We start from the raw sequence: 56,951 nt of genomic DNA on the forward strand, positions 1-56,951 counted from the left end.
GCCGGTTCCATCGGCCCGATCGGGCCGTGCACGTCCTCGTGGGCCAGCAGGTCGAGCCGGCCGAACTCGGCGAAGCCGGCGGTGAGGCGGGGCTCGCCGACGCAGGCGACCGGCGGCACGGTCGTCCGCATCACTTCGCCTCACCCCGCAGCCCGGCCCAGTACGCGCCGTCGACGGCGTCGGCGTCGGCCCGGCGGCGGCGCCGGCCGGAGCGGCCCTCCCCGGCGGCCCGCAGCGCCCGGCGGGAGGCGAGGTCGACCAGGGTGGGAGTGTCGTCGACGAAGACCTCCTCGGGGGCGTACCGGGCCGGCGGGCGCCAGTAGTCCGGCTCCTCCGGTACGTCCGCCTCGACGCTGTGCCGGCCGGCGTCGCTGCGCGGCTCGGCCGAGATCGGGTTGCCCGAGACGGGGCTGCCGGAGATGGGGCCCGCCGAGATCGGCTCGCCCGAGACCGGCCGGGCCGACCAGCGGCGCGGGCTGTCCCACGGCTCCTCCGGCTGGTCGGTGCGGCGGGGCGGGACCGAGTAGCGGGTACCGGGGTCCGGCGGGGCGGAGTGGCGGCCACCGGCGTCCGGCGGGGCGGAGTGCCGGGCGGCGGTCCGGGACCGGCGACCGGCCCGCTCCTCCTCGTCCCGGTAGCGGCGGGTCGACCGCTCGGCGTCGCGCTCCTCGCGGCGCTGGTCCGGCCGCTCGTCGGTGCGCCGCGCCGACCGGTCCGCGTCGCGCCGCCCGGACCGCTCGTCGGTGCGCGTCGGCCGGTCCTCCTCGCGCCGGGCCGGGCGTCCGCCGCCGCGCCGCGCGGCCGGGGCCAGCTCGGCCGCGCCGGAGACCGGCTCCGCCGTGGCCCGGCGGCGGGTCGCCGCCGCCCGGACCGGCTCGCGCAGCGAGCCCGGCTCCGGCACCACGGGTACGGCGAACCGCTCCGGGTCGCGGCGGCGGGCGGTGCCGGCCGGCGCGGTCCAGGTGGCGGTCGCCTCCGCCCAGCTCGATTCCCGCCGGCCGGACCGGCTCTCCTTCTCCTCCCGGCCGCCCGCCCGCTTGCGGGTGAGCCCGGCGAGCAGGCCCTTCCCGTCCTCGGCCCGGCCGGTCATCGCCTTGTTGAGCGCGGCGGCCTGGTGCTGCTCGCGGCTGCGGCGGCCGAGGTGCACGGAGAGGCGGACCAGCAGCGCCAGCACCACCAGCAGCACGCAGGCCAGGTAGCTCAGCAGCACCCAGGTGCTCGCCGCCCGCCCCGCGTTGAGTCCGTGCAGCAGCGCGAACGGCCAGGAGAGGTACGCCAACGAGTGCAACGCGCGCCAGAACCACTTGGGTCCGACCCCGGCGAAGCGGACCCGGACCAGGCCGGTCCAGAGCACGCTCACCATGAGGAAGGCGGCCACGGTGCCGAGCCCGACGTAGAGGCCACGGCCGCCGATGAACGGCACGAGCGCGTCGGTGGGCGCGGCCCGGCCGGTGGCCACCTTGGTGATGACGTGGCAGACCAGCCCGGCCACGCCGAGGATGCCGGTGGCCCGGTGGGCGGACTGGAGCAGCACCCGGTGCGGGATCCGCAGCACCAGCCGGTCGGTGGCGAGCAGCCCCATCATCACGGTGAGGCTGAGCGAGACCAGGGCGACGACCCCGGCGAAGAACTCGGTGAAGAAGAATCCGTACGCGTACAGGGCGCCGCCCGCGCCGGCTAGCTCGACGCCGGCCCACGCGGCGGCGAGCGCGGACCCGCCGAGCGCGACCATCGCGGGCTTCGACATGGTCCGGACGCCACGGCTGGTGCTGGCGGTGCGGACGGTCGTCGGCTTCTCGTTCTGTTGTGCCCGGGCCATCTGCTCCTCGATCGTCTCGCGGCGGCGCCCCCACCGACCGGTGCCTGCTCCCTCCTCCTGTACGGACGGACGGCGTGGACGGATCAGCCCGGTGGCGAATTTCTCGGCCGGTTCGTCGAACCGGCCCGAGCCGGCGTGCGTGTAGCCGCATCCGGCGCGATACGCAACGACAGATGTCCATGCGTTGACAGGTTTTGCAACACGCTTGTAACCTTGCCGAAAATTTCAGGCCCCACTGCAAGAAGCGTGCAGCGGGCCTCGTTCCCCCGCACCGCCATCCCCGTCCCCCGCACCCCTCAGGAGTCCCGATGCATCGACCCGGATGCCGGCAGTCACGGCTCCAGCCCGGCGCTCCCGCGCCCGCCCCGCGCCGCCGCGCCGCGGCGGCGTCCCTCGCCCTGGCCCTGGCCGCCGGCCTGCTCGCCCCGGCCGCGCTGGCCGCGCCCCCGGCCGCCGCCGCCACCCCCGGCGGCAAGAAGGTCATCGTCCAGCTCTTCGAATGGAACTGGCCCTCGGTGGCCAACGAGTGCACCACCGTGCTCGGTCCCAAGGGCTACGGCTACGTCCAGGTCTCGCCGCCCCAGGAGCACGTCACCGGCAGCCCCTGGTGGGTCGCCTACCAGCCGGTCAGCTACCGGGTGGAGTCCCGCAAGGGCACCCGGGCGCAGTTCCAGTCCATGGTGAACACCTGCCACGCCGCCGGCGTGAAGGTCATCGTGGACGCCGTCATCAACCACATGTCGGGCCAGGACAACGGCGGCACCGGCTGGGCCGGCTCGTCGTACGGCCACTACAGCTACCCGGGCGTCTACGGCTCGGCCGACTTCCACTACTGCGGCCGCAACGGCGGCAACGACATCGCCAACTACGGCGACCGGTACGAGGTGCAGAACTGCGAGCTGGTCAACCTCGCCGACCTCAAGACCGAGTCCGACTACGTCCGGTCGCGGATCGCCGGCTACCTCAACGACCTGCTGTCGCTCGGCGTGGACGGGTTCCGGCTGGACGCCAGCAAGCACATGCCGGCCGCCGACATCGCCGCCATCAAGGGCAAGCTCTCCCGCTCGGCGTACCTGGTGCAGGAGGTCATCTACGGCGCCGGCGAGCCGATCCAGCCGACCGAGTACACCGGCAACGGCGACGTGCACGAGTTCCGCTACGGCAAGGACCTGGCCCGGATGTTCACCAGCGAGCGGCTGGCGTACCTGAGGAACTTCGGCGAGTCCTGGGGGTACCTGCCGGGCGGCCAGGCGGTGGTGTTCACCGACAACCACGACACCCAGCGCGACGGCGGGGTGCTGACCTACCGGGACCGCGGCGAGTACGCCCTGGCGAACGCCTTCATGCTGGCCTGGCCGTACGGCACGCCCGCGGTGATGTCGAGCTTCACGTTCAGCAACAAGGACCAGGGGCCGCCCTCGGACGCCGGCAACAAGACCCGCGACACCACCTGCTACTCCGGCTGGGAGTGCGAGCACCGCTGGCGGGTCATCGCCAACATGGTCGGTTTCGCCAACGCCGCCCAGGGCGCGGCGGTCGCCAACTGGTACGACAACGGCTGGCAGCACATCGCGTTCAGCCGGGCCGGCAAGGGCTACCTGACGGTCAACGACGAGGACTTCGCGATCACCGGCCGCTCGTACTACACCGGGCTGCCGGCCGGCCGGTACTGCGACGTCATCCACGGCGACTTCAGCAACGGCTCGTGCAGCGGGCCGGTGGTCACCGTCGACGCCAACGGCTGGTTCGCCGCGACCGTCAACGCGCACGACGCGATCGCCATCCACGTCGGGGCGAAGCTGTCCTGACCGCGGTCACCGTGGCGCGGCGCCCCGGCGGCGCCGCGCCACCGCGCCGACCACCCGCGCCACGGGCACCGACCACCCGCGCCACCACCGACCACCGGCGACCCGCGCCATCTGGCCGAACGGCGGGTTTCGGTCTACTACAGTCTGTATGTGCTGTTTGACCGATTGTTCTCCCGGTGGGCCCTCGGCTGGCTGCTCGCCGCCGTCGGCGTACCGCTGCTGATGGTGGCCGCGTTGCTGGTCGGGCGGGCGCTCACCGCCGACCCGGCGCCCGCGCGTACCCCGTTGGTCTCGGCCCCCCAGCCGCCGCCGGAGGAGCCGAGCCCGACACCGAGCGTGCCCCCGGCCGCACCGGCCCCGGACGACCTGCCGGTGGTCAGCTACGACCCGGCGCCCGGCGGTTTCCCCGCCGACCCCGGCGCGGGCGACACCCGGCCGCTCACCGAGGGGCTGTCGCCGACCCGCACCATCGCCGCGTACGACGCGCCGGGCGGGCGGCCCCGGGCCTTCCTCGCCCCGACCATCAGCGGGGTCGACGTGACCATGCCGATCGTCGACCGGCAGGTCGGCTGGACTGCGGTGCTGCTGCCCTCGGCGACCCGGCGGATCGCCTGGCTGCCGGCCGGCGGTTGGCAGACCATCGCGCTGCCCGACCAGCTCGTGGTGGAGCGCCGGACGCACCGGCTCACCTGGTTTCACGACGGCCGCGCGGTCCGGTCCTGGCCGGTCAGTCTCGGCATGCCCGGTCAGGCCACCCCGCTCGGCCGCACCTTCGTGCTGGGCCGCACGCCCCCGCCGCAGGACGTCTACGGCGGCGTGGACATCTTCGCGCTGGGCGCGATCCCCGACGAGCCGGACGCGGTGCCGACCGGGCTGCGCGGCGCCCACATCGGACTGCACAGCTGGCACAACGACGACACGCTCGGCCAGAACGTCACCAACGGCTGCATCCGGCTGACCCGCAGCGGCCAGCGGCAGCTCCTGGCCGCGCTGCGGCCGGGCACCGAGGTGGTGGTGGTCGACCGCCTCGCCACCCCGCCCCCGACCGCCTGAGCCGACCGCCGGCACCGACCGCCGGGTCGCCGACCGACCGCCGGCGCCGCCAACCACCCGCCGGCACAGCCCCACCCGTCGACACAGCCCCGGCCGCCGGGCCGGTCGCTCAGTCGCCGAGCAGCCAGCCGTTCTCCTCGGCGACCCGGACCGCGTCGGCCCGGTTGCGGGCGCCGGTCTTGCCGATCGCGGCGGAGAGGTGGTTGCGCACCGTCCCCTCCGACAGGTGCAGCGTCGCGGCCAGGTCGGCGACCGTCCCGCCGGCCCGGGCGGTACGCAGCACCTCGGTCTCCCGGTCGGTGAGCGGGCTCGGCCCGGTGGCCAGGGTCTCCGCGGCCAGGGTGGGGTCGACCACGCGCAGCCCGGCGTGCACCCGGCGGACCGCGTCGGCGAGCTGCCGGGCCGGGGTGTCCTTGACCACGAAGCCGTTGGCGCCGGCCTCCATCGCCCGGCGCAGGTAGCCGGGGCGCCCGAAGGTGGTCACCACCAGCACGCGGCACCCGGGCAGCGCGGCCCGCAGCGCCGCGGTCGCCGCGATGCCGTCCAGGCCTGGCATCTCCACGTCGAGCAGCGCCACGTCGGGCCGGGTCCGGCGGGCCTCGGGGACCACCTCGTCACCGCGGCCCACCTCGGCCACCACAGTCAGGTCCGGCTCCAGCGACAGCAGCGCGGCCAGGGCGCCCCGGACCAGCGCCTGGTCGTCGGCGAGCAACAGCTTGATCGGCTCGGTCACCCGGTCATCCTCCGGGCCGCTCGTCGGCGCCCGCGGGCAGGGCCACCCGGAGCCGGAAGCCCGGCCCGTCGGGGCGGCGGCCGACGGTGACCGTGGCGTCCAGCCGCCGGGCCCGCTCCCGCAGCCCGACCAGGCCGTGACCGGTCGCGCCCGGCTCGCCGGCCGGCCCCCGGCCGTCGTCGCGGATCTCCACCGCCGACGGGTCCACCCGGATCTCGCAGCACCGCGCGCCGCTGTGCCGGACCACGTTCGTCACCGCCTCGCGGACCGTCCAGCCGAACAGCTCGTCCTGCTCGGCCGGCAGCGACGGCACCGTCTCCGGCAGCTCGGCGGTGATGCCCGCGGCGGCCAGCGCCGAGCGGGCGCCGGCCAGCTCCGTCGCGAGGCTCACCCCGCGGTACGCCCCGACGGTGCCGCGCACGTCGGCGAGGGCCTGCCGGGCCAACCGTTCCAGGTCGGCGATCTCACTGGCCGCCCGGGCCGGGTCCAGGGTCAGCAGCCGCCCGGCCAGCTCGGCCTTGACCGCCACCACGGTGAGCGAGTGCCCGAGGATGTCGTGCAGGTCGCGGGCGGCCCGGGCGCGCTCCTCGGCCACCGCGAGCCGGCGGATCTCCTCCTGCGCGCGCTGGAGTTCGGCGTTGCGCTGGGTCAGCCGGGTGACTCCGAACATCGCGAAGGAGGCGAGCAGCACCGCGAAGACGATCGTGCCCTCCGACTCCCAGCCGGGCACCAACGCGGCCGCCACCGGCGGCGCGAGCGCGGCCAGCGTCACCACCACGAACGCCGGCTTGCCCGGGAGCAGGAACACCGCCGCCGCGGCGACGAAGACCAGGGTGGTCAGCCAGTCGCCGTCGGTGCCCGGGATGCTGGCGAGCCCGAGCCCGACCAGCACCGCCAGGGCCGCCCAGGCCGGGGCGGGCGGGACGTCCCCGCCGCGCACCCGCCGCATCCGGGACCACTGGAAGACCCACACGTAGCAGAGGCCGAAGGCGACCAGGCTGCTCGCCCCGACCACCCGCCGCCACAGCTCGGGCTGGTGCAGGGCGGTGAGCAACGGGATGTTGAGGAAGAAGAGCCAGACCGCGGCCAGCAGCCAGCCGGTGAACCGCCAGTGTCGGCGGTTCACCGGCTGGTCCGGGTCCGGCGGCAGATGCATCCTGAACACGGTAGTCCCGCCGTCCTCCGTTCAGACCCGGGTGGTGTCGCGGCGGAACAGCCGGGCCGCCGCGAGTCCGAAGAACGCGGTCCAGCCGACCACGTTGCCCAGCGCCGCCCAGTCCAGCCCGGTGCCGGCCAGCGGGGCCCGGGCGAGCTGACCGACGCCGTACACCGGGGTGAACTTGGCGATCTGCTGCATGGCGTGCGGCAGCACGTCCAGCGGGACGAAGAGGCCGCCCAGCATGGCCAGGATGGCCAGCAGCGGGCCCATGAACTGCATGACGTTCTCGGCCGGGGCCAGGTAGCCGACGAAGAGGCCCAGGGCGGCGAAGACCAGCGAGCCGAGCCAGGCGGTCAGCCCCGACTCCAGCCAGACGTGCGCCGGCAGGCGGACCCCCGAGACGGCCCCGACGGCGAACTCGACCAGCACGCCGAGCAGACCGAGGACCATGGCGGTGGCCACCTTGGTGGCCACGTACGCGGTCGGGCGCAGCGGGGTGAGCCGCAGCTGCCGGCTCCAGCCCAGCGCCCGCTCGGTGGCGACCGCCGCGCCGGCGCTGGTGGTGGCCACCATGGCCGCGTAGACGGCCAGGCTGATCATGATCCAGCCGGTGACCGGGTTGCCGTTGTCCAGGTACTGACCGCGCTGCGGCAGTCCGAAGAGGAGGAAGAACACCGCCGGCATGATCAGGATGAAGACCAGCGTCCGGCGGTTGCGCAGCACGCGCCGGATCTCGATGCCGAGTACGGCGACCGAGAAGCCGCCCAGGGCGGGGGGCCGGCGGTCGGCGGCGCTGCGGGGCGCGGCGGCGGTGGTGGACGAGGTGAGGGTCATCGCGGGCTCCCGTGGTCAGCGCGTGGTGGCGGTGAGGGCGTCGGTGGTCAGGGCGAGGAAGGCGTCCTCGAGGTTGCGCGAGGTGATCTCCAGGTCCCGGGCGGTGGTCCGGGTGAGCAGGTGCCGGGCCACGGTGTCCGAGTCGTCGGTGTGCACCAGCACCAGGTCGCCGCGTACCTCGACCTCGCGGACGCCGGGAAGGGCGGCGAGCGCGGCCTGGTCGGCGCCGGGCAGGCTGGCCCGGACGACCCGGCCGGCGGCCAGGTTCTTGATCTCGGCGGTGGTGCCGTCGGCGACCACCCGGCCCTGCCGGAGCAGCACGATCCGGTCCGCGTACGCGTCGGCCTCGTCGAGATAGTGGGTGGCGAAGAGGACGGTCCGGCCGCTGCGGGCATCGGCCCGGATGGCCTGCCAGAAGTCGCGCCGCCCCTCGACGTCCATCCCGGTGGTCGGCTCGTCGAGCACCATCAGGTCGGGGTCGGGCAGCAGCGCCAGGGCGAACCGCAGCCGCTGCTGCTGGCCGCCGGAGCACTTGCCCACCAGGCGGTCGGCGATGTCGGCGATGCCGGCCCGCTCCAGCACCTCGGCCGGCGGGCGGGCGTCGGCGTAGAAGTGGGCGGTCAGCCGTACCGTCTCGGCCACGGTGAGGTCCTTGAGCAGCCCGCCGGTCTGCATGACCGCGGCGACCCGGCCGAGCTGGACCGCGTCGGCCGGCGTACCGCCGAAGAGCCGCACGGTGCCGGCGTCCGGGCGGGCCAGGCCGAGCAGCATGTCCACGGTGGTGGTCTTGCCGGCGCCGTTGGGGCCGAGGAAGGCCACCACCTCGCCCGGTTCGATCCGCAGGCTGAGCCCGTCGACGGCGGTCACCGGGCCGAAGGTCTTGGTGATTCCGGCCAGGTCGACGGCCGGTGCGGTGTCGGTCATGGCAACGATGTTCCGGTCTCGGGCGTCCGGTTCCCCGGAGAGCGCGTCACCTTCCGACCGTGACATTTGTCAGGCCGACCCGGGCGGCCGCGACGGGCCGCCCGGGCGGGCCGGGTTCAATGCCCGGCGGCGGCGCCCTCCCGGGCCCGCCGGGGCAGCAGGAACGCACCGAGGACGGTGACCGCCAGCAGCCCCAGCTCGGCGATCAGGGTGACCCGCACGGCGTGCCCGACGCCCTGGCCGGCCGCGTCGAAGAAGACCGTGCCGAGCAGGGCCACCCCGAGCGCCCCGCCGAGTTGCTGGACCGCGGTGAGGGTGCCGGAGGCCGAACCGGTCTCCTCCTCCGCCACCCCGGAGAGCACGATGTCGAAGAAGGGCGCCATCACCAGGCCCATCCCGAAGCCGACCGCGAGCAGCGCGGGCGCCATCCGCCACGGGGTGACGTCGTCGCCGGCCAGGTTGAGGGTGACCAGCATCCCGGCGACGCCGGCGAGCACCACCACGAGTCCGAGGTGGATCAGCCGGCGGCCGAACCGCTGGGCCAGCCCGGCCCCGGCAAGCACGAAGGCGATCACCATGCCGAGCGCCTGCGGCACGCCGGCCAGGCCGGTGCGCAGCGGCGACCAGCCCAGCCCGAGCTGGAGATAGAGGCTGAACACCAGCGAGAAGCCGGTGAGCGCGGTGAAGAAGGCGAGGCCCGCGACGAGCCCGCCGGTGAACGCCCGGCGGCGGAACAGCGCCGGCACGACCAGCGGGTCGCGGCCGGCGCGCTGCCGGACCACCTCGTAGCGGGCGAAGATCGCGAAGACCACGGCCGCGCCGGCCAGCATGGCGAACGCCCAGCCGGGCCAGTCGTGCTCGCGGCCCTGCACCAGCGGGTAGACCAGCAGCACCGCGCCGAGCGAGACGAGCGCCACCCCGGGCAGGTCGAGACGGCTGGCGTGGCCGGGACGGGACTCGGGCAGGAAGCGCGCCGCGCCGAGGGCGGCGAGCAGGCCGAGCGGCACGTTGATCAGGAAGATGGCCCGCCAGCCGGTGCCGGCCAGGTCGGCGTCGACCAGCCAGCCGGCCAGGATCGGGCCGCCGACGGCGGAGATCCCCATCACCGGGCCGAACGCGCCGAACGCGGCGGCGAGCTGCTCGGGCGGGAACATCTCCTTGATCAGGCCGAGTCCCTGGGGCAGGAGCAGGGCCCCGAACAGGCCCTGCGCCACCCGCGCGGAGATCAGCGTCGCCGGGCTGCCGGCGAGCGCGCAGAGCGCCGAGGCGGCGGTGAAGCCGAGCACCCCGATCAGGAACATCCGGCGCCGGCCGTAGAGGTCGCCGAGGCGGCCACCGGTGACCAGGCCGACCGCCATGGCCAGCGTGTAGCCGGCGCCGATCCACTGGATCAGGGCCGGTGAGCCGCCGAGGTCGGCCCGGATCGCCGGGCCGGCGAGGTTGGTGACCAGCACGTCCAGCAGGTCCATCACCTCGGCGGCGAGGATCACCGCGAGGGCGACCCACCGCCAGCGGTGGCCGTGTTGCTCGCCGGGGGCCGCCCGGTGCGCTGCGCTGAGGTCGGTCGTCATCAGTTCTCCCCGATATCTTCGAACAGCGTTCGTTAACGAACACCGTTCTATCAGCGAACGCCGTTCGTAGCAAGTACGATGTTCGGGTACCGCTGATCCGGAGGTCGCCCGTGAGCGAACAACCCGCCCCGCCGTGGCGTACCCGGCCCCGTGGCCGGCCGGCCCGCCAGCCGCTGAGCCAGCAGGCGGTGGTCGACGCCGCCCTCGCCGTGCTCGGCCGGGAAGGGCTGGGCGGGCTGAGCATGCGGCGGGTGGCCCAGGAACTGGGCACCGGCCCGGCCTCCCTCTACGCCCACGTCTCCGGGCGGGAGGAACTGCTCGAGCTGCTCGTGGATCGGGCCAGCGCGGAGATCACCGTCCCGGCGCCCGACCCCGAGCGCTGGGCCGAACAGGTCCGGGCGGTGGCCCGGCAGTCCTACCGGGTGTACGCCGCGCACACCGAACTGGCGCTCGCCTCGCTGGCCACCATCCCCACCGGGCCCAACGCGCTGCGGGTCACCGACGGGCTGCTCGCCATCCTGCGGGCCGGCGGCGTACCGCCGCAGCCGGCGGCCTGGTTCCTGGACCGGCTCTTCCTCTACATCGCCGGCGACGCCTACGAGGGCGCCCTGTACGCGGCGAAGGTGCGGGCCTCCGGCCAGGACCAGCGGACCTGGTGGACCCGGCTGCGCGCGCAGCTCACCGAGTACTACCGGAGCCTGCCGCCGGGCCGCTACCCGCAGGTGCAGGAGTACATGAACGAACTCATGAATGGCGACGGTGACGTCCGCTTCGACTTCGGGCTCGACCTGCTGATCCAGGGCGTCGCCGCGCACGGCCCCGCCGGGAGTGCGCGCGGCGCGAGTGGCGGCGGCGGGAGTGCGCGCGGCGGGGCCGGGTAACCAGCGCACTCGTCCGAACGCCGACGTCACGGAACGGGGGGCACGTCATGGGGGTGCCGACGGGACGGGTCGACACGATCGTGCTGATCCACGGGCTCTGGATGACTTCGCGCAGCTGGGAGAAGTGGGTCGACCGGTACGCGGCACGCGGCTTCCGGGTGCTCACCCCGGCCTGGCCCGGGATGGACCGGGAGGTCGAGGAGCTGCGTGCCGATCCCACACCGATCGCCGGCCAGCGGGTCCGGACCATCGTCGACTACTACGCGGCGATCATCCGGGAGCTGCCCCGGCCGCCGATCATCATGGGCCACTCGTTCGGCGGCCTGATCACCCAACTGCTGGTCGACCGGGGGCTCGGTGCCGCCGGTGTCGCCATCCACCCCGCCCAGATCAAGGGCGTGGTGAAGCTGCCGGTCGCCACCCTGCGCTCCTCGTACTCGATCCTGCACAACCCGGCCAACCGCAACCGCGCGGTGCCGTTCACCCGGGAGGACTTCCGGTACTCCTTCGGCAACACGATCAGCCAGGAGGAGTCGGACGCCGCCTGGGAGCGGTACGCCGTGCCGGGCGCCGGTCACGTGCTGTTCGAGGCGGCCTTCGCCAACCTGAACCCGGACGCGGCCACCAAGGTCGACACCAAACGGGAGGACCGGGCCCCGCTGCTGCTCACCGCCGGCGGCGAGGACCACGTGGTGCCGCCGTCGGTGGTCTCGTCCAACGCCAACCTCTACCGCGGCTCGAACGCCATCACCGGCTACCGGGAGTACCCCGGCCGGTCGCACTTCGTCGGCGGCGAGCCGGGCTGGGAGGAGGAGGCCGACTTCGCGCTGGAGTGGGCGGTGGAAGCGGCCAACCAGTACTCACCGACCGTGGTCAGCACCGCGCCCGGCCGGCGCCCCTGAGCCTCGTTGTGCTCACTGCACAACGAATCGAGTCGGCTCGCCGAGCACGGTTGCGGCACGGTCCAGGTCCGCCAGCCGGGCGGCCAGTGTCGCCATGGCCAGGCGGGGCGGCAGGGCGGCGTTGAACTTCAATCCCGTCAGCGCCTTCTCGTCGATCTCGGGCAGACACAGCCGATCCGCGGCGTCCGCCGTCAGTGACCGCCATGCTTGCGGGGTCAGGTTCTCCCGCAGCCTGATGCTGCTGTCGTCGAACCGCTCCACCGGGTCGACAACCTCGCCGAGGGTGGCGGTCAGCGTGGCGTTCGCCCGGAAGCCGGCCCAGGTCCACCACCGCAGGTCGCCGTCGTCGTCCCGCAGGAGCACCGTTCCGCCCGGGTGCACGAGATGGGCCTTCTCGGCCCGTACCTCGGCCAACCGGCCAGCCGCGCGGCGCGTGATCGCCACCGGCGGGTCCGCGCCGAGCAGCACCTCCCGGATGGCCCGGTTCAGCTCGAAGCTCAGGTACGCCCAGCCGCTGCCCCGCCACCGGGCTCGCCCACCCCCGTCGGCCGGCTCGACGAAGCACCGCCGCCGGCGCCAGTCGATGTACGTCACGCGCCAACTGCGGCCACTCAGGAGCAGCCGGCGGTCGCCCCGGACCTCCTCGGTGAGCAGGCTCGGGTCGATCCTTCCGAGCTCGTTGCGTCCGGCCAGCACGGTGAATTCGGGGGGCCCGGTGAAGACCGCGGTCAGCTCCATGAAGTGCCGGCGACCGAAGCGCTGTTCGGCCGCCGGGCCGATGAACAGCATCCCGCCGTCCTCGTCGAGGTAGCCCTGCTCGACCAGGTGACGGACGATCGGGCGGGCACTCTCGCCGAAGGGCCCGAGCCCGTTCCACGCCTGCGTCCAGAGCTGGTCGCCGACGCGATGCTCCTGGAGGCAGAGCGCGAGCAGCTGCTGGGCGACGATGTGCCGTGGCTCAGGTGGCGCGCTCACCGGTTCCACCCAGCCCCGCGACCAGAGCAGCAGCAACGCCGCCGCCTCGGTCAACGCGTCGCCGCCGAGGGTCAGGAACAGGCAGTTGCGGCTGCTCCCGGGCCGGCGGCCGGTGCGCCCGAGGCGCTGGAGAAACGAGGCGACGGTAGCAGGCGCGTCGATCTGGATGACCCGGTCCAGGTCGCCGACGTCAATGCCCAGCTCCAGCGTGCTGGTGGAGACGATGACACAGTCCCGGGCCTCGCCGAACGCCTGCTCGGCGCGGCGGCGCTCATCGGCGGAGAGGGACGCGTGCGAGAGGAAGGTGGTCACTCCCTTCTCCCGCAGCAGTTGGCCAAGTTCCTCGACGGTCTGCCGGGACTCGCAGAAGACCAGGCGCTTCTCCCCGTGGTGCAGCCCGGCGATCACCGTCGCCGCATTGGTCAGTGAGCCGACGTAGTCCAGTTCAATGTCGCCCGGTGGTGGATGATCGGCCACCGCGACCGTGTCCGGGGCGACCACCTGCGCCGGCCGACGGCCCGCCCCGGAGCCCTGGAGCCAGGTCAGCAGCTGGTCGGGATTGCCGACGGTGGCCGACAGCCCGATTCGCTGCAGGGGGCGGCCGGCCACCCGGCTCAGCCGTTCCAGCACGGCCAGCAGATGCCAGCCCCGGTCGTCGCCGGCGAAGGCGTGCACCTCGTCGACGACGACGGCGTGCAGGTCCGCGAAGAAAAGCCGGTGGTCGACCCGCGTGCTGACCAGCATGGATTCCAGCGATTCAGGGGTGGTGAGCAGGATGTCGGGGCGTTCGTAGAGCACCGCCTGCCGGCGGGAGGTGTTGATGTCGCCGTGCCAGACGGCGGCGCGGCGACCGAGCCAGCCAGCGTACTGCTCGAGCCGGGGTTGCAGGTTGTTGAGCAGTGCCTTCAGCGGGGCGAGGTAGAGCACCGAGGTGCCGGTCCAGCGCTGCTCCGCCATCCGGCTCAGCAACGGGAACAGCGCGGCCTCGGTCTTGCCGCCGGCGGTCGGGGCCAGGAGCAGCGCGTCCGAGCCGTCCCGCACCGGCGAGATGGCGGCGCGCTGCATCGGGCGCAGGTCACGCCAGCCGAGGGTGTTGACCACATGGTGCAGGACGACCGGGTCGAGGTCCGGCAGCATGTCAGATCGGCAGTTCGATGTCGTCGGCCGAGGCGGCCGCGTTGCGCTCGACGTCGGTGAGCTCGTCGGCGCGCAGGGTCAGCTCGTAGTGGCGGCGCGGGTCCCAGTCCGCGAACTGGTCGACCCGGTCGAACACGTCCGCGACCAGCTTCTTCAGGTAGATACGGGGGGCGACGCCGACCTGGCCGCCGAGCGCTCCGGTGACGGCACGGGCCAGCGTCGCGAGGTAGTCGTCGTCGACCCGGGAGTCGACGGCGGGGCTGGCGTAGATCGCACGCACCCGTTGGCCTAGTGCGACGAGCGCGTCCGTCGTGAAGCCCGGCAGCCGCAGTTGCGTGGCGCGAGGGTTGTCCCAGCGCGCCTCGGGTCCGAAGTCGGTGGCGAGCCGCTGGGCGAGCGGCGCGAGTCGCTGCACCCCCTGCGGCCCGTCGAAGAAGGCTGGCGTGCCGGTGATGACCACCATCAGGCCGGGGAAGCGGTCCGCGTGCACCTCGTCGATGAGTTGGCGCAGCGAGTTGAGCGCCTTGTCCCGGGCGTCGGAGCGCACCCGTTGCAGCGTCTCGACCTCGTCGAGCACGAGCAGCAGCCCCTGGTGCCCGCTGTCCCGCAGGACGGTCAGCAGTCCGCGCAGGAAGCTCAGCGCGGCATAGTGGTCGAGGTCGCCCTTCACCCCGGCGGCCCGACGCGCGGACGCGGCCACGTGTGGTTGCCCGCCGAGCCAGGCGGCGAGGCCGTCGGCGCTGCGATGGTCGCCGGTGGCGGTGGCGGCCCGGTAGCCGCGCAGCGCCGCCGCGAAGCCGGGAGTGCTGCGGGAGATCTCGCCCAACCGGCGCTCCAGCAGGTCACCGACCGCCCGGTCGAGCGCCTCCGCGTCATCCTCGGCGATCGCACCGTCGACGAGGGCGTCCTCTTCGAGGGCGAAGATCCAGCCGTCGAGTACGGGCCGGAAGGCGCTGGGCGAGAACTGTTCGGTGCTGAGGTGCTCGACCAGCCGCCGGTAGACGGTCTCCATCCGGTGCAGGGGCGTCTCCAGCTCGGAGATCTGCACCTCGGCGGCGGCGAAGCCGCGGCGCTTGGCGCGTTCGGCCAGCCACCGGGTGAAGAAGGTCTTGCCGGCGCCGTACTCGCCGCGGACGGCCTTGAACACACTGCCGCCGCCGGCGACCCGGTCGAGGTCGTCGTCGAGGGCGGCGGTGAACCGGTCCAGCCCGACCGCGAGCGCGTCGAGCCCGTTGCTCGGGACGACGCCGCGGCGTAGCGCGTCGACGATGTCTCGTCGGCGGCGGGCGGAGATCTCGACGGTCACCGCGGCTCCAGCTCGAACTGCTCGACCAGCAACGCCCGGTTGAGGTGGACGGTACGCCCGTCGGGGTCGAGGGTGATGACGGGGTAACCCTCGACCTGCAGCAGCCGACGCAGCGCCGTGACGGTGCCGGTGATGCGGTGGGCCGGAACGCCGGCCCGGGCGGCGAGGGTGTCGAGGGTCGCCCGGTCACCGCCGGCGAGCAGGGTGCCCAGCAGTGCGGCGACCCGTTCGTCGGCGAGCGGCATCCGGGGATCTCGCCGCTCGGCGTAGCGGTCGCTGGCGAGCAGGACCGTGACCAGGTCCGGAGCAGCCGGGGCGGGCGGTGGCACCGCCGCCGGCGCAGCGGTCACCGGTGCCAGGTCGAACAGGCTCTCGGCCTGCGGTTCGACCGGGCGCCGGGGCCGCTGGCGGGCCGGCGCAGCCGACTCGGCGGGCGGGCCCGGAGTTTCCGTCAGCGGCTCCCGCCACCAGTCCGGGCTCGCCACCGGCGCACCTGCCCACCCGGGTACCGCCTGGTCGTCCCCGGCGGTCAGCACGAGGAGCGGGATGACCGCCTCCGCCGGTGCGGCGCCGCCGTGGTAGCCGGCCTTGCGTGGCCCGTACCGCACCTCTTCCCGCCAGGGCAGGATGACCGAACCCCCGCCGAGTGCCACCCGGCTGCCGCGCACCGCAACCTCGGCGTCACCGGCCGGGCCGGTGGCCGGCCGCCAGCGGTTGTCGCTGCTGCCGCTGGGCAGGACAACCGACTCCGGTCCCCGGTCGACGACGTGGCCGTGGTCGGAGACCAGGACGACCACCCGGTCGGCCGCGGACGCCAACAGGTCAGCGACGGCGGTGATGGTTTCCTCGCTCCACACCGTCGTGCCCGGGTCGCTGCGGTCCAGCGCGTCGTCGATCGTGTTCACCACGGCGGCGACCACCGGGGTCGACGGATCGCCGAGCGCGGCCAGCACCTCCGGGTCGAGGGAAGCGCCGGCGCCGGCGCGCAGCGCCTTCTTGTGCAGCAGGCGTCCGGTGGGCCACCGCTTCCCGAATGCCTTCAGTTCGGCCTGCTGACCCCCGCTGGTGATCCGGCCGCTCAGCAGGCTGCACCGGCTGGCCTCGGTGACCGTGGGCAGGGCGGCCAGCACACCGGTGCGGGGGCCACCGTCGGGAGTCACCTCCAGCCAGGTGCCGCTGCGGGTGACCGACTCGGCCAGTTCGGTGGCCGCGGCGACGCCCATGCCGTCGAGCACGAGCAGCAGCACCGGGCGACCGTGGTCGAGGATCGGCTGGACCACCCGGTCGAGCACGTCCTCGACCCGCAGCAGCGCGCCCGGCTCGGTCTCGGCGGCGGTCGCGGTGGCGAGCAGGGTGGCGAACTGCTGGTCGTGCCGGGAGCGGCGGACGTCCACGGCCCGGTGCAACAGCCGGTACGCCTCGGCGACCTGCGGGTCGGGGTCACCGGCGAAGACGTCGAGCCGGGCCCGGTCGACCCACCCGTCCTGCCGGACCTGCCGGTGCAGCGCGTCAAGCAGGGTGGCCGGCGCCGGCCCGTCGGTGGTGTGCAGCCAACGCAGCAGCCGGACGGCCATCCGCGCGGTCTCCACCCGACGCGGCTCGGCGGCCCGGTGCGCCTCCACGGTGGCGAGGGCCGACTGCGCCCGGGCCACCGCCGCGGGCAGCACCGAACCGCCGGCCGGCACGGCGAGCCGGACGGCGTCGGCGAAGGTCCGCAGCCGCTGGACGAATCCGCTCGGCAGGACGGTGGAGGCGCCGAGCAGCCCGCTGATGCCGATTTCCGCGGCAACCGCCTCAGCCCGCCGCAGCATCCGCATCGCCTCGGCCCGGCCGTCGTCGCCCGAATCCACCGTCCGGTAAACCCACGCTTCGGCGGCCCGGTGCAGCGCCTCGGCCTGCTGCGGCGACAGTCGCAGCCCGCCGAACCGAGGCTCCAACCGGGTACGGCCCACGGCCAACTCAACCTCGGCCGTCCCCGCACCGCCAGTGGGCCAGAGCAGCCCGGCCAGCAGCCCGAGCGGGATCGCATCCACCCCGTGGCCGGCCCGGACGGCGGCCATGACCGGGACGGCGGCGCGGCCGGCAGTGCTCGTCAGGTACGCCGTGATCCCCTCGGCGACAGCGTCGGGCAGCGTGGTGAACCGGAGTTGGCGGCGGGCGTCGGTGCTCCACTGCACCAGACCGCTGTCGTCCAGCTCGGCCGCCGGCAGGTCGAGCAGCTCCGCGGTCAGGCTGCGTAGCGCATGGTCCCGGGTGAGGATCGCGCCGGGCGGCGCCGGCCAGCCGTCGGACGGGGCGTAGTCGGTCAGCGCGTTGGCGACCCATCGCCCGACCCGGACCAGGGTGGGGTCGAGGTCCTTCACCCCGCCGAACATCTGCCGGACCAGATCCCACGGGTCTATCTTGCGGACGGTCTGCTTGCTGAGGTGGGCGAGGAGTCCGTCGCCCAGCTCGCTGTCGGTCAGCTCGGTCAGCAGCACCAGCCGTTCGCCGTCGGCCCGGTCGTGCAGGGCGGCGCGGGCGGCGAGCGGCGTGGGGCACGGCACCACCCGGATGCGCTTTCCGTCGACGGTGAGCACCGGCTCGGCCGGCCACTCGGGGCGGGCCCTCAGCGCGATCGCGTCGGCCGGGTCGCTCTCGGCCAGCCACGCCTCGACCTTGCGGCGGACCGCGTCGGGCTGGGCGGCGCTGACCGGTGCGCTCACGATGCCACCCGCGCGGACGCACACCTGAGGCGAGGGCAGCCGACGGCGGTCACAGGACCTCCCAGTTGACAACCACCCGCCGACCAGCCGCGACCTCGCCGGCGATCTCGGCAGCGACCTTCTCCCAGGTGGCCGCGTCGACGACCTCGCGACGTCGCTGGCCAACTGCGACGAGGCCACCGTCAGCCCGCTCCGGACCGGTCCCGTTGCCACCGGGCGCCGGCTGGGAGCCGGCGCCAGCGGCCCCACCGCCGGAGTCCCCGCCACCGGCTACCGGGCCAGTCCTGGCACCATCCGTCGCGCCGCCGGCCGGTACCGCGCCCGAGCTGTCGCCACCGGCGACCTCGGCGGACTCGACCTGCCCGGGCCCTGGCTGCTTCGGTACCTGCTCGGTGGCACCAGGAGTCGACCGACCGTCGCCAGGCCCCGCCGGCTGGTCGGCCGCGAGCAGTGCCGCCGCTGCGGCAACCGCCGTCCGGAGGGCGTCGATGAGGTCCTGGACGTGCTGGTCGCGCCGGGCGACGTCCCGGAGTTGCTCGATGACCGCCCGGGCCCGCTCGTCGTGGCCCGCCCGCGCCGCGATGGCCTGGAGCAGGGGCCACTGGTGGTCCCGGGCCAACTCGTCGCTGATCCTGGCCGCTTGGCTGAGCACCGCACCGACGGCCTGGTCGTCGACGTCGCCCAGGTCGGCGCGGGCCACCGTCTCGACCAGCACCACGTCGTCCCGCTCGGCGGCCAGGTCGGTCACGAACCGGTACGCCCGCCGGGCGGTGGCGAGCCGGCCGGTCGACGCCGAGACGTCCAGACCGAGCACGTCGGCGTGCGCGGTCAGCGCGTCGACGAGGCTGCCGGCGGCCTTCGTCCGCTCACGCGCCCCCGCGCGAAGCTTGCCGGCGAGCTCGCCGAGGTTGGCCGGCGTGCGCCAGACGGGCAGCACCCCGCCGAAGATCGCGAGCCCCCGGTCGACCGCGTCCGACCAGGACTGCTCGTCCGGCATCGGCGGGTGGCGCAGCTCCAACTCGTCCCGCACGCCGGCGAGGCTGGCCACGTCGATCTTGACCCCGTGCTGGTACCAGGCGAGCTGCTGGTCGAGCCCGAAGACCATGATGATCAGGTTCTGCAGTTCGCGGTCGAAGCCGAACGCGGCGGGCTCGTCGATGAGCCGGCGCAGCAGGTGCACCGGGAAGTGGTCGGTGTAGCCCTCGTTGGCGGCGGCCTGGAGCAGATGCTGACTCCACCGGGAGGTGGAGGTGGTGAGCACGTAGCGGCCGTCGACCAGTTCGCCGAGGCGCAGGTTGTTGCAGACCCGCCGGAGGGTGCGCTGGTCGGCCGGGTTGGGCACGGTGATGCCCCGGGTGGGGTCGGCGGCGGCCTGCTTGGCGTAGTCGAGGATCTTGGCCAATTCGCTGCGGGTGACGGGCCTCTCGTCGTCGGGCATGGCCGGACGGCCCGGGTAGGACCAGGCGAGCAGTTCGCCGGTGAGGTTGGTGAACGCCTCGGCGAGGGTGCCGCCGCGCGGGTCGCCGATGTGCAGGCCGTCGGCGAGGGTGTGGAACACGCCGATGCTGTCGTCCTGCACGTCCGACCCCCGGGAGGTGGTCGACCCGTACGCCTGCATGAGGGCGCCGAGCAGGGTGCTACGCAGCTGCGACTGGCGTTGCTGGAGGTAGACCTTGCCCTGCTGCCGGTCGGCGAGCGGCCAGTCGGCGGCCAACGAGTTGAGCCGGTCGCCCGTCCCGCTGAGCAGGTAGTTGATCTTCGCGAGCTGGCCGACCTTGCCCATCATCTCGTCGGTCAGGAAATAGGGCAGCCAGAAGACGGTGCGCGAGCCGCGTTCCAGGCGCTCGATCCGGGCGCGGTCGGCGGCGCGCTCGTAGCCGGGCAGGTCGAACGGGTAGTCGATGACCACCCGCCACGCCTCCCCGGTGGCGATCAGCGCGGAGGCCGGCATGGTGTCGGGGTCTCGGACGTTGCCGAACTTGACCTGGATGGTGTGGGCCCGGCCCCGCCACGGCCGAGCGACCAGCAGCTCGCCGAGCTGGCCGCTGGCTCCGGTGATGTTCAGCTCCCCGGTCACCAGGTCACGGATGAGCTGTTGCCGGGCGCCGATCGTGTCGGATTCGGGGACCAGGTCGAGCAGTTTGTCGTAGTCGACGGTGTGCAGCTTGAGCGACACGACCGGGTCGGGGGTCTTGGTCAGGTGCAGCTCGCCGGCGCTGTCCGCGACCCGGTTGAGCCGGTTGAGCACGATCTGCCGCTCGTAGCCGGGGATCGGCGAGGTGATCGAGCCGAAGTTGAGAGCGTGCAGCTTGGCGGCGGTGAGGTTGTGCAGGGCCGGCACCTCGGGCACCAGGGCGCCGAGCAGCACCGTCTTGATCAGCTTGTCGTCAAGCTGGAACTGCTGGTGCCCGCCCGCCTGCTCCTCGGTGATGCCGTTGAGGTTGAGCAGGATCGGCCGCAGCTTCTGGGTGTACAGCGTCCGGGCGGACTGGAAGAGCTGCTTGAGTTTGGGCCGGTCGGGCAGCTCGCCGTGCAGGACGAGGGGGTCGAAGAGCGCGGCCACCCCGATCAGGTCGTTGACCCGCAGGGTGTCCCGGCGGTCGACGAGCAGCTCGGTCATCACCTTCAGCGCGGTCCGCTCCCGCTGCAACGCCTGGGAGAGGGCGACCAGGGTGGCGACCAGCGCCGGGGAGAACGGGTAGAGCTTGCGGAAGGCCGCGGCGTCGGAGCCGATGCCGGCGTCGCCGTACTGGGCGCCGAGCAGCAGGGCGTCCCAGACCTCCCGGTTGCCCTTCACCGCCGCGAAGGCGTTGTCGATGATCGCCCGGCCCTCGTCGGTGAGCGGCTTGAGCAGCCGCTTCTCGGTGATCTCGGGCAGGTTGGTGTCGGCGAGGGCAATCTCGCCGAACCGGCCCTGGACGCTGCGCATGACGTGCGCCAGGGCCTCCCGCTCGGTGCCGCCGACCTGGGGGCCGAGGAAGTCCTCCAGGTTGCGCTGCCGGGCGACGAACGAGATCAGCGGCAGCGGCCGGGTGGCGTCGGCCGACTCGACAAGCTTGTTGAGCTTGGCGCCCTCGGTGTTGACGAAGGTGTGGTCGCTGATCTTCGTGGAGAGCCAGAGGATCAGCTCGTCGAGGAAGAGCACCAGGGCGTCGTACCCGAGCGATTTGGCGTGCCGGGTGATCACGGCGAGGCCGGTGTCCAGGTCGAGGTATTCCCCACTGCGGACCGCGCCGGTGAAGAAGGTGCTGGTCAGCGCGCTGACCAGCCCGTCCCGCTCGGCGGTGCCGGGCGGCGCGGCCGCGGCGGCGGCGTAGCGGTCCGGGGTCCAGCCGGAGGCCCGGGCGACGTGCGCGGCGAGCCCGCCGCCGGTCGCCGCGGGGGCGCCGCTGCCGTCGCGGAGCGCGGCGAAGAAGGCGTCGTCACCCATCCGCTCGCGCAGCCGGGCGGCGTCGTCGAGCAGCGCGTCCGACCGGTGTACGGCGGGGGCCGGCGCCTCCGGGTGCAGCCGGGTGATCTGGTTGAGGTAGCCCTCCAGGACCGCCTGCTCGACCGAGCGCGCGTCGAGCATGTGGAAGGTCAGGGTGAGCAGCTTCCGGCCACGCAGCCAGGAGTCGGCGGCGAGGACCGGCTCGGCCAGGCCGCGCACCTCGCGGGCCGCCGGGTTGTGCTGGAGGATCTCCCGCAGCACCGCCATGAAGTGCGACTTGCCGGAGCCGAACGAGCCATGCAGGAACACCGCCTGCGAGCGGCCGGTGGTGACGGCGTGCCCGATCCGGCGCAGCGCGTCGGCGAAGTTGTCCCGGAGTTGGTCGGTGACGACGTACCGGCGCAGGTCGGCACCCTCGGCGGCGCGGACGACGAAGTCCCCGTCGCCGACCGAGGTCGGAATCTCGATCACGTCCCGTAACAGGGTCATCGCCGCTCCTCGCCCCCCACTGCGCCCCGTGATGCCGGCGTCACCGGCAACCCGACGATCCTAAGGTTTGGAAGCTTCAGGTCCCAGCCCGCCCGCACCACAGCCACCCAGCGCGTCGCCCGGACTCACCGCCGCCTCGGCCGGCGGGAGCAGTCGCCGTCGTGGTCGGGCCAGAGCAGGCAGCGCTGTCCGGCGGGCAGGAGCCGGTCGCAGAAGACCCAGTGGCGTACGTTCTGGTCGTCCTCGGCCGAGACGGTGGTGCCGCCGGGGTCGAGCTGCGGCAGGACGTGCGCCCAGTGCGCCACCACGCGGGCGAGCCGCTGAGCGGAGAGCAGGTCATCGGCGACGGCCGGCAGGTGGATCACCCAACGCTCGCTCACCGGCCCTCCCCCCGCTCGGTGCGGACGCGAGCCTGCTCGGACTGCCAGCGGCGCAGCGCGTTTTTGATCAGGTCGGTCTCCCTGCGGCTCTGCGCGAGCGCGTCGTAGACGACGGCCAGGTCACCGGCGACCTGGTCGAGGAACTGTCGCACCTCCTGCGGGTCGAGCCCGCGCCGCCCGAACGGCATCGACCGGAACCGCCGCTCGCGCACCTGCCACGGTCGCAGAGGGTGGTAGGACGCCGAGCGGTAACAGGTCGGCGGGTGGACCCACCGCAGCCGACGCCGGGTACGCCGGAAGAAGACGCGCATGAGGTGGACCTGCCTCTCACCGTGGAGGTTGACCTGTTGGAAGGGGCGGGCCCACAAGCCCTCCCCGCACCGGCGGACCCACCCCGGCACCTGCCACCGCAGCCGTCATCGGCAGTACGGCAGCAGGGCACACATGGCCGCTGAGCAGCGAGAACTCCACAGTGGCCGCAAGGGCAGTGAAGCACTGGCCACATGCAATTGCAACATCGCAAAAGCGTGTTCGGTCCAGCAACCTTGCTAGAGAAGATCACTGCTTGTGACGTGTCTATTGATTGTGAGACACCGCAGCGCTTGAATTGGACGGACGCGTGTTCACAGGTCTCGACGGTCGGAGGACGGACAGTGTCACAGTCAGTGGCGGGCTCGACCATGCTGCGGCGACAGATCGGGCGGAAGTTCGAGTCACTGCGCAAGGCAGCAGGGCTGACGATGGAACAGGCCGCCGAGCGCTTGGATCGAGCACGAGCAACGCTGCACCGGATCGAGAACGGCGCCGAGCACGTCCGCTTCCGGCAGGCCGACGTGCAGCAGATGCTCGACCTATACGGCGCATCGGCGGAGGACTGCGAGCTACTACTCGCCCTGACGGCGGCGACCCGAGAGAACAAGAACTGGTGGCACGACTACATCGGCTCGGGCCTGCCGCGCTGGTTCCAGCTCTACATCGGGCTCGAAGCTGCGGCGTCCCGCATCCGGCAGTACGAGGCCGAACTGGTTCCCGGCCTGCTTCAGACCCGGGCCTACGCCGAGCAGGTCTTCAAGACGCCCGGCGGTTCGATCGACGCCAGGAACAGCGATGAGCAGCAACGGGCCGTCCAGCTTCGCGTCGAGCGACAGGCACTTCTCGCTCGGTTCTCCGCCCCGCAACTCAGCGTGATAATCAACGAGGCCGTGTTGCGTCGCCCGGTGGGCAGCGCCACGATCATGGCTGAGCAACTGCAGCAGATCTTGAAGGCCACAGAGCTACCGAACGTAACCATTCAGGTGCTGACATTTTCTGCCGGGCTACACGCCGGGGCGATGGCCGGAGCCTTCTCGATCCTGGAATTCCCGCACGACAGCAATGGCAGGGAGGTGGAACCGCCGGTGGCGTACCTGGAGGCCGCGACGGGAGCGATCTATCTCGACAAGCCCCACGAGACCGCTGCCTACAACACCATCTGGGCCGACATGGCGGACCGCGCCCTGAACGAGTCCAGGTCCAAGAACCTGATCCAGCAAGTCGCAGAGGAGTACTCCCGTGCCTGACCTGACCGGTGCCGTCTGGCGCAAGTCGAGCCGCAGCAACAACGGCGGCAACTGCGTCGAGGTCGCCGACAGCCTTCCCGGCGTCGTCGGGCTGCGCGACAGCAAGGACCCGGCCGGCCCGGTGCTGACATTCCACCCGACGGCTTGGGCCACCTTCGTCAACGGCGTCAAGGCCGAAGCCCTGAGCCACTGATCACCAGCCCTGCCGTCTCCGGGGCACCTCGGGGGCGGGAGAATCGCCTCAGATCGAAGACTCGACACCGCCCCCATCGGGCGCAAGAATCGACAGGTGGGGATGAGTGATCGACGTAGCGGCAGGCGCAGGGTTCAGAGCGGCAAGAAGGATGCCCGAGCCGTGCCCGTGCAACTCGCCAACACCTGGCCATCGGGTGGGACGCGCGGCATAGTCACCACAGGGGGTCGGGCCTTCCATCGGGATACCGACTGCCCCGGCTACCGCCAGGGCGTGCGACAGGCGGAGAAGGAGGGCCGCAGGGTCAACCAAGTCGAACTTGTCAGCGCCGCCGCCGCCCAAGACCGCGGTAAGTCGGCCTGCCGCATCTGCTGGCGCCGCACCTGACTCGATAACATCCGGTACCAATTGCAGGTCGACCACGGCCTGCCGCAACACGGCACGTGCCCGGCAAACCGCGCGTACTCCTTGCGCCACACGTCAGGTATTCAGCTAGTGGGAATAAGGCGTTGGGCTAGTCCACGGTGGACCTCTCAGCCAGTATCGTCCTTGCATGATCCCCTCCCATGAGTTCACGGTCGATCAAGTAAACGCGGCGATCGACTTCGTGATCAAGAACGGCGCAGAGGATCGAGGGCAGACGGTCTCCTACTCCCGGGTCTTCGAGGCCGCCGGCCTACCAGCTCCGCAGTACCTTCATATGGGCGGCGAATCCCATCTGGTCACCGAGTTCATGGCGTCCTTTCACTATCGCTGCCAGGAACGGCAACTGCCGCCGTTAGACGCCCTGGTCGTACACGTCGCAGGGCCTCGCAAGGACTTTCCCGGCGCCGGTTACTTCCGGGTCAACGGTAAGGCTGATCCGCTCGGTGAGCGGATCAGCGCAGAGGCTACGGTCACCAGCACCCGGTTCTGGGAGATGCAACGCGAAGAGTGCAGGCGATGGGGCATCAAGAGCCGGCGTGGACAGCTCTAGAGTTCACTGACGACACATTCACCCCTCGTCCAGGCAGGTCACTCAATGACGGCTTCTCCTGCCAGCCTTATTGCGGCACTCTTCGATCCGGGCGACTACGCCGTGACATCGGACAGGAACTTGGCGACAGCGGTGCGCCGCGCGCTTTATCAGAAAACCGGACTCGCCGTCAACGTGCGTCCCGTTCCTGAGCTAGCAGCCTTGGGCGTCCGCTCCAACGTGAGACCATTCGATCTATTGTTCGGGCTCGGCAGGACCACCAGTGCCCTCCCCGGCCTCCACTCGCCGGGCGCTGCCGGGCTCTCGGGGCTAGCTGCCCTCCGCACCGCAAGCCGGTGGGCCATCATTCGCTACCTCTGGGCGTTCCACGAATACCGCCCCGAAATCTACCTATCCGAGCTGACCGAGCAGGTGAGGTTCCACCAGCGAACACTGCTCTCGGAGCACTTCGGCATCGCCGTAGCGACAGATCTGGTCGAACAGTTCATACTCAGACGCCCAGCAAAGGTCGTCGACGCGGATGCGGTGACCTTCGATCCCGTACTCGCCGAGGCGATGCGGAACCTGAAGGCACACAAGCCTGACTACTTCTGGTACGACACCCACGCGGGCGGCGTGTCGGACGTGGTCGTTGTCGAGGTGAAGGGGAACAGCTCCAACAGGCAAACGACCGTGCGGCAGCTCGCACGTGGCGTTCAGCAAGTGCTCGTGCCTGCCAACGTTCCCGGGGCGACCATGCGTCGCATCGTCATCGGCGCATGCCTGCAAGGAGATGCGCTTGAGGCATTCGCAGTAGAGGTTCCGGACCCAGACACGCGGACACGTCGTGTTGCGCTGGAGAGGATGGCTGAAGACGAGGGGCCGTCGCCCAAGATACTCGCCGACATTAACCAAACCGAGGATTACCTCGACACCGAGGTCATACATGAACGGCTGGCGGTTGAGGTGGAGGACCTCGACCAAGCCCGGTTACTCGCATTTGCCGGCATTCCGTCCACCCTCGCCGGTATCCGGGAGAGTCCTGCGGAGATCATGGAAGCGGTCAACCGACTAGAGGTGATCGACACCGCTGGCGGCGCTTTCCGCTGCGAGACCACACGAATCCCCGTTGGCCCGCGAAGCCTAAACCTCAGAACGGGTGTCGCCGAGGAGTTCCTTGACCTGTCGAGCCGTCAGGCAGCGTCAGCCCGCCGGGAGCGCTACCGCGCACGGTACGAGACCGGGATCTACGTCCCGGTGCCCGGTAGACCCCGAGATCGCCAAGACGAACTCCTGACCGTAATCACGTCAGCAGACGGTTGCATGCTGTCCGTCTCGATCGTCTGAACCGCCCGTATCGGCCGCCGGCACTCAACGTCCTGTTGCAACTGGTCACGGCAACTCCGGTACGCCCCGGAGCAGGGTCAGCGCGGAGCGGTCGGAGCTGAGCTGGGACAGCTCGGCGTTGATGAAGTCGGTGAAGAACTCAGCGGGCGACCCGGGGAATCCGGGCTGCTCGTCCGAGTGCCACTGGTGCAGCCACGGCTCGATCTCGGCCAGCCCGGCGAGCAACGGCAGCAGCCGGTGCGCCGGCCACGCCTCCTGCGTCTTTCGGTCGAGGTAGACGGTGGCGAGCGCCTGTGCCTGCTTCAGGTGATCCCACCCGGCCCAGCCGAGCAGCTCACTGCCGTCGTTGTCCCGCCCCGCCTGGGGGTAGGAGATGAACCGCTCCTTCGGCACGTCGAGCTTGCCGCGTGCCCGCCAGTACGACGGCCGGACGAAGTCCGCCGACGTGTACTTCGGCGGCACCTCGATCTCGACCTTCTCCCCCGCGTCCTCCCGGCGCTGCAACGCCCAGGTCCGCTCCCATTGCGCCCGCTTGCGCAGCCCGGACGGCTTGTAGCGCTGCGCCGGCAGGTACGGCACATGCTCGTCGGCGATCAGCAGGCCGACCGTCTTTGTCAGGTCGTAGTTGTCGTGCCCGACCCACAGCTCCAGCACCGCGCGGAGGTCCTGATCGCCGCCGACCCGGTCGGCGAGCTGCGCCACCGACAGCGGCGTCGGCTGCCCGCCCCACAGTTCGGGCGCCTCCAACCGGTCGAGCAGCCAGTCCCGCAGCGCGGCCGACTGCATCTTCTCCCAGCCCTCAGTGGACCAGCGCCGCTTGCACTCCGGCCGCTCAATCAGCCCGACGTGCCGGTTGGACCCGATCGCAGCGATCCGCCGCTCCACCAGCGACCGGTACTCCGCCGGCCAGTGCGGCTGTGGCCGGTCGATCGGCTTGGACCCGTGCCGGTTGAACCACTCGGTCTGCGCCCCGCTGGTGTGCAGCACGATCTCGAAGGCCCGCTCCCCCAGAGCCAGCTCCGGCGGGTTGGCGCAGGTCAGGTCCTCGCCGATCAGCCCGTAGAGCCGGTAGACCTCCCAGTCCAGTTCCTCCTGAAGCGCGATCATCCGCGCCCGCACCGAGTGGTACTCCCGCTCGGCCTCCGCGAGCCGCTGCCGGGTGGGCACCCCAGAGGCGGCAACCGCCGCCGGGGTCAAGCTCGACAGCCGCTGCGCCAGCCCATCCAACTCCCGCGCCCGCTCCAATGGGTACGCCGAAGGCAGCGGAAAGTCCTCCAGCTTGGTACCGGTGAACTCCCACCGATCCATCCACGCCTCGGGCTGAATACCGCGTCCGATCCCGCTACCTGCCTTGCTCTGGCTCACCTGCTTTAACCAGAAGCAGGTGGTCGAGCTGTTCAGCACTCCGAGCAGCCGCAGGTGATCGTCCTCCGTCGCCCCCTCCGGCAACTTGATCACCGGCGCCGACTGCTTGAAGACCTTCCCACCCCGATCCAGCACGAAGTGGTTATGCGTCGCCACAAACGCCATACCGATGCCGAGTGGCACGACGAACCGCTCCGGATGCCATCGGCTCCACTCATACCAGGTGAGGCCGATCTCCTCGTGCGTGCCGTTGGGTTCGCGACGCTGTCGGAGAACTCCCGCGGTAAGCCAGAGGATTCGATGCAGGAATCTGTCACGGAGCGATGCCATCAGCTCGTCGTCGTATGGGAACAGGGCGTCGATGTCCGAGTCGATCACCCAATCCCGCAGAACGTCACCAGCTACGAGGGGAACGACGGCCCGACCTTCCACACCGAACCGGCCCCATGCACCGGTTGGCCCGAAATAGCTGTCGTCTGACCCCGTGTGGGTGACTCTGCCGATCACCGCCACCCGGTCGGCCATCTTCGTCTCCTGCTTGGCAATCTGCGCCATCAGATCCGAAGCGCCGCCACCGGCCAGGCTCCAAGGGTGATGAGCCAACCGGCGGCGCTCCAGCTGGCCACTCGACACCCACTCAGAAGACAAGCGGGGATTGTTCACCTGATCAACGATTGCCGACCACACTCTGCCCTGTGAAGGGTTGGCCGGCATCGAGGGCTCTCCGCGAACTCCCAGGACAGCCAGGATCGTCTCCTGACGACGACGCTTGTTAGCTCGCCCAACGAGGATGACGGTCGGCGTACCGTGGCCGGGGATATAGGCACCCGACGTGTCGATTACCTCAGTCAGCTCAATATTGTGCGCGAAGTAGTCCTCGACGAGCTTCTTTCCAAACTCGCGCTTCATGAAGCCATTGCCCGTGATCTGACCGACGTAGCCAGCACCATCGCCATCCTCGTCGGACCACTTCGCAAGATCAAAGAAGCGCTTGGCGAAGGGAACGGTAAGGGCGTACTGCCGGTGACACACGGTGTTGTAGATGCCGCGATAGAGCTTACTGCGAACGCTGTCCGAGACGGTGATGTAGGGCGGGTTGCCGACCACGACCGTGTACTGATTCTCGGCCAGGTAGTCCTTGAGCAGGTCGGCGTCCTCGCTCTCGTATGCGAAGACCTCCTTGCCCTCGACGGCGGCGAGCAGGTCGCCCTGCGCGCGCGACCGGAACCCGTCCCACGGCAGCAGCGAGTCGCCGGTCGCCACCCGGACCGGGAAGCCGGGGGTGCGTTCCAGCTTGGTCAGGCCACACACCTTCATGGCGGCGATCAGCAGCCGGAACCGGGCGATCGCCACCGCGAACGGGTTGATGTCGACGCCGGTCACCTGGCCGAGCGCCCGCTCGACCAGCACCTTGACGTCGGTGGCCGGCTCCCGGTCCTGCCACTTGCGGACCAGCCGGTGGAACGCACCGAGCAGGAAGTGGCCGGAGCCGCAGGTCGGGTCGATGACGCTGGTTGCGGGGAGGCCGAACTCCTTGACCGCCGGCTCGAAGGTGCGGTCGAGGATGAACTCCTCCACGAACTCCGGCGTCTGCAACAGCGCGTACGTCTTCTTCGCGTGCGTCGACAGGTCCTGGTAGAGGTCGCCCAGGAAGCGGGTGTTCAGGTCGTCGCGGCGCAGTGACTCCTGGCCGGCGCCCCGCCGGAAGAACTCGCTCAGTTCCTCGGCGGCCGGGCCGGAGATGTCGAACCGCCAGACCGGGTTGTGGTGGTCGAAGATCTTGCCGGTGGCCTTCAGCTCGGCAAGGTAACCGAACGCCTCCCGCAACCAGTGTCGGTCGTTGTGCCGGGGGTTGGCGATCAGGTACGCCTGCCGGTGCTGCACCGCCCGCTCGGCCGGCGCGGCCGGGTCGGCCCCGCCGATCCACAGCCCGTCGACCAGCTCGTTGTCCTCGCAGAACCGGACGAACACGCAGCCCAGCACCCAGGCCACCGCCGCCTGGTCGAGCACGTCATCGAGCCAGGTCTCGAAGCTCGCGCCGACCCGCTCGGCGGCCTGCGCCTGCGCGTACTCCTGGCGCAGCTCGGCGCGCAGGCCCGGCGCCTCCGCGACCTGGCCGCGGAGATCTTCCACCAGGGTCTTGACCTGCGCCTGCAGCGCCTTCAGCTCGATCACCGCCAGATTCTACGATCCTGAGTCCCCGGGACTACTCCTCCGCCGAGTCATCGTCGGCGACGCCTTCCAGCCGGTCCCCGAGCGGGACGTCGATCCTCGCCGCGAACGCCCGCAGCCGAGCCTCCAGCAGGATCGTCCGGTCCGCGACGAAAAGGTCAGCCTGCTCCCAGCGCAGGCAGTTCCAGGCCGCCCGCGAGATGCCGTGGCTCTCCAGGATCCGCCGGGCGCCGGCGGAGGTGTACGGGTTGAGCGAACCGTCGTTGGTCAGGCCGCCGTCAACCGCGAGTTCGGCCAGGGATGTCCAGAGTCCGATGCCGGGCACGGTCGGGAACACGAGCCGGTTCGCCGGCTCGGGGTAGCCGGCGAAGACCGGACGGTACGCCTGGGTCGGCCCGGCGGCGATCCGCTGCGCCACGTCGAACTCCTGGCCGAGCGCGTCCCGCCGCTTCGGGAACTCGCCGATCTCCCACGCCACGTACGCCAACGTCCGGGCACTGTTCAGGTTGAACCTGTCCGGCATCGGTTGGACGTCGGCCAGGTCGAGCGTGAGCGTCCCCCGCCGCTCGGCGAAGTCCTGCATCTCGCGCAGCTTCGTGCGCAGGGTGGTGGAGTTCGCCCCGGCGAATGAGCCCGCCCACGAGGTCACCCAGAACCAGCGCCGCAGCTCATGTCGTTGTTCATCGTCCGGCTTCGGGCAGTGGTGGAAGAACTTGGCAAGCACCACGAGCTGGTGCGCGTACGGCAGGAGCTGGGCCAACGGGAGACCCGCCCAGCGGAGGAACTCGACCGCCGCGTGGACCGCCCGTTCCGCATCCGGGACCGCCTCGACGAGCCGGTTCTGCAGCCGCCGCGCCACCGCCTCCCACCGGGGCGTCATCACGTCCTGCTCGCCGGCCAACGCGAGCACGACCCGGAAGAGGGCCAGCCGCGGCAGCTCACCGAAGCCCGTGGCGGCGACCGACTCGGCGATCTCGTCGATCCGACTGGCCAACGTTCGCTGGTTTGTCCGGTGGGTCAGCGCCGAGACCATCTGGTCGGCGTCCATCCGTACGCCCTTGCGGTTGAGCCGGGTGTAGACGTCGACCGCCTGGTCCAGGCCGCCGCCCTGGAGCCGGATCAGGGTGAGCTTGTAGTTCCTGATCCGCTGGGCGACCCGCTCCGCCTCCCGGACCAGATGGTCCGCCCGCTCCCGTCCCACCCGCAGCTCCAAGTTGCGGCTGAAGTTGAGGAAGTCAAGCGTGCTGGCCACCGCGCGCACCGGCAGGTAGTGGTCCGGCGGCGGAGCCGGAGGGGTGCCTGCCCCCCGGTAGTGGCGGTACCGCTCCGAGTCGCTTCGCGGCGTGAGGTCACGGTAGACCCGCCACTTCCACTCCCGCTGATCGTCGGCGCGCGGCGGCCGGCCCAACCGGCGCAGCACCCCGAAGAGGGTGGAGAGCCGCTGGTGCCCGTCGAGCACATAGGAGACCGGGCGTCCGGGCGGGGCATCGGGAATCGCCACCTCGCCGACGTGATCCAGGGACAGCACGTCCTCCGTGGTCTCCCAGAGCAACACACTGCCGATCGGATAACCGCGCTCGATGCTGTCGAAGAGCTCCAGCATCTGCTCGGGCCGCCAGACGTATGGCCGTTGGAACTGGGGCACCCGCAGCAGACCGCTGGCAATGTCCTCCAGCACGTGGTCGAGGTGCAGGACGACGGGTTCCAGCCGGCTCTCGCCCCGGTCGCTCAACATGACGCCAGTGTCCTACAGAATCCGGCGAATCATCGCGAGCACCTGCCGCAGCTCGGCCACGACATCCGGCCCGAGCTCGTGGAAGTCCACCTCGGAGAGCCGGATGTCGTCCGGCATCAACGGAGCCGGCATCTGGCCATCCTTGCCCACGAAGTAGGTCTTGAGGTGGCGGTAACCTCGCTGCTGGGGGACCCACTCGCGAAGCTCCTTGAGCTTCGCTGTCTTGTACGGAAAGTGCCGCTCCCAGACCCGGAACGGCACGTAGTTCTCCACCATCCGCCAGGTGAACATGTGGACGTGCGGCACCCCACCCTGCCGGGCCCGCTGCACCTTCCGCTCGTTCGGGCTCGGCTTGGCGGGGTCCTCCCGGTCACTGTCGATGAGCATCGCGACCCTGACGATCAGGGCAAAGTCGCGGCATTCGTCGGCCGCGAGATCGGCCATCTGCCCGGTGCCGCCGCTGTGACAGAACTTCAACCAGCGCTTCCTGAGTGCGCCCACCACCCGCTCGTCGTTGAGCGCGGCGGCCATTGCCCTGACAAACCCGCCGTCGCCGATCCGGTTCTCCACGACCAGCACAGCTGGCCTACCCAGGTCCTCGGACGCCGGCCCGACATTGGTCGAGGTGATCCGGAACGGCTGGGGACCGTCCTGGGCGGGTGCGGCCGCTCGACCCCGGTCGGCGGCGGCCTCGACCGTCTTCCCAAGCAGCTCCAGCATGGGTAGCCGGATCTGCGCCCCGGCCAGCTCGGCGGCGAACGCCCTCGCCCGCATCGCCGCCGGAGCAGCCGGCCGCCACTCGTGCCGGCCGCGCACGACTAGCTTGAGCAGCTCCAGCACCGGCAGGTGGTCGGCCCCGTCGAACACCTCCACGTCGATGTCAAGAAGCATCGTCAAGCCGCTCCATCTGGGCCGCCGCGAGGGCCCGCACCTCGTGGTAGTCCTGCGAGAAGTAGCCGTCCGGCCAGCTCTCGTCGAGGTTGCCCAACTCGTCGATGTCGACCCGGCGCACCGTCGAGGCCCCGTCGCGCTGCTCGACGACGTAAACCTTGACCATGTCCGCGGTGAAGTCGTTGTCGGCCTCGGCGATACGTCGGCGCAACCGCAGCAGCAACGTCTCGCTGTGCGTCTCGATGAGGAACTGCGTCTTCGTCGCTTTGGCGGTCGCGAGGTAGAGATCCGCCAACTCGGCGTGCGCCGCCGGATGCAGGTGCAGCTCCGGCTCCTCGATGATCTGCAACGCCTCGCTCGGCTCGCCCCGCAGCTCATCGAGCCCGCACTGCACCAGGATCGGCAGCACCTGCGCCAGGCCGGTGCCGGCATCGGCCAGGTTCACCCGCACCTCGCTGCCCCGGCGGGTCAACACGGTGGACCAGAGCGGGCCGGCCGGGATCTCGGCGATCCGCCAGTCCGGCACGATCGTCGCCAACAGCTCATTGACCCGGGCCACCAGCGCCCCGTCGGCCCGCCGGAAGTCGTCGGCGAGGATGCCCGCCGTCCCCTCGCCCTGCGCGCCGAGCACCGTCGGCTTGCCCAGCGGCAGCCGGTGCTGCCGGGCGACCCGTTCCCGATAAGGCCCGAGGTAGCGGATCGGCCCGAGGCTCAGGTCGAGTCGGCCGACGTCCGCCAACTCCGGCACGGCGGCCAGGTCCGGCAGCAGGCCCCGGAAGTCGACCCTACCTACCGTCCGCTTCTCGCCCCGCCACTGGATCTCGTACTCCAGGGTCTCCCCGCGGCGAATCTGCGGTTGCGGTGTCTCGGCGATGCCGTCGATGTCCGGAGTTTCCGGGCGGCCCTGACCGACCAGCCGAGACGCGCTGAACAGCGCCTCCAGCCGCCGGTGCTGGAGGTCCAGGAACGACACGACGGCGCTGTTGATGCTGTCCACGTACTGGATGTCGGCCTCCAGCACGAACCGGTTGCTGCCGTCGACCACCACCCCCAGGCTGATCGGGCGGCCCGTCAGGTGGTCGTGGAAGAGCTCCCGAAAGTCGTCCACCACCTCGGGGCCGAGCCGGTCCAGATCGAGCGGCGCGGTGCTGGTGGTGTTGAAGCCGGTCGCGATCACCAGTGGCGCCCGGGTCAGCACGCTTTTGCCGGAGTTGTTCTTGCCGAGCACGACCGTCACCGGCGCCAACTCGATCTCCTGGCGGTCCCGGAAGCAGCGGTAGTTCTCGAGCACGAGTGTGCGGAGGGGCATTCCAAGATTCCTACCACAGCGCGTGACTACGCGTGGACCCTCCGGATGTCCATATGAGACGCCCGCCGAGCCCGCTACTGCGTCTCGACGGTCAGCGGCCGCTCCCCCACATCGGCCGTTGATGGCTGACGAGGTATGGCAGCATGCTGCGAATCGGTCAGCTTCCGCCAGAGGAATTCCAACATCAGCGCCGAGATGAACGCGTGCTGCTCCGTCAGCAGCCCGCCGTTGCTGCCGCCCTCGATGCCGAGCTGCGCCGGCGTGGTGATCCCCCGCTCGACCAGGTCGGCCGCCACCGCGGCGAAGTCCTCGTACGCCCTGGGCCGGTTCTCCCGCATCGCGGCGCGGTGCCACTCCGGTCCGTACTCCCCGCCGCCCCGGATGTTCGCCACGACATACGTGCCGCCCCGGGCCACCCAACCCCGGCCGATAACCCCGTCATAGTCCGGGGTCTGGGATATCTCATACCCGCCGTACCCCGTGAGCAGGGCCGGCCCGGCGGGCGCGTCCGGCTCCCCCACCACGAAGTACGGCACCCGGGTGCCGTCGGCCAAGGTGGCGAAGAACTGGCGTACGAGGTCGAACTCGCGCGCCACAACCGCGTCCGCACCGCCTCGGGACAAGCTGATCAGGCAACGTTCGTAGTCGGGCCGCCGCACCGTCACGCCGCTCCAGACCCAGTTCTCACCCTCCTCGGCAGCCAACGCGTCGACGTCCAGCAACACGTCCCACTCCGGCGCCGGGCGACGGTACCGCTCAAGGGTGGTCCGGCGGCAGAGCCCACGAGGGTGCGCAGCGTCTCGCCAGAAGCTGTAGCAGTAGCGATCCCCGCGCCATCTCGGATAGGGAATCCGATCGTCGGCGTCCAGGACCTGCCGGATCTCGTCCCGCAGGGTGCCGAAGCGCCCGCCCCCGGTCAGCGCGGCGACGGTCTCCGCGTTGCGGTGCCGCACCCACCCGGCGGCGTCCGCACCGTCCAGGTCCTCCAGCCACAGGTACGGGTCATCACCCTCATCCCTGTCCCACCTCCGCAACTATTCCCGATGGATCTACCCGGTCCAGTCGGATATCTGATGCACCCCAATACCTGCTCGATGCCCCGAGCTGGGGCAGCTCCACGACGTGAAGCTGCCCCAGCTCGCATTTGCTGACGACTTACGGGGCGGTGCCACGCAGCCGCCCCACCCACCAGGAGTGGGTGATCAACATATTGGGGTCATCGCGGCGAACCAGGACCCGCAAGGACGGGGCATTCGCCGACGAGTCGAACACCTCATCGGCCCGCCGGATGTCGGCCTGCTGCAGATGGGCGACATGGCGGAGGGTGTCGAGATCATCCACGGTCGCTCGGGCCGTCTTCTGCCCCGGCTTCGGGATGAGCGCCGCGTACAGGTCGGCGTCCAGGTCGCTCTCGGCGAACTCCAGCAAGGGGTAATAGGAGTTCGCGCTGGCGGTCTGCCGGAGGAACACCACAATTCGGCCCCGATCCGCCCGTCGGTACGCCGAGCGTCCACCCTCTTCGGCGCCGATCACGAAGACATACTCGTTGTCGTCGCGGCGCACCGTATACCGGGTGGCGTCAACGTACGCGGCCTCGCCGGTCGGCCACCGGAAGTTGAAGGATCCCGGGGTCAACGGCCGAGCATCGACAATCGAGAAGTCGATCGAGGCGCGGTCGGCGACCGTCACTGCCTCCTCGACGCCGGGCGGGCCACCCTGGAACGGATGGCCATCGAGCAGAGCATGGATGCGTCCAGATGCCCGAGCGATGTCGCCCAGAAGGGCACGGATCTCGGCAACCGCTTCGTCAGTAAGGTGCACACGAACCTCCAAGGAAAAACTACTTGGAGAATCACTATCTCGCAGTCAGCCTCAGCTGACAACACTTCCTGAAGTAGTTTTTTTACTTAGGGCCGAGCCGGCACCGCCTCGATCCAGTCGTCGGCCAGCCAGAGCGACTGACTGGCGGGCGAGGTCAGCGGCAACTGCATCCCGTCCAGCACTGCGGGCTCAGGGCGGCGGGCCGGCACCAGCAGCAGCCGCGCCGCCGGTCGGGGCCGGGTCGGATCGGACAGTTCCTGGAGCAGCCTGAGCTGCCCGTAGCGGGCCAGCGGCGCCGCCTCGGTGAGCAGTACGTGTCCGTCGGCGGCGGCAATGGCCTCGCTGATCGCCGGCACCACCTGGTGCCGGACCAGGTCCACGAGGCTGCGGAAGTCAGCGTCCAGCGGCGAGCCGTTGTCAGCCGCCACGATCGCCTCCCAGGGGAAGCCGAGCGCGCGCAGCCGGTCCAGCAGGATCGCCGTGACGTCCACTTCGGTCAGGGGCGACCGGGCGAGCAGCGCCCGCCGGGCCGGGCCGAGCCGGCGCAGCGGCGCCAGCACCGCGAGGAAGGCCCGCCGCTCGATCGACGAGGCGAGCTTGTCGCCCACCTCGTCTGCGGCGGAGAGCCCGAGCAACGGGGTGTGGGTGGTGGCCAGCCGGGTGCCGGTCACCGACGCCGCGGTGGTCGCCGGCCCGTAGAACTGCTCCTTCGGATACCAGACCAGCGGAACCTCGGCGACCGCGAGCAGGTCGTTCAGGCCAGTGCGACCGGGGAGCCGCTCGGCCCGGGGGAAGCGGCTGTGGACCCGGTCCCGGATCTGCTGCTCGCCGAGCCGCTGCCCGATCAGGCTGCCCACCGACAGTCGCAGTGCCCGCTCCGCCGACATCCCCACCGGGTAGAGCTGCCCCTGCGCGTTGACATCGACCCGGTCGTTGCTGCCGATCGCCGCGAGCTGCAACAGTCGCAGATCCGCCACCGCCGGCATGCCGGCCGGCACGGGCAGCCGGCGCAGCTCGTCCACCGCGCGTTGCCGGGTCGGCAGCGGGTCGGCGGCTGCCAGCTCCGCGGCCCGGCCGCCCAGCTCCACCACGTACTCGAGGAAGTCGGCGGCGGTGACGTCGGAGGCCGGGTCCTCCGGCTCCCGGCCGACCAGGACGAGGCCGGAGGCGCGGAACCGGTAGGTGGCCACCCGGGCGTCGCCGCCGGTGCTCAGCTCGGCTTCGACGGCAGCCCGGATCAGGCCCACGGCCTGGGGCAGCCGCTTCGGCTCAGCCGTGAATGAGCCGCGGGCCGCGATCAACGCCTGCGCCAACTCCTCGGCGGACATCACCGCGCCACGGGTGTCGAGCAGCGCGACGATCTCGTTGCGCACCGCGTCCAGCGCCGGCTCGCCCAGCCAGATCCTGGCCTGGCTGTTGAGCAACTTGGAGATCTGCGGCTGGCTGCGGCCGGTGGCCCGAGCCGCCTCGCTCTGCGCCGGCCAGCACAGGAACGTGCCATCGTCGGTGGGGGTCTGCCCGAGCAGCACCGCCAGGGTGCGGTGGTTGCGGGAAGTCTTGGGCGGCAGCAGGGTGGCACAGAGCGCCTCGACGCCCTGCGCCACCGGCCGAACCTCGGTGTCGCCCGGCTCGCTCGCGCCAGGCAGCACCGCGCGCAGGGCCCGGGCCTGGGCGAGGATCTCCTTGCGGGTGGCGTCCGGCACCCCCTTGGCCCGGGTCAGCTCCGACGGCTCCGCATCCAGCAGCTCGCCGACGGTGTGCATGCCGAGCCGTTCGAGCGCCGAGCGCGCCCGGGCGGTCAGCTCGGTGGCCTCCAGCGGCGACTCGCGGGTCAGCCCCACCACCGCCGGCACCGGGCCGACCGGCGTCACCGCCGGCTGCGGGACCTGCTGGAAGATCGCTCGCCAGGCGTCGGTCATCTCGTCGACCGTGTCGAACCGGGCCGCCGCGTCCCGGGCCAGCGCCCGGCCGAAGAACTCCACCAGCCGGTCGGCGACCGCCGGGTCGAACGCCGCCTGATCGAGGGTCACCTCGTCGCTGACCGCGGCCGGGTTGGCGTTGTCCCCCCAGCGGGGCAGCGTGCCTGTAGCCATCTCGTAGAGCACGACGGCCGCCGCGAACCGCTCCGCCGCCGCGTCGTAGCGCAGCCGGCGCGGCGGCCCGAGGAACGGGTCGAGGTAGCCGACCGTGCCCGCCCCGATCTGGTCCGCCGGCGTCGACGACAGCGAGAAGTCGAATACGCACAGGTGCGGCTGCTTGTCCTTCGGCCGGGGCCGGGCCGCCAGGTTGGCCGGCTTCAGGTCGCGGTGCCAGACGCCCTGCCCGTCCAGGTAGTTGACGATGTCGAGCAGGTCCCGCCCGTACCGCTCCAGCAGGTCGATCGCGAGCCGGCCGCCCCGTAGCTCCTCGGCGAGAGTCCGCTGCCCGGCGCTCTCCATCAACAGGGCGGTCCGGCCGCCGACCCGCACCGGGCCATCGACCAGCGCGGCCACCTGGTGGTGCTTCAGCCGGCCCAGGGTAGCCGCCTCCGCGGTCAGCCGTTCCTCGTGCTGCTCATCGCGGGCCACCTTCAACACCAGGTCGCGGGAGTCCTCGCCGACCCGCTTCACGAGCAGGGCGACGGCGGTGGCACCGGAGCCCAGCCGCTCCTTCACCTCCAGGCCCCCGTCGAGCAGGTCGCCCCGGTGGGCGGAAAGTGGATCGGCCACCGGCTCCGGCTCCGGCGCGGTCAGCTCCTCCCAGACCTTCTCCAGGCGGTCGCGGATCGCCGACACGCCGCCGAGCCGCTGCGCGGGATCACCCCGGGTCGCGTCGTAGACCAGGGTGACCAGCGTGTGCGGCATGCCGTCGACCGCGGCGTCCAGGTGCAGCCCACTGTCGCGCACCGCAGCGACCAGTTCCTCCGGCGTGGCCGCCGGCGCCGTGCCGGCGAAGATCCGGTACGCCAGCGCGCCGAGCGAGAACACGTCGAGCTGGTGGCCGGGCAGCCGGGTCGCGTTCTCCGCCTCCGGCGCCTGATAGCGGCGGACCTCGTCGTCGAAAAACAGTTCCAGACTGGCCGGATCGCTCGACGGACCGAGCCGGGTGACCTGCGTGGTGCCGGCCAGCCGGCCGCCGGTCTGCCAGTCGGTCACCACCAGCGTCGGACGCGACCCGTCCGCGTCGCCGACATAGATCGCTCGGGGCGAAAGCGCCCGGTGGGCCAGCCGGCGGGAGTGCGCATAGTCGATGATCTCGGCGAGGTCCTGCACCAGTTGCAGGCGCTGGGCCAGGGTCAGCGAGTCACCGCGCCGCACCAGCCACTGGTCGAGGCGTACCCAGTCCTGTTGGTGGTCGAAGACGACCGCCGGTCCCCAGGCGTGCTCGACCAGGTCGTGTGCCCGGGCAACCCCGGGGTGGTGGATGCCCTGCAGCAGGCGGAACTCCCGCTCCGCCGCCTTGCGGATCGCCGGCACCTCGTGCTCGGCGGCCCGGCTGGTCAGGTAGAACCGCACCCGGCGCACCAGCGAGGTGTCCATCGCGTGCCCGGCGAGGAAGTCCTGCCAGCCGAGCCCTTCGGCGAACGGCCTCGGGTGCAGCAGTAGTTGGCCGATCTTGCGGTCGGCGACCGACGGCCGGATCTTGGCGCCCCGGACCAGCTCGACGATCTGCCGCCCCCGCGCCTCGTCGACCCGGTGCGCCGCGTTGCGGGGCTGGGTCAGCAGCAGGTCCTTGAGACCGGGCAGCCCCGAGTCGCGTCCTTCCAGGCCGTAGACGTGCTGCCGGCCGATCGCGTCGAGGCGCTTGGCGTCCATGGCCTTGGCATGCAGGAAGACCGCCGCACCGACGTACGGCGCCTGGGCTTCCCGGCCGTGCTGCCGGGCGTAGTAGCGGATCAGGCTGGCCAGCCGCTTCGCCTTGCGGTTGGCCAGGATGTAGGGATTGTCTTCCGGGATGAGGCGGCTGTTGGGCGCCCGCCGCACCCACTGGGACCCGTCGCCGCGGATCTCCCCCTGCCAGTGCTTCAGCTCCAGCACGTACAGGCCGCTCGGGGTGAGCACCAGGGCGTCGACCTCGTTGATCGAGCCGTCAGCACCGACGAACTCGACGTTGGCCCAGACGTGGTACGGGTCGGTGTCGGGCAGGTAGCCGGCCAGCTCGCGCAACCCGTCCTGCTCGTGGACGTAGGAGCTCGGGTTGATCTGCTCCCACCGCGGCGAGTCCTCCCGCATACGCCGCCCCCTTTACCCCGGCCGTCACCGTTCCAGCTCAGCCATCGCACCTTACCGGTCGGGTGGCGGCTGCATGGAGCGCCAGCGGTTACGTCGCAGCAATCACGTTGTGCACTTGTGTCGATACTTTCCGCATCAATAGACTCCGATCAAGGAACTTTCCCGCCCCTCCGGGAGGTCACCTTGGGCACATCGACGCGTCTCCCCGGACCAAAGCGCGGCGGCTGGACGGGCGCGAAGCACCGGCTGAGCGAATGGGTTCCCGACAACGACAGCAGGCCCGACTCGCTCACCGAGGACGATCGGCGCATCGCCGAAGAAGTGGCCGCCCAGTTCCGCCGAGCGCTTCGTGACGCGCTGCTGGACGATCCGGAGCGGTTCGGCCTCCGCGATGCCGCCCTGGACGCCGGGCAACGGCTCATCGCCGTTCTCGACGGCCTGCGGCGGCCCGATCCCGTGGTGCTCCGTGGCCTGCCAGGGCCGGACCCGGCGGCGTCAGGTGACGAGTTCGTACGACGGTTCGTCTCGGAGGTCGGCGGGGACGGCCGGCTCGTGGTGGACGCCGCCACCCGTCGAGCGGCACGGGAGGTAGCCGAGCGCCTCGTCGATCCGGCCGGCCCGCTGGCCGACACCGCTCGCCCCAAACGAGTTACCGGAGAACTGTTCTGCGCGCTATACCAGCTGTTTTTCGGCGAGTTGGTCGGTGAGTTCGTGCACGTCCTGATCGCGGAGCACATCAAGCTCGCGGTGCCGGTGTTGGCGTTCGATCCCACCGACACCGTGGCGGGCTTCGTCGCGGATCAGGTCGTCAAGCTGTTGCCCGACCCGTGCGGGACGGCAGCGGCGCGTGAACCCGAACGACCACGTTTGGCCGAGGTCGCCCGGGACCTGCTCAGCGAGACCGTCAACGAGGCGCTGGGCCTCGGTGACACCGGGCTGGAGTTCGCGGCATGAGCCAGGTCCAACACGTCTACCACTACACCACCAACGGCCGACCGTCCTTCGAGCGCGGCCGGGTGCCGATCGACCCGAAGCTGCTGGCGGGGGCAGACGTCCAGCTACTTCGAGTGGCTGAGGTTCCGTGGGACCGGCCGATCTGGGCCCAGGATCTACTACAGGTAGCCCGGGCGGTCTTCCTGGCCGACAAGTTGTCCCGGCGGGAGAGCGCCGACGACGGGTGGACCAGGCGAATCGATCTCTCTGTCCAGGTGGCGGAGGCTGACAGCTGGACCGGCCAGGCGCTGATGCTGCTGTCCCGGCTGCTAGGCACCCTGACCGCGGACCATTGGGACATCCGGTTGCACCCACGCGCTGCGGCCTGGCCCCACCAACTGCGGCACCACACCCATCAGCCGGTCGAGGAGGTCGCGCTGTTTTCCGGCGGTCTCGACTCGGCCGCGTATGCGGCTCAGCGATCACGGTCCGCCGGGGGCGATCTTCTGCTCGTCTCGTACTACGAACCGCAGTGGGCGACGCAGCAGAAGCGGGTCTTCACGGCGATCGACGACCTGTCCCTGCGAACTGTCCGGCAATCCAAGTCGCCTCAGCAGATCAGGGCTCGACAGCCGCTCGAATTGTCGACCCGGAGCCGAGGCCTGCTCTACGCGGCGACCGCCGTCTACCTCGCCGCCGCCCACGAGGTGTCCCAGGTCGCGGTGCCGGAAAACGGACAGCTGGCACTCAATCCCGCCCTGACACCCGCGCGCGTCGCCGCCTGCTCCACCCGGTCCGTACATCCCCACACGCTGAGCCTGCTCAACCAACTCATCCGCGTGCTGGGTGGATCGGTCACGGTGATGAACCCGTACCTGCACCTCACCAAGGGCGAGGTCTGCCGACGAGCGCTGGAGGCAGGGTTGCCTCCAGCGACGCTGAGCAGCGTCACGCTGAGTTGCGGCCGCCCGCCCCGGGGCCGAACCGGGCTGCACTGCGGGCACTGCTACCCGTGCCTGGTACGCCACTCCGGCCTGCTCGCCGCCTTGGACAGCGACGACACACCGTACGCGGAGGATGTCTGGTCGGTCGGGGACGAGCCAGCCGCTTCAGCAGACCGGCGGGCGCTGCGGCGCTGGCTGACCTACCCCTTCGGGGTTCGCGACCTGATCACCGACATGCCGGTGCCGGACACGGCTGACCTGGCACCGCTCGTCGACGTCGTCCGTCGAGGACGAATGGAACTGGCGAACATGTTCAGACAGCACGGACAGCCAGTCGCCCAGGCAAAAGGGTGACTTTCCGCCCTGGTGTGGGGGACGGATGCCCGGGTATGACGGACTCATGAGGGCAAGCTTCCGGCTTGGCCGGGTCGCGGGGGTACCCGTCGGGGTCAACTGGAGCGTCCTGGTCATCTTCCTGCTCATCGCGTGGGGCCTGGCCGCGAACCAGTTCCCCCGCGCCTACCCGGACCGGCCGGTCGTCGCGTACGTCGCGGCCGGCCTGGCCGCCGCGGTGGTTTTCTTCCTCGGCCTGCTGGCGCACGAGGTGGCGCACGCCGTGGTGGCCAAACGCAACGGCATCGAGGTCGAGGGGATCACGCTCTGGCTCTTCGGCGGGGTCTCCGAGCTCAAGGGCGAGGCCCGGGACCCGGGCGCCGAGCTGCGCATCGCCGGCGTCGGCCCGCTGGTCAGCCTGATCATCGGCCTGTTCTTCGGGGCGATCGCCGTGCTGCTGGCCGTGGCCGGCGCGCACGGCCTGCTGCTCGGCGCGGTGTCCTGGCTGGCCGGCATCAACGTGCTGCTGGCGGTCTTCAACGTGCTGCCGGCCGCCCCGCTGGACGGGGGGCGGGTGCTACGCGCCGCGGTGTGGAAGGCCACCGGCGACCGGACCAGGGCGGCCGTGGTGGCGGCCCGCGCCGGTTGGATCCTCGGCGTACTGCTGATCGGGCTGGGGCTGTGGCAGTTCCTGGTCGGCGCCGGGGTGGGCGGGCTCTGGCTGGCCCTGATCGGCTGGTTCCTGATCGGCGCGGCCGGGGTGGAGGAGCGCCAGGCCCGGATGGGCAGCGCGCTGCGCGGGGTACGCGTGGCCGACGTGATGACCCCGCAGCCGCAGACCGCGTCCGGGGAGATGACCGTGGCCGACTTCGTCGACCACTACCTGTTCGCGTACCGGCACTCGGCGCTGCCGCTGACCGAGGACGGGCGGCCGGTCGGCCTGGTCACCCTCGACCGGGTACGCGGCATCCCGGCCGACCGCCGGGCCGGCACCACGCTGGCCGAGGTGTCCTGCCGGGCCGACGAACTGGTGCTCGCGTCCCCGGACGAGCAGCTCTCCGACCTGCTCCCCCGGCTCAGCGAGTGCGCCGACGGCCGGGCGCTGGTGGTCACCGACCAGCGGCTGGTGGGCATTGTCTCGCCGAGCGACATCAGCCGGGCGGTGCAGCGCGGCAGCCTGCGCGAGCAGATGGCCGGCACCCACCGCTAGTCAGGGCGGGCGGCCGGGCGACGTGCGGCGGGTCGGCGGCGAGGTCTGGCCTCCGGGAGGCGGTCAGGCCCAGGTCGGCAGGGTGAGGATCTCGGCCCCGTCGTCGGTGATGGCGATGGTGTGCTCGCTGTGCGCCGTGCGGCAGCCGGTCGCGCTGCGCAACGTCCAGCCGTCGGCGTCGGTGACCAGTTCGGCGGTGTCCGCCATGACCCAGGGTTCCAGCGCCAGCAGGAGGCCGGGGCGCAGCCGGTAGCCGCGACCGGGCCGTCCGGTGTTCGGCACGTGCGGGTCCTGGTGCATCGTCGACCCGACGCCGTGCCCGCCGAACTCGGTGTTGACGCTGTAGCCCGCCGCGTTGAGCACCGAGCCGATGGCGTACGAGACGTCGCCGATGTGGACGCCCGGTCCGGCTGCGGCGATGCCGGCGCGCAGTGCGCGCTCGGTCGCGTCGATCAGCGCGACGCTCTCCGTCGGCCTCGATTCGCCGACCAGGAAGCTGATCGCGGAGTCCGCGACGACTCCGCCGCGGGCGACCGCGAGGTCGAGGCTCAGCAGATCACCGTCGACGAGCCGGTAGTCGTGGGGCAGCCCGTGCAGCACGGCATCGTTGACCGAGGTGCAGATGTAGTGGCCGAACGGGCCGCGCCCGAAGGGCGGCTCGTAGTCGACGTAGCACGACTGGCCGCCGGCCTCCACGATCATGGACTGGGCCCAGCGGTCGATGTCCAGCAGGTTCGTGCCCACCGCGCAGCGGTTCCGCAGCTCCCGCAGGATGTCGGCGACCAGGGCACCGGCCTGCCGGGCCCGGGGCAGCTCGGTGGGGTTCAGGATCTCGATCATGTGACGCCTACTCGTTCGGCAAATAAATATCCCGGCCATATTATCCCGGTACTAGAATCGCAGCCATGGTCAGGTTGCCGCTCACCCCCGCGGAGGTCGAACGCGGTCAGCGTCTCGGCGCTCTGCTGCGTCGCGCCCGGGGCGGGCGTTCGATGCTCGGCACCGCGCTGGACGCGGGCGTCTCGCCGGAGACGCTCCGGAAGATCGAGTCCGGCCGGGTGGCCACCCCCGCCTTCCCGACCATCGCCGCGATCGCCGACGTCCTCGGCCTCTCCCTCGACGCGGTCTGGGCGGAGATCAACCAGCCGGCCGCCGGGGTCGAACTCGCCCGACCGGCCCGCCACCCGGGTCAGCGCCTCGCCTCCTGAGCGGCCTGGGCCGCCGGCAGCCCTTCCGGACGCGCGGATCGCGGCTACTTGTTTCATTGGCCTGCGACCGTGGCCCGGCCCGGACGTCGTGACGCGGGCCTGGTGCCGGATCATTGGTTCGTGACGAGCCGGGAACACGGGGATCTGCAGTTCGTTCGTGCGACGTCAGCCGAGGTGGCGCAGGTCGTGGCGGTACTCGACCACGCCGCGGCTTGGCTGATGGCCGCTGGCATCCGGCAATGGCCCGATCGATTCGATACCGAGTGGATAACGCCGTCCGTCGAACGCGGCGAGACCTGGCTGGTACGGGCCGGCGGTCGCGCGGCGGGAACGGTGACGCTGGACTGGTCCGACCCTCTGTGGAGCGACTGCGCGGGCAGAGCTGGATATGTGCACCGCATGGCGGTGGAACGGTGGGCCGCGGGTACGGGACGCGCCATCGTGGCCTGGGCTGTCGATCAAGCGCGCGGCCACGACGCCGTTGCGCTGCGGCTCGACTGCGTGGCCGGCAATCCTGGATTGCGGGCCTACTACGAGGCCATTGGCTTTCACCACCGCGGTGATGTCGAAGTCGGGGGTGCACCGGGTCAGCGCAGCGACGGCGGCATGCGAACGCTCGTCAGTCGTTACGAGCTACCGCTCTGACGACATCCGTCTTTCCGCGTGGACGACTTCGCGGGAGTGTCTGCTAGTCACGCGGGAAGTAGCGGTCCAGTTCGTCGGTGCGGAACGTCCCGGCCGGGTCGACCTCGCGGAGCAGTGCGCGGAAGTCGTCGTACCGGGGATAGCTGGCGGCCGGGTCGCGCGCGAAGAGCTTGCCCCAGTGCGGGCGCGGCGCGAACGGGGCCAGCAGCTGCTCCACCTCGGCCAGTACCGGCGCCACCGCCACCGGGTCGCCGATCCAGGTGAAGTGGAAGGCGACGCTGTCCCGCTCGTAGTTGGGGCTCAGCCAGAGCCGGTCGGCGGCGATCGTGCGCAGCTCGCAGATCTGCAGCACGGCGGCGATCCGCGCGGCGGCCGGTTCCAGCGCGGCGAGCGCCGCGCCGGCGTCCGCGCGGTCGACGTGCCACTCGGACTGCAGCTCGTCGCCGCTGCTCGGGGTGAAGCCGAGCCGGAAGTGCGGCAGCCGCTCGTGCCACGGCCCGGCCTCGCCGAGCTGGACGGTGCAGTTCTGGGCCGGCATGCCGGGCACCGGGTGCACCGGCACGTCGGCGGCGACCGTGTCCAGCCAGTCCGCCGGGGGCGGTGGCTGGTCGGCGCGCTGTTTGAGCCACACCTGGTCGAGCCGGTCCGAACGCCAGTCGGTGAAGACGCTCGCGCTGTACGCCCCGTCCAGCGCGTCGTCCAGCGCCGCCCGGGGCAGGCCGAGCCGGACGTACTGCCGGATGTCGAAGGTGGGCAGCACGTCCAGGGTGACCCGGGTGACCACGCCCAGCGCGCCGAGGCCGACCACCATGCCGGCGAACCGGGGGTCGGCGCGGTCCACGGTGAGCAGGCCACCGTCGGCGGTGACCAGCTCCAGGGCGGCCACGGCGGTGGCCAGGTTGCCGTTGGCCCGGCCGGAGCCGTGGGTGGCGGTGGCGACCGCGCCGGCCACCGAGATGTGCGGCAGCGAGGCGAGGTTCGCCAGCGCGTACCCGTCGGCGTGCAGGCGGGTCGCGACGTCGCCGTAGCGCAGGCCGGCGGTGACCGTGACGGTGCCCCGGTCGCGGTCGAGCGCCACGGCGGGCGGCAGGCCGGTCACCGAGATCAGGTCGCCGGTGGTGTCGCCGATCCGGTTGAAGGCGTGGCCGGTGCCGACCGCGCGGACCCGCTCGGCGCCGGCCACCAGCCGGCGCAGCTCGTCCACGCTGGTCGGCCGGTGCCGGCGGGCGGCCCGGTAGCGGACGTTGCCGGCCCAGTTGCGGTCCGCGCCGCGCTCCGGCGTCTCGGTGGTGGTCGGCGGGCGGGATGCGGCGGCGTCGGTCACGCGGGGGTCGTCCGATCGGTCGACGTGTCAGTGTCGGTCAGGGCGGCGCAGAGCGCGTCGAGCGCCCGCTCCACCTGGTCGGTCTGGTAACCCCGGAGCGCCACCAGCAGGCCGGCGGACCGGGCCTGCTCGATCTCGGCCCGGGCGGCCAGCCGCCGCGCCGGGTCGTCGGAGGCGAGCGCCTCCCGACCGAGGGCGATCAGCCGGTCCACCGCGCGGACATCGTACCCGCGCAGCCCGATGGTGAAGTCGATCTCCGCACCGCTGCGCAGCGCCGCCACGGGGCCCCGGGCGTCGGTGAAGCGCCCGCCGGACCAGCGGGCCAACGCCGCCGCCACCTCGTCGGGGCTCTCCCGCACCTGGGTCAGGTCGAGCAGTTCGACGGCGGCACGCCCGTCGCCCGGGTAGCGGGCGGTGGTCCGCGCCGCCGGCGGGCAGGCCGCCGAGGGCAGCCCGAGCAGGCGGCCCGCGTCGTCGAGGGCGAGCGCCTCGAACTGCTCCCACCGGTACGTCCCGCGCAGCCCCGGGCGCCGCACCACCAGCCCGTCCGGCCCGATCCCGAAGCGGAACGGCCGCAGCGCGCCGACCAGCACCGCGCCCCCGATCAGGATGGCGCCCACGGCGACCAGCCGGCGCAGCAGTCCGCTACCAGCCAGGGCGAGGACCATCGCCCCGCCCAGCACGCAGGCGCTCGCCAGCGGCAGGGCCCCTCGGCTCCGGTGCAGCTCCACGTCTCATCCCGTCGTCGGCGCCGGTCGTCCGGGTGCATCATCCGTCAAACTGTCAAACCGCGGGTGCCCCGGCCCGGCGCGGGGGACGCTGGACGGATGAGCAGCTACCGTGACCCGGCCCTGCGCGGCGACGCGTTCCCGTCCGGCGCGGAGCCGGAGCCGACCGGGCTGGACCCGGCCCGGGCCACGACTCCGGCCCCGCCGCCGACGCCGGAGCCCGAGCCGGCGCCCAAGCCCGGCCCCGGCCCCTCGCCCCGGGCTCAGAGCTGGCGCAGCACCTCGGCGGCGATCAACTCCAGGTGGTCCAGGTCGGCCAGGTCGAGCACCTGGAGATAGACCCGCTGGCTGCCGACCTCGGCGTACCGGCCGAGCCTGTCGACGATCTCGGCGGGCGTGCCGGCGAGGCCGTTCTCCCGCAGCTCGGCCGGCTCGCGGCCGATCGCGGCGGCCCGGCGGGCCACCTCGGCCTCGTCGCGCCCGCAGCAGACCACCGCGGCGTGCGACCAGATCATCGTGCCCGGGTCGCGGCCGATCTCGACGCAGGCGGCCCGGACCCGGTCGAAGACGGCGGTCGAGTCCGCCGGCGACACGAACGGCAGGTTGAACTCGTCGGCGTACCGGGCGGCGAGGCGGGGCGTCCGCTTCGGACCGGTGCCGCCGAGCAGGATCGGCGGGCGGGGCTGCTGCACCGGCTTGGGCAGTGCCGGCGAGTCGCTGACCGGGTAGTGCTTGCCGGGGAAGTCGAACGTGCCGCCGGCCGGCGTCTCCCACAGCCCGGTGATGACCGCGAGCTGCTCCTCCAGCCGGTCGAAGCGCTCACCCACCGAGGGGAACGGGATGCCGTACGCGATGTGCTCCTCGGCGAACCAGCCGGCGCCGAGGCCCAGCTCGACGCGGCCGCCGCTCATCTGGTCGACCTGGGCCACGGTGATCGCGAGCGGGCCGGGCAGCCGGAAGGTGGCGGCGGTCATCAGGGTGCCCAACCGGATCCGGCTGGTGTCGCGGGCCAGGCCGGCGAGGGTGGTCCAGGCGTCCGTCGGGCCCGGCTCGCCGCTCACCGCGCCCATCTTCAGGTAGTGGTCAGAGCGGAAGAAGGCCCCGAAGCCGGTCTCCTCGGCTCGCCGGGCCACGGCGAGCAACTGGTCGTAGCTGGCGCCCTGCTGGGGTTCGGTGAAGATCCGCAATTCCATGCCCCGAGCATAGGCAGCACCCCGATCCGGCTGCCGGCAAGGAACGGGACACGGTCAACGCCACGACGCGTTACATTCCTTGACAGGCATATGACTGGAGAGGCATATTGAGCCGGTGCCCGTTGACGCCTTCGCCGTGCTGGCCGAGCCCACCCGGCGCCGCATCCTCGACCGGCTGCGCCGCGCCGAGAGCAGCGTCGGTGACCTCGTCGACGCGCTGGGGATGAGCCAACCGGCCGTCTCCAAACACCTGCGGGTGCTCCGCGAGGCCGGCCTGGTCAGCTGCCGCACCGCCGCCCAGCAGCGGATCTACCGGGTCGACGTCCGGCCGCTGCGGGCCGTGGACGACTGGCTCGGGCCGTACCGGCGGATGTGGGCGGCGCACCTCGACGCCCTGGAGCACCATCTCGACAGTCAGGAGTGACGATGGACCGCGACAAATTCCGACCGGGTCCGCTCGCCGAGGTCGGCTGGGAACCCGCCGGCGACCGGTGGGACCTGGTCCTCGTCCGGTACCTGCGGCACCCGCCGCACCGGGTGTGGGCCGCGCTGACCGAGCCGGACCGCCTCGCCCAGTGGGCCCCCTTCCTCGCCGACCGCGACCTGGGCACGCCCGGCGGGGTCACGTTGCGCACCATCGACGGGGACCAGAGCTGGCCCGACGCGGCGACCGTCCGCCGCGCCGAGCGCCCCACCCTGCTCGAATACACCTGGGGCGACGGGCTGCTGCGCTGGGAACTGGCCGAGACCCCGACCGGCACCCGGCTGACCCTGCGGCACCGCATCGCCGACCCCACCCTGGGCGCGAGCATGGCCGCCGGCTGGCACCTCTGCCTGGACGTCGCCGGCCACCTGCTCGACGGCGACCCGGTCGGTCCGATCCGCGGCGCCGAGGCGAAGGAGTTCGGCTGGGCCGAGCTGCGCACCGCGTACGCCGAGCGCCTGGACCAGCCGGAGTCCTGACCCGGACCGCCGCGCGGCGCCCGGCCACCCTCCCCCGCCGCCCGAGGGCAGGCGGGTCGGCGACTCCGACGAGCAACATGCCGCAAACGGGGGCCACCGGCGTCAAGGAAGGGCCAGATCGCGGCAACCGGAGTGGATCATCCGCCCGCCCGCCCGCCGTCCGCCGCGCGGTTGGGTGGCGGGACGGTTGGCCCGGTGGCGGGTCAGGCCGCCGGCAGGTCGGGCAGGGTGATGGCGCCGGCCGCCGCCCGGATCGGCTCGGTCACCCGGCGGATCATCCGCTCCCGGCCGGGCAGGTGCGGCATCATCCGCAGCATCAGCGTCTGGAACCGGATGGCGGCGGCCGAGCCGAGCACCATGCCCTTGAGGTTCCGCTCCGCGAGCTGCTGGTTCGCCGCCACGAACGGTCGCATCCGGCGCTCGTACCCGGCGAACCCGGCCGCCGGGTCGCCACCGGCCTCGACCAGCGACGACGCCAGCGCGTACGCCCCAACCAGGCCGAGGCTGGTGCCCTGGCCGGAGGCGGGTGAGGCGGCGTACGCGGCGTCCCCGACCAGCCCGATCCGCCCGGTCGACCAGCCCTCCATCCGCACCTGGCTCATCGCGTCGAAGTAGAGGTCCGGGGCGTCCGCCGCCGCGGCCAGCAGCTCCGGCACCTGCCAGCCGGCCCCGGCGAACGCCCGGGCCAGCGCGGCGCGCTGCGCGGCGACGTCCCGGCGGTCGGGCTCCTCGGCGGGTGACGGGAAGAGGAAGATCGCCCGCGCGTCCGGGGCCCCGGCGGTGCGGTAGACGCCGACCGTACGCCCGGGGGCGGGGTGCATCAGCTCGACGCGCTCCTCGGCGTAGCGGGCCGGGACGGTGCAGATGGCGATGTGGTGCCCGAGCGGGCGCAGGTAGGCCGATCCCGGCCCGAACGCCAGCCGGCGGACCGCCGAGTGCAGCCCGTCGGCACCGATCACCAGGTCGAAGCGGCGGCTCCGGCCACGGGCGAAGGCGACCTGCACCCCGCCGGCGGCGGGGGTCAGCGCGGTGATCGAGTCGTCGAGGAGGTATTCCACGTCGGGGGTGGCGTCGACGAGGATCCGGGCCAGGTCGCCCCGGAGGAGCTCGAGGTCGTCGCCCTCCCGCCCGCCGAAGAGCGCGGCGTCCATGGTGGCCAGTTGCCGGCCGCGTTCGTCGACGAAGCGGGCCAGCCGCATCCCGGTGTCGTGCCGGGCGACCTGCTCGCGCAGCCCCATCCGGTCCAGAACGGTGAGCGCCGCGCCCCGGACGTCGACCTTGTAGCCGCCGTGCCGCAGCGCCGGGGCGCGCTCGACGACGGTGGGACGGAAGCCGTGGCGGCGCAGCCACCAGGCGAGCGCGGGGCCGGCGACACCGGCGCCGGAGATCAGAACATCGGTCATGCCAGCGACGGTACAGATGTGTTAGACGATTGTGCAAGACGTTTGTTCAAGCATTCCGCTACCCTGGCTCGCATGGGAAACCGGGAGGATCTGCTGGCCGGCGCGAAGCGCTGCCTGATGGAGAAGGGGTACGCGGCCACCACGGCGCGCGACGTCGCCACCGCCGCCGGCACCAGCCTGGCCGCCATCGGCTACCACTTCCGCACCACGAAGGCACTGCTCAACGAGGCCCTCTTCGAGGCCGTGGCGGAGTGGGGCGAGGAGTTGGGCCGGGCGCTCGCCGACGACGCCGGTGCGGACGCGACGCCGGAGCAGCGGTTCGAGGCGGCCTGGGAGCGGATCATCGAGTCCTTCGCCCGGCTCCGCCCGCTCTGGACCATCCAGTTCGAGCTGATCGCGCAGCGGGACCAGGCACCGGAACTGCGGGCGGCGTTCGCCGCGGTGAACCGGCAGGCCCGGCTCGGCCTCGCCGAGATCTTCCACCGACTCGACCCGGCCGCCGACGAACCCACCGCGCTGACGCTGGGCGCCTTCCACCAGGCGTTGATCGGCGGGGTGGCCGCCCAGTGGCTGCTCGATCCGGAGGCCGCCCCGACGGCGGCCGAGCTGACCCGGGCGCTCCGAGCGGTGGCGGCTGGGTTCTCCACCCCGCCGGACTGACCCGGTCCGCGCCGCCGCGTTCCACGACGCCAGCCCTGCGGCCAGCACCCGGCGAGGGCCGCCGATCCGCGGGGACCGTCGGCCCGTGAGAGCCGCCGGTCCGCGAGGGCCGCCGGTCGGTGAGAGCCGCCGGTCCGTGAGAGCCGCCGGTCCGTGAGAGCCGCCGGTCCGCGAGGTCCGCCGGTCCCTGAGGGCCGCCGGTCCGCGAGGGCCGCCGGTCCGCGAGGGCCGCCGGTCCCTGAGGACCGGCCACCAGAGGGGTTCCGGCGGCCGGCCCTCGCGCTCGCCGGTGGCCTCAGACGTACGGCTTGCTGGCGTACGCGGCGCGCAGCGCGGCCAGCCCACGGTCCTTCGGGGTGAGGGTGCCCCAGCTCGAGTTGAAGTAGTTGGTCCGGGCGATCCGGGGTCCCCGCTCGCCGTTGAGCCGGGCGATCGCCGCCGGCACGGTGGCGATCCAGGCGGCCTGGTCGGGGAACTCGGCCACCCGTACCCCCCACTCGGCGATGAGCACCGGGCGGGAGAGCGCCACCGGCCCGAGGTCGGCCACCGTCCAGTCCCTGGTGCGGCGGAACCGGGCCAGCGCGGTGTGGCTCGGGTCGGTGGCGTAGACGTTCCACTGGAGGAAGTCGAGCCTGTCCATCAGCGCCTCCGGATGGGTGCGCTGCCAGGCGGCCCGGTCGAAGCCGCCCGAGCCGACCGAGAAGGTGGTGCCGGCGGGCAGCGGGCGGGCCTTGAACCAGTTCACGATGTAGGTCATCGCCTGCACCGCCCGCGCGTCCGACTGCGCCCAGTCGTACGCCACGCCGGCCTCGGTGGTGCCGAACTCGTGGTCGGTGTCCAGTTCGGAGGCGAGCTGGATGTTGACCGGGAAACCGAGGCCGCGGTACTGGGCCAGGGCCCGGGCGAAGAGCCCGTCACAGAGCCCGGCGAGGACCTGCCCGTACCCGTACGCCCGGGGCCAGGTCGTCCCGGGCCGCTGCTGGATGGTCATCGCGGGGGCCGGGACGGTGTAGCCCGTGCCGTCCACCGTGAAGCTCTGCGGCCCGATGCTGGCCGCCCCGTAGTGCTTCAGCTCCAGCACCAGGTTGACCGCCACGCCGGCGCGGCCCAGGACGGCCAGCCAGGTGTTGTTGTAGCCGGGGAGGACGTAGCCGTCGGCGAAGCTGCGGTACTGGGTGAGGGAGCGGAAGTTGCCGCCGGCCAGGTCGGCCGTCGGGTCGGCGTTGCCGGCGAGGTAGTAGCCGCCCAGGACCGGCGGGGCGACGCTGTAGTCGGCGGTCGCGGTGGCGGCGTGGCCGGCCCGGTCCCGCACGGTGACGGTGACCCGGGGCATCAGGCCACCGCCCGGTAGACCGCCACCGCGCCGGTGTCGGAGAGCTTGGTCCAGGTGCGGCCGGCGTCGTCGCTGACGGTGACGGCCAGCGGGTCGATCACGGCGATCGCCCGGACCGGGGCACTGCTGTTGCCCTGCGCGTCGGTCACCACGACGGTGACGGTGAGGGCCTTGGTGTCCGGGTCGCCGTAGCTGACCGTGAGGGTCATCTGGTCGCCCGGGGCGTAGGTCGAGGCGTTGAGGCTGGCGGTCACGGTGGGAGCGGCCATCTCCGCCCCCTCCTTCCTTGCGCTTGCGCCCGGCGCGCGCGCCGGAGCGCCGGCCGGCCGGCCCGGGCTGGCGCCCGGCCGCGGCTCGGTCCGGAGGTGGTGACGTCCTTGTCCTGGCGTTGGCTGGCACCGCCGGCCCGGGCGGTGTCGCCGGGCGCGAACGCGGGTCGCGCGGCGGGCCGGGCGAGGACCGGGCCCGCCGGCGGCGGCGCGGCCGCGCTCGGCTAGGGCGGCGTCCGGTGCCGACGGGCAGCGCCGCCGGGCCGGAGGGATGGGATGTGGCCCGCCATCCGCAGCCTCTTCACCTGCATAAACAATGCGCCGAGAGCGGGCCGGGCGTCTTGTCGGCCATCCGTCCGGCGGGTTGTCCTCGATCCGGTTGCGTAGCGTCGGCGAGTCGCCGGCGCGCGACGATGCGGGCGCACCGGGAGGCGGCGACCCCGCCTCAGCGGGTGCGGCCGCCGTCCGCGCGCCGGCGCAGCAGCCGGGCGGCGAGGCTGACCACGAGGCTGCCGGCCGCCGTCCCGATCAGCACCAGCACGGCGCCCACCACCCACAGCCCGCTGTCGTCGGTCGCCGCGGCGTGCGCAGCCCAGGCTGCCGTGAAGGCCACCGTCATCACCGGCACCACCAGCCAGGGACCGAGCCACCACCCGCCGAGCGCGGCGACCAGGACGAGGGTGAGCACGCAGCCGGCCACCTGCCAGACCGCGTACGGGCCGCTGGTCGCGCCGGTTTCCGGGTCGACCCGGTAGCCGGTGTCCCAACTCAGCCAGGCGAACCAGGTGGCCACGGTCGCCACCGCCAGGAGCAGGCCACCGAGCGCCGAACGGGTACCCCTCGTCATGGTCACGGCCCGATCCTTCCCTGCCTGCCGGGCGGGTGGATGAGCCTGGGTACTCAGCAGCAGTTCGGTGTTGGCAGGACCAACGATTTGGCGTATCGTTGGTCCTGCCAACGAATGGAGGACCTGATGTCACCCGTGACCGACCGCGCCGAGATCGCCGAGCTGGTCGCCCGGCTCGCCTGGGCGCTGGACGAGCGACGTTTCGACGACCTGCGCGCCGTCTACGTCCCGGACGCCCGGACCAGCAGCCCGCGCGGCACCCTCTCCGGCATCGACGAGATCGTGGATGTGCTGCGGCGCACCAGCCCGGAGGATGACCTGACCCAGCACTTCAACACCGACGTCGTGATCGATCTCGACGGCGACCGCGCCGAGATCGGCGCTCACCAACTCGTGTACTTCTTCCAGCAGGGCGCGGCGCCGCACCGCAGAGCCGGCGTCCGGACCCGGTACACCGCCGTACGCACGCCGGCCGGGTGGCGCCTCGCGGAGGCGCACATCTCGCCGCGCTGGCAGCACGCCGCCTGATCGTCGCGGCCGGCGAGGGGTACCCCGCGCCGGCCGCCCCCGCCACCAGCTACCGGCCCGTGGCTGGCCCGTGCCGCCCCCGGTCGGGGTCGGCCGCGCGCGCCAACCACGCCGCGAGTTCGCCCGCCACGGCGTCCATCTCGGCGGCGGTCACCGCCTGACCGTCCAGCTGACCCAGGAACCCGAACACCTGCGGCCCTCGGCGGTCGACGGGCAGGTCAGCCGGTCGGGGGATCACGTGGAAGTGCACGTGGTCGAAGCCCTCCGCCTCCGCGAACTGCACGACGTACGTCTTCACGCAGCCGGTCACGGCATGCAGCGCCCGTGACAGGCGTACCTGCCAGGAGCCCAACCCGGCGGCCTCGGCATCGGTCAGCTCGGCGATGGCGCGCACGTGCCGTCGCGGAACGAGCACGAGCCACCCCGGTAGCCCGACTCCAACCGCGTGCGCCACCCGCCAGTGCTCGTCGCCGGCGATCCGTTCCCGCGGCGGCAGGTCGGCAGAGCGGGCGGTGTTCTCGCAAGAGAAGCATCCTCGCATGATCATCACTGTGCCACCGCTGCCGAACGGGTCACCCGCCGCGGTGGGCGGAACGCGGACTGCCCCGGGGGACTGTTCGCCGCGCACCGAATCGTCCCGGCCATACGCTCCCGCCATGATCCAGACAACCGATCACCTGGTCATCCGGCCCAGGATCCTCTACTTCGGGACGCCCGTGGTGCTGTTGAGCACCGAGAACGAGGACGGGACGAGCAACCTCGCGCCCATGTCGTCGGCCTGGGCGCTGGGCCAGGTCGTGGTGCTCGGCCTCGGGTCGGCCGGGCAGACCGCCCGCAACCTGCGCCAGCGGCCCGACCTCGTGATCAACCTGCCGAGCGCGGAGCAGTGGCCGGCGGTGGAGCGGCTCGCCCCGCTCACCGGCCGCGACCCGGTTCCGGACCACAAGCGGGGCGCGTTCCACTACGAGCCGGCGAAGTTCGCCGCCGCCGGGCTGTGTCCCGAGCCGGCCGAGTTGGTACGACCGCAGCGGGTCGCGGAGTGCCCGCTGCAACTGGAGGCGCGGGCCGTACGGATCACCCCCGACCTGCACGGCGACTTCCTGATCGTGGAGGCGCACGTGCTTCGCGTACACGCCGATCCCGCCATCGTCGTGCCCGGCACCGACCATGTCTCCCCCAGCGCGTGGCACCCGTTGATCTACAGCTTCCGGCACTACTTCGGCCTCGGCCCCGAGCTCGGGCACAGCTTCCGATCGGAGACGCCGGCGGCGGGCGAACGTCGATCGACCGCCGCGGCGCCACCGGCCTGATCCGTGCCGCGAACAGCCTCGGGAGCCGCGGCACCGGCCACCGCTGGTGGATCACTGCCGGCAGGCCGCAGATGCCCCCGGAATTTTTCCGACACCCTGCCGGTATAGTTGCCGACGCGACGTCGAATAAATTCCGGCAGGAGGATCGATGTTTCTGGCCTTGCGCGAGCTTCGCTTCGCGCGTTGGCGATTCACGCTCATGGGTAGCGTGGTCGCCCTCATCGCGGTACTGGTGGTGTTGCTGTCCGGGCTCTCCTCAGGCCTGGTCAACGATGGTGTCTCCGGACTTCAGCGGCTACCGGTGACCGCCTTCGCCTTCGCTCACGACACCAAGCTGGACTCGGCGTTCTCCCGCAGCGTGGTGGATCGCAAGCAGCTCGATCAGTGGCGCCAACAGCCGGGGGTACGGGACGCCACCCTCTTCGGCAACCTGCTGGTCAACGCCCGCAGCAACCGGGACGTACCCATCGACCTGGCCATGTTCGGGGTGGAACCGGACTCGTTCCTGGCGCCTCCGGTCGCCGAGGGCGCCAAGCTGGGCGACCCGAACGGCATCGTGGTGTCCCGGACCGCCCTCGACGCCGGCCTGCGGGTCGGCGACACCGTGGTCATCGACCGGATCGGCACCCGGTTCACCGTGATCGGCGCCACCTCGGACCAGCGCACCTACGGTCACGTCGACGTCGCCTACGTGCCGCTGGCCGCCTGGCAGCGGCTGCACCAGGGCGTCGGCCCCGGCGAGGAGCTGCGCGCCTCGGCGGCCAACGAGGCCACCGCGATCGCCATCCGGTCCGACGGGGACCTCGACCTCGCCGCCGGCGACGCCGCGGCCGGCACGACCAGCTTCGACAAGGTCGAGGCGTACGGGGGCTCGCCCGGCTACACCGCCGAGACCTCGACGCTGCAACTCATCCAGGTGTTCCTCTACGCCATCTCGGCCCTGGTCGTCGGCGCGTTCTTCACCGTCTGGACGATCAACCGCAGGCACGAACTGGCGGTGTTGCGGGCGATCGGGGCGGCCAGGCGGTATCTGCTGCGCGACGGGCTGGTGCAGGCACTGGTGGTGCTCGGCGCCTCGATCGGCGCGGGGATGGCCGTCGGCGTCGGGCTCGGCGGGCTGATCAGCGGCAGCGCGGTGCCGTTCGCCATCGAGGCGCCCGCGGTGCTGGTCGCCGGCGTCCTGCTGGTCCTGCTCGGCCTGGTCGGTGCGGCCGTCGCCATCGTCCGGATCGCGGCCGTCGACCCGCTCACCGCACTGGGAGGACAGCGATGAACAACCGTACCGGTCTGGAACTGTCCGGCGTGGTCGTCCGACTCGGCGACGGTGACGCCATGGTCACCGCGCTGGACGAGGTGAGCCTGACCGTCGCCCCGGGCGAACTGGTGGCCGTGGTCGGGCCCTCCGGCGCCGGCAAGTCGAGCCTGCTCGCGGTGGCCGGCGCGTTGACCGTTCCCG

The 56,951-nt window shown here is 72.1% G+C and carries 49 protein-coding genes (2 of these 49 only partly in view); 20 read left to right on the plus strand and 29 right to left on the minus strand.

Going from position 1 to position 56,951, the window contains the following annotated elements; genetic code table 11:
- Positions 1–134, minus strand: partial view of an NADH-ubiquinone oxidoreductase-F iron-sulfur binding region domain-containing protein gene (locus tag ACIBPB_RS10605; protein WP_396839287.1) — the start only. 1,333 nt of this gene lie to the left of the window's left edge; 134 of the gene's 1,467 nt are visible here — the first part of the coding sequence; it begins with the start codon at positions 132–134; the stop codon falls past the left edge of the window.
- On the minus strand, positions 131–1,819 hold the full coding sequence (locus ACIBPB_RS10610) for a hypothetical protein (RefSeq protein ID WP_396839288.1): 1,689 nt from the start codon (positions 1,817–1,819) through the stop codon (positions 131–133). The genes ACIBPB_RS10605 and ACIBPB_RS10610 overlap by 4 nt, the downstream gene beginning before the upstream one ends.
- A gap of 308 nt (positions 1,820–2,127) precedes the next feature.
- On the opposite strand from ACIBPB_RS10610, the gene ACIBPB_RS10615 reads away from it, so the two are divergent.
- Both ACIBPB_RS10615 and ACIBPB_RS10620 read left to right on the plus strand, forming a co-directional pair.
- Positions 2,128–3,627, plus strand: coding sequence for an alpha-amylase family glycosyl hydrolase (locus ACIBPB_RS10615; RefSeq protein WP_396839289.1), 1,500 nt, complete (start codon positions 2,128–2,130; stop codon positions 3,625–3,627).
- A gap of 150 nt (positions 3,628–3,777) precedes the next feature.
- The gene (locus ACIBPB_RS10620; RefSeq protein WP_396839290.1) at positions 3,778–4,680 is read left to right on the plus strand and encodes a L,D-transpeptidase; all 903 of its coding nucleotides are present in this window, start codon (positions 3,778–3,780) and stop codon (positions 4,678–4,680) included.
- Positions 4,681–4,789: 109 nt separating this feature from the next.
- Here ACIBPB_RS10620 and ACIBPB_RS10625 read toward each other — a convergent pair whose 3' ends face one another.
- The 5 genes from ACIBPB_RS10625 to ACIBPB_RS10645 all read right to left on the minus strand — a co-directional run bounded on the left by ACIBPB_RS10625 (position 4,790) and on the right by ACIBPB_RS10645 (position 9,901).
- Positions 4,790–5,413 (minus strand): response regulator transcription factor, encoded by a 624-nt coding sequence (locus ACIBPB_RS10625; protein ID WP_357325537.1) that lies wholly within the window; start codon positions 5,411–5,413, stop codon positions 4,790–4,792.
- A 4-nt stretch (positions 5,414–5,417) separates the two neighbouring features.
- Positions 5,418–6,569: a sensor histidine kinase gene (locus tag ACIBPB_RS10630; protein ID WP_396839292.1), complete on the minus strand. Its 1,152-nt coding sequence runs from the start codon at positions 6,567–6,569 to the stop codon at positions 5,418–5,420.
- A 30-nt stretch (positions 6,570–6,599) separates the two neighbouring features.
- Positions 6,600–7,406: an ABC transporter permease gene (locus ACIBPB_RS10635; RefSeq protein ID WP_396839293.1), complete on the minus strand. Its 807-nt coding sequence runs from the start codon at positions 7,404–7,406 to the stop codon at positions 6,600–6,602.
- 15 nt (positions 7,407–7,421) lie between these two features.
- On the minus strand, positions 7,422–8,330 hold the full coding sequence (locus ACIBPB_RS10640; protein ID WP_396839295.1) for an ATP-binding cassette domain-containing protein: 909 nt from the start codon (positions 8,328–8,330) through the stop codon (positions 7,422–7,424).
- 116 nt (positions 8,331–8,446) lie between these two features.
- Positions 8,447–9,901, minus strand: coding sequence for a DHA2 family efflux MFS transporter permease subunit (locus ACIBPB_RS10645; protein WP_396839297.1), 1,455 nt, complete (start codon positions 9,899–9,901; stop codon positions 8,447–8,449).
- Between the two features lie 110 nt (positions 9,902–10,011).
- On the opposite strand from ACIBPB_RS10645, the gene ACIBPB_RS10650 reads away from it, so the two are divergent.
- The gene (locus tag ACIBPB_RS10650; protein WP_396839298.1) at positions 10,012–10,782 is read left to right on the plus strand and encodes a TetR/AcrR family transcriptional regulator; all 771 of its coding nucleotides are present in this window, start codon (positions 10,012–10,014) and stop codon (positions 10,780–10,782) included.
- 47 nt (positions 10,783–10,829) lie between these two features.
- Complete coding sequence (locus ACIBPB_RS10655; protein ID WP_396839299.1) at positions 10,830–11,684, plus strand: alpha/beta hydrolase; 855 nt, start codon at positions 10,830–10,832, stop codon at positions 11,682–11,684.
- 12 nt (positions 11,685–11,696) lie between these two features.
- Here the strand turns inward: ACIBPB_RS10655 and ACIBPB_RS10660 are convergent, their stop codons facing one another.
- The 6 genes from ACIBPB_RS10660 to ACIBPB_RS10685 form a co-directional block, all read right to left on the minus strand.
- On the minus strand, positions 11,697–13,796 hold the full coding sequence (locus tag ACIBPB_RS10660) for a DEAD/DEAH box helicase (RefSeq protein WP_396839300.1): 2,100 nt from the start codon (positions 13,794–13,796) through the stop codon (positions 11,697–11,699).
- A gap of 1 nt (position 13,797) precedes the next feature.
- The gene (gene brxD / locus ACIBPB_RS10665; protein ID WP_396839301.1) at positions 13,798–15,102 is read right to left on the minus strand and encodes a BREX system ATP-binding protein BrxD; all 1,305 of its coding nucleotides are present in this window, start codon (positions 15,100–15,102) and stop codon (positions 13,798–13,800) included.
- Positions 15,099–17,807, minus strand: a complete 2,709-nt coding sequence (gene pglZ / locus ACIBPB_RS10670; RefSeq protein WP_396839302.1) for a BREX-2 system phosphatase PglZ — start codon at positions 17,805–17,807, stop codon at positions 15,099–15,101. The genes brxD and pglZ overlap by 4 nt, the downstream gene beginning before the upstream one ends.
- A gap of 49 nt (positions 17,808–17,856) precedes the next feature.
- A complete protein-coding gene (locus tag ACIBPB_RS10675; RefSeq protein WP_396839303.1) occupies positions 17,857–21,726 on the minus strand; it encodes a phage resistance protein in 3,870 nt (1,289 codons plus the stop codon).
- 125 nt (positions 21,727–21,851) lie between these two features.
- The gene (locus ACIBPB_RS10680) at positions 21,852–22,106 is read right to left on the minus strand and encodes a hypothetical protein (protein ID WP_396839304.1); all 255 of its coding nucleotides are present in this window, start codon (positions 22,104–22,106) and stop codon (positions 21,852–21,854) included.
- Positions 22,103–22,417, minus strand: a complete 315-nt coding sequence (locus ACIBPB_RS10685; protein WP_396839305.1) for a DivIVA domain-containing protein — start codon at positions 22,415–22,417, stop codon at positions 22,103–22,105. Before ACIBPB_RS10685 ends, ACIBPB_RS10680 begins: the two co-directional genes overlap by 4 nt.
- Before the next feature lie 369 nt (positions 22,418–22,786).
- Between ACIBPB_RS10685 and ACIBPB_RS10690 the strand changes: the two genes are divergently transcribed.
- The 4 genes from ACIBPB_RS10690 (at position 22,787) to ACIBPB_RS10705 (ending at position 26,160) form a co-directional block, all read left to right on the plus strand.
- On the plus strand, positions 22,787–23,665 hold the full coding sequence (locus ACIBPB_RS10690) for a helix-turn-helix domain-containing protein (protein WP_396839500.1): 879 nt from the start codon (positions 22,787–22,789) through the stop codon (positions 23,663–23,665).
- A complete protein-coding gene (locus ACIBPB_RS10695; protein ID WP_396839306.1) occupies positions 23,658–23,858 on the plus strand; it encodes a DUF397 domain-containing protein in 201 nt (66 codons plus the stop codon). Before ACIBPB_RS10690 ends, ACIBPB_RS10695 begins: the two co-directional genes overlap by 8 nt.
- A 553-nt stretch (positions 23,859–24,411) precedes the next feature.
- Entirely contained in the window at positions 24,412–24,834 is a 423-nt protein-coding gene (locus ACIBPB_RS10700; protein WP_396839307.1) for a hypothetical protein, read from the plus strand.
- Between the two features lie 45 nt (positions 24,835–24,879).
- The gene (locus ACIBPB_RS10705; protein WP_396839309.1) at positions 24,880–26,160 is read left to right on the plus strand and encodes a hypothetical protein; all 1,281 of its coding nucleotides are present in this window, start codon (positions 24,880–24,882) and stop codon (positions 26,158–26,160) included.
- Between the two features lie 45 nt (positions 26,161–26,205).
- Here the strand turns inward: ACIBPB_RS10705 and pglX are convergent, their stop codons facing one another.
- The 7 genes from pglX to pglW form a co-directional block, all read right to left on the minus strand.
- The gene (gene pglX, locus ACIBPB_RS10710) at positions 26,206–29,700 is read right to left on the minus strand and encodes a BREX-2 system adenine-specific DNA-methyltransferase PglX (RefSeq protein ID WP_396839310.1); all 3,495 of its coding nucleotides are present in this window, start codon (positions 29,698–29,700) and stop codon (positions 26,206–26,208) included.
- Positions 29,701–29,731: 31 nt separating this feature from the next.
- The gene (locus tag ACIBPB_RS10715; protein WP_396839311.1) at positions 29,732–31,432 is read right to left on the minus strand and encodes a DUF262 domain-containing protein; all 1,701 of its coding nucleotides are present in this window, start codon (positions 31,430–31,432) and stop codon (positions 29,732–29,734) included.
- Positions 31,433–31,444: 12 nt separating this feature from the next.
- Positions 31,445–32,305 carry a hypothetical protein gene (locus tag ACIBPB_RS10720; protein ID WP_396839312.1) on the minus strand — a complete coding sequence of 287 codons (861 nt, stop codon included), beginning with the start codon at positions 32,303–32,305 and terminating at the stop codon, positions 31,445–31,447.
- 7 nt (positions 32,306–32,312) lie between these two features.
- Positions 32,313–33,632 carry a DUF3696 domain-containing protein gene (locus ACIBPB_RS10725; RefSeq protein WP_396839313.1) on the minus strand — a complete coding sequence of 440 codons (1,320 nt, stop codon included), beginning with the start codon at positions 33,630–33,632 and terminating at the stop codon, positions 32,313–32,315.
- Between the two features lie 74 nt (positions 33,633–33,706).
- Positions 33,707–34,666, minus strand: a complete 960-nt coding sequence (locus ACIBPB_RS10730) for a prolyl oligopeptidase family serine peptidase (protein ID WP_396839315.1) — start codon at positions 34,664–34,666, stop codon at positions 33,707–33,709.
- 121 nt (positions 34,667–34,787) lie between these two features.
- Complete coding sequence (locus ACIBPB_RS10735; protein ID WP_396839316.1) at positions 34,788–35,465, minus strand: hypothetical protein; 678 nt, start codon at positions 35,463–35,465, stop codon at positions 34,788–34,790.
- A 74-nt stretch (positions 35,466–35,539) separates the two neighbouring features.
- Positions 35,540–39,664, minus strand: coding sequence for a BREX system serine/threonine kinase PglW (pglW, locus tag ACIBPB_RS10740; RefSeq protein WP_396839317.1), 4,125 nt, complete (start codon positions 39,662–39,664; stop codon positions 35,540–35,542).
- Positions 39,665–39,847: 183 nt separating this feature from the next.
- On the opposite strand from pglW, the gene ACIBPB_RS10745 reads away from it, so the two are divergent.
- From ACIBPB_RS10745 to ACIBPB_RS10755, 3 genes are read left to right on the plus strand one after another with little or no spacing between them, the layout of a single operon-like run.
- Positions 39,848–40,618 (plus strand): hypothetical protein, encoded by a 771-nt coding sequence (locus tag ACIBPB_RS10745; protein WP_396839318.1) that lies wholly within the window; start codon positions 39,848–39,850, stop codon positions 40,616–40,618.
- Positions 40,615–41,895, plus strand: coding sequence for a 7-cyano-7-deazaguanine synthase (locus tag ACIBPB_RS10750; RefSeq protein ID WP_396839319.1), 1,281 nt, complete (start codon positions 40,615–40,617; stop codon positions 41,893–41,895). The genes ACIBPB_RS10745 and ACIBPB_RS10750 overlap by 4 nt, the downstream gene beginning before the upstream one ends.
- A 46-nt stretch (positions 41,896–41,941) precedes the next feature.
- Positions 41,942–43,084: a site-2 protease family protein gene (locus ACIBPB_RS10755; protein ID WP_396839320.1), complete on the plus strand. Its 1,143-nt coding sequence runs from the start codon at positions 41,942–41,944 to the stop codon at positions 43,082–43,084.
- Between the two features lie 63 nt (positions 43,085–43,147).
- On the opposite strand, the gene map is transcribed toward ACIBPB_RS10755, so the two are convergent.
- Positions 43,148–43,924 (minus strand): type I methionyl aminopeptidase, encoded by a 777-nt coding sequence (gene map / locus ACIBPB_RS10760; protein ID WP_396839321.1) that lies wholly within the window; start codon positions 43,922–43,924, stop codon positions 43,148–43,150.
- Between the two features lie 65 nt (positions 43,925–43,989).
- Between map and ACIBPB_RS10765 the strand changes: the two genes are divergently transcribed.
- Positions 43,990–44,292 (plus strand): helix-turn-helix domain-containing protein, encoded by a 303-nt coding sequence (locus tag ACIBPB_RS10765; RefSeq protein WP_396839323.1) that lies wholly within the window; start codon positions 43,990–43,992, stop codon positions 44,290–44,292.
- 120 nt (positions 44,293–44,412) lie between these two features.
- On the plus strand, positions 44,413–44,937 hold the full coding sequence (locus ACIBPB_RS10770) for a GNAT family N-acetyltransferase (protein ID WP_396839324.1): 525 nt from the start codon (positions 44,413–44,415) through the stop codon (positions 44,935–44,937).
- Between the two features lie 43 nt (positions 44,938–44,980).
- Here the strand turns inward: ACIBPB_RS10770 and ACIBPB_RS10775 are convergent, their stop codons facing one another.
- The 3 genes from ACIBPB_RS10775 to ACIBPB_RS10785 all read right to left on the minus strand — a co-directional run bounded on the left by ACIBPB_RS10775 (position 44,981) and on the right by ACIBPB_RS10785 (position 48,182).
- On the minus strand, positions 44,981–46,261 hold the full coding sequence (locus tag ACIBPB_RS10775) for an FAD-binding protein (protein ID WP_396839325.1): 1,281 nt from the start codon (positions 46,259–46,261) through the stop codon (positions 44,981–44,983).
- The gene (locus ACIBPB_RS10780; protein WP_396839326.1) at positions 46,258–46,992 is read right to left on the minus strand and encodes a hypothetical protein; all 735 of its coding nucleotides are present in this window, start codon (positions 46,990–46,992) and stop codon (positions 46,258–46,260) included. Before ACIBPB_RS10780 ends, ACIBPB_RS10775 begins: the two co-directional genes overlap by 4 nt.
- A gap of 260 nt (positions 46,993–47,252) precedes the next feature.
- Complete coding sequence (locus ACIBPB_RS10785; RefSeq protein ID WP_396839327.1) at positions 47,253–48,182, minus strand: LLM class F420-dependent oxidoreductase; 930 nt, start codon at positions 48,180–48,182, stop codon at positions 47,253–47,255.
- A 115-nt stretch (positions 48,183–48,297) separates the two neighbouring features.
- On the opposite strand from ACIBPB_RS10785, the gene ACIBPB_RS10790 reads away from it, so the two are divergent.
- Both ACIBPB_RS10790 and ACIBPB_RS10795 read left to right on the plus strand, forming a co-directional pair.
- Positions 48,298–48,606, plus strand: coding sequence for an ArsR/SmtB family transcription factor (locus ACIBPB_RS10790; protein WP_396839328.1), 309 nt, complete (start codon positions 48,298–48,300; stop codon positions 48,604–48,606).
- A 2-nt stretch (positions 48,607–48,608) separates the two neighbouring features.
- A complete protein-coding gene (locus tag ACIBPB_RS10795) occupies positions 48,609–49,145 on the plus strand; it encodes an SRPBCC family protein (RefSeq protein WP_396839329.1) in 537 nt (178 codons plus the stop codon).
- Between the two features lie 203 nt (positions 49,146–49,348).
- Here ACIBPB_RS10795 and ACIBPB_RS10800 read toward each other — a convergent pair whose 3' ends face one another.
- The gene (locus ACIBPB_RS10800) at positions 49,349–50,548 is read right to left on the minus strand and encodes an FAD-dependent monooxygenase (protein ID WP_396839330.1); all 1,200 of its coding nucleotides are present in this window, start codon (positions 50,546–50,548) and stop codon (positions 49,349–49,351) included.
- Between the two features lie 72 nt (positions 50,549–50,620).
- Between ACIBPB_RS10800 and ACIBPB_RS10805 the strand changes: the two genes are divergently transcribed.
- Entirely contained in the window at positions 50,621–51,208 is a 588-nt protein-coding gene (locus ACIBPB_RS10805) for a TetR/AcrR family transcriptional regulator (RefSeq protein WP_396839332.1), read from the plus strand.
- Positions 51,209–51,503: 295 nt separating this feature from the next.
- Here ACIBPB_RS10805 and ACIBPB_RS10810 read toward each other — a convergent pair whose 3' ends face one another.
- From ACIBPB_RS10810 to ACIBPB_RS10820, 3 genes are all read right to left on the minus strand, one after another.
- On the minus strand, positions 51,504–52,541 hold the full coding sequence (locus tag ACIBPB_RS10810; RefSeq protein ID WP_396839334.1) for a hypothetical protein: 1,038 nt from the start codon (positions 52,539–52,541) through the stop codon (positions 51,504–51,506).
- The gene (locus tag ACIBPB_RS10815; protein ID WP_396839335.1) at positions 52,541–52,810 is read right to left on the minus strand and encodes a hypothetical protein; all 270 of its coding nucleotides are present in this window, start codon (positions 52,808–52,810) and stop codon (positions 52,541–52,543) included. Before ACIBPB_RS10815 ends, ACIBPB_RS10810 begins: the two co-directional genes overlap by 1 nt.
- A 445-nt stretch (positions 52,811–53,255) precedes the next feature.
- Positions 53,256–53,657, minus strand: coding sequence for a hypothetical protein (locus tag ACIBPB_RS10820; protein ID WP_396839501.1), 402 nt, complete (start codon positions 53,655–53,657; stop codon positions 53,256–53,258).
- A gap of 126 nt (positions 53,658–53,783) precedes the next feature.
- On the opposite strand from ACIBPB_RS10820, the gene ACIBPB_RS10825 reads away from it, so the two are divergent.
- Entirely contained in the window at positions 53,784–54,185 is a 402-nt protein-coding gene (locus tag ACIBPB_RS10825) for a nuclear transport factor 2 family protein (protein ID WP_396839336.1), read from the plus strand.
- 49 nt (positions 54,186–54,234) lie between these two features.
- Here the strand turns inward: ACIBPB_RS10825 and ACIBPB_RS10830 are convergent, their stop codons facing one another.
- The gene (locus ACIBPB_RS10830) at positions 54,235–54,726 is read right to left on the minus strand and encodes an HIT family protein (RefSeq protein ID WP_396839338.1); all 492 of its coding nucleotides are present in this window, start codon (positions 54,724–54,726) and stop codon (positions 54,235–54,237) included.
- Between the two features lie 115 nt (positions 54,727–54,841).
- Between ACIBPB_RS10830 and ACIBPB_RS10835 the strand changes: the two genes are divergently transcribed.
- The 3 genes from ACIBPB_RS10835 to ACIBPB_RS10845 form a co-directional block, all read left to right on the plus strand.
- The gene (locus ACIBPB_RS10835; protein ID WP_396839339.1) at positions 54,842–55,495 is read left to right on the plus strand and encodes a flavin reductase family protein; all 654 of its coding nucleotides are present in this window, start codon (positions 54,842–54,844) and stop codon (positions 55,493–55,495) included.
- A 148-nt stretch (positions 55,496–55,643) separates the two neighbouring features.
- Positions 55,644–56,768 (plus strand): ABC transporter permease, encoded by a 1,125-nt coding sequence (locus tag ACIBPB_RS10840; RefSeq protein ID WP_396839340.1) that lies wholly within the window; start codon positions 55,644–55,646, stop codon positions 56,766–56,768.
- On the plus strand, positions 56,765–56,951 hold the 5' end (the start) of the coding sequence (locus ACIBPB_RS10845) for an ABC transporter ATP-binding protein (RefSeq protein WP_396839341.1). 491 nt of this gene lie beyond the right edge of the window; the window shows 187 of its 678 coding nt (coding positions 1–187); its start codon is at positions 56,765–56,767; the stop codon falls past the right edge of the window. The genes ACIBPB_RS10840 and ACIBPB_RS10845 overlap by 4 nt, the downstream gene beginning before the upstream one ends.

It is taken from the genome of Micromonospora sp. NPDC049836, assembly GCF_044465125.1.
GTDB lineage: Bacteria > Actinomycetota > Actinomycetes > Mycobacteriales > Micromonosporaceae > Micromonospora.

Coding starts and splice junctions, on each gene's coding strand:
- ACIBPB_RS10820 (WP_396839501.1), bottom strand. CDS start 53,657: ATGACGAGGGGTACCCGTTCGGCGCTCGGTGGCCTGCTCCTGGCGGTG.
- ACIBPB_RS10785 (WP_396839327.1), bottom strand. CDS start 48,182: ATGGAATTGCGGATCTTCACCGAACCCCAGCAGGGCGCCAGCTACGAC.
- ACIBPB_RS10700 (WP_396839307.1), top strand. CDS start 24,412: ATGATCCCCTCCCATGAGTTCACGGTCGATCAAGTAAACGCGGCGATC.
- ACIBPB_RS10810 (WP_396839334.1), bottom strand. CDS start 52,541: ATGCCCCGGGTCACCGTCACCGTGCGGGACCGGGCCGGCCACGCCGCC.
- ACIBPB_RS10835 (WP_396839339.1), top strand. CDS start 54,842: ATGATCCAGACAACCGATCACCTGGTCATCCGGCCCAGGATCCTCTAC.
- ACIBPB_RS10765 (WP_396839323.1), top strand. CDS start 43,990: ATGGTCAGGTTGCCGCTCACCCCCGCGGAGGTCGAACGCGGTCAGCGT.
- ACIBPB_RS10725 (WP_396839313.1), bottom strand. CDS start 33,632: ATGCCCCTCCGCACACTCGTGCTCGAGAACTACCGCTGCTTCCGGGAC.
- map (WP_396839321.1), bottom strand. CDS start 43,924: ATGATCGAGATCCTGAACCCCACCGAGCTGCCCCGGGCCCGGCAGGCC.
- ACIBPB_RS10630 (WP_396839292.1), bottom strand. CDS start 6,569: ATGCATCTGCCGCCGGACCCGGACCAGCCGGTGAACCGCCGACACTGG.
- ACIBPB_RS10840 (WP_396839340.1), top strand. CDS start 55,644: ATGTTTCTGGCCTTGCGCGAGCTTCGCTTCGCGCGTTGGCGATTCACG.
- ACIBPB_RS10655 (WP_396839299.1), top strand. CDS start 10,830: ATGGGGGTGCCGACGGGACGGGTCGACACGATCGTGCTGATCCACGGG.
- ACIBPB_RS10640 (WP_396839295.1), bottom strand. CDS start 8,330: ATGACCGACACCGCACCGGCCGTCGACCTGGCCGGAATCACCAAGACC.
- ACIBPB_RS10825 (WP_396839336.1), top strand. CDS start 53,784: ATGTCACCCGTGACCGACCGCGCCGAGATCGCCGAGCTGGTCGCCCGG.
- ACIBPB_RS10830 (WP_396839338.1), bottom strand. CDS start 54,726: ATGCGAGGATGCTTCTCTTGCGAGAACACCGCCCGCTCTGCCGACCTG.
- ACIBPB_RS10705 (WP_396839309.1), top strand. CDS start 24,880: ATGACGGCTTCTCCTGCCAGCCTTATTGCGGCACTCTTCGATCCGGGC.
- ACIBPB_RS10805 (WP_396839332.1), top strand. CDS start 50,621: ATGGGAAACCGGGAGGATCTGCTGGCCGGCGCGAAGCGCTGCCTGATG.
- ACIBPB_RS10615 (WP_396839289.1), top strand. CDS start 2,128: ATGCATCGACCCGGATGCCGGCAGTCACGGCTCCAGCCCGGCGCTCCC.
- ACIBPB_RS10750 (WP_396839319.1), top strand. CDS start 40,615: ATGAGCCAGGTCCAACACGTCTACCACTACACCACCAACGGCCGACCG.
- ACIBPB_RS10685 (WP_396839305.1), bottom strand. CDS start 22,417: ATGCGCGTCTTCTTCCGGCGTACCCGGCGTCGGCTGCGGTGGGTCCAC.
- pglW (WP_396839317.1), bottom strand. CDS start 39,664: ATGCGGGAGGACTCGCCGCGGTGGGAGCAGATCAACCCGAGCTCCTAC.
- ACIBPB_RS10675 (WP_396839303.1), bottom strand. CDS start 21,726: ATGACCCTGTTACGGGACGTGATCGAGATTCCGACCTCGGTCGGCGAC.
- ACIBPB_RS10635 (WP_396839293.1), bottom strand. CDS start 7,406: ATGACCCTCACCTCGTCCACCACCGCCGCCGCGCCCCGCAGCGCCGCC.
- ACIBPB_RS10645 (WP_396839297.1), bottom strand. CDS start 9,901: ATGACGACCGACCTCAGCGCAGCGCACCGGGCGGCCCCCGGCGAGCAA.
- ACIBPB_RS10690 (WP_396839500.1), top strand. CDS start 22,787: ATGCTGCGGCGACAGATCGGGCGGAAGTTCGAGTCACTGCGCAAGGCA.
- ACIBPB_RS10795 (WP_396839329.1), top strand. CDS start 48,609: ATGGACCGCGACAAATTCCGACCGGGTCCGCTCGCCGAGGTCGGCTGG.
- ACIBPB_RS10660 (WP_396839300.1), bottom strand. CDS start 13,796: ATGCTGCCGGACCTCGACCCGGTCGTCCTGCACCATGTGGTCAACACC.
- ACIBPB_RS10755 (WP_396839320.1), top strand. CDS start 41,942: ATGAGGGCAAGCTTCCGGCTTGGCCGGGTCGCGGGGGTACCCGTCGGG.
- ACIBPB_RS10715 (WP_396839311.1), bottom strand. CDS start 31,432: ATGTTGAGCGACCGGGGCGAGAGCCGGCTGGAACCCGTCGTCCTGCAC.
- ACIBPB_RS10800 (WP_396839330.1), bottom strand. CDS start 50,548: ATGACCGATGTTCTGATCTCCGGCGCCGGTGTCGCCGGCCCCGCGCTC.
- ACIBPB_RS10815 (WP_396839335.1), bottom strand. CDS start 52,810: ATGGCCGCTCCCACCGTGACCGCCAGCCTCAACGCCTCGACCTACGCC.
- ACIBPB_RS10610 (WP_396839288.1), bottom strand. CDS start 1,819: ATGGCCCGGGCACAACAGAACGAGAAGCCGACGACCGTCCGCACCGCC.